Here is a 56,056-nt window from a genome sequence, read left to right as displayed (position 1 = left end):
CGCCATCCACTTCGCAGCCGCGGGCGCCGGCACGCTCGGTGGTGGTGGCGTCAGGACTGGGCGGCACATCCGCCGCTTTGCGTTCCGCGGCGATCAGCTGCGCGGTGCGGACGGCCGTGCCGGAAGGGGCATCCACCTTGTCCGGGTGATGGAGTTCGATGATTTCCACGGACTCGAAGTATTTGGACGCCTTCGCGGCGAACGCAGAGGCCAGGACGGAGCCCAGGGCAAAATTCGGTGCGATGAGGACGCCCGTCTCCGGGTGCTCCGCCAGCAGCGATTCCAGCCCGGACAGGCGCGCTGCGTTCCAGCCGGTGGTGCCCACTACGGCGTGGATGCCATGCTCGACGGCGAAGCGGACGTTCGCTTCGGTGCTTTCGGGAACCGTCAGGTCCACCAGGTATCGGGCACCCGATCCGGTCAGCTGCTCCAGCGAATCACCCCGCCCCAGGGCTGCGACGAGCTTCATGTCGGGCGCGGCATCGATGGCCTTGACGGCCTCGGCGCCCATGCGTCCATTGGCGCCCAGGACGGCCACCAGCTTGGGTGCGGAGTGTTGTTCGGTCATGCCGTTAAGCCTACCGGCGGGACGGTCGCGGGCAGGAACCGTGGGCTGTGCGTTACCTCGCAGGCGACATTCGGCGCGTGCCGCGAAGAATCAGCCGCCTGCGCCGACCCATTCCACTGTGCCGTCCGAAAAGAACTGTTCCTTCCAGATGGGCACTTGTTCCTTGACGCGGTCCACCAGTTCGGAGCAGACGGCGAACGCCTGCCCGCGGTGCGCCGCAGACACCGCGCACACCAGTGCCGGGTCTCCGATCTCCAGCATCCCGATCCGGTGCGCTGCCCAGATCCGCACAGGCTGGCCGGCCCCGGCACCGTTTGCGGCGTCCTGCTCGGCAACCAGGCGCGCGACGACGTCGGCCATCACCTGATGCGCCGTGGGATGCGCACTGTAGCTGAGGCGCTCGACTGCCTTGCCGCCGTCGTGGTTGCGCACCACCCCGCTGAAGCTGACTACCGCTCCCGCGGTGTCGCTCTCCACAGCGGCGATCGCCTGGTCCACGGAAATCGGTTCTGCGCTCAGGACTGCCCTGACAACCTCGAATGCTTCAGTGCCCATGTCCGCCTTCCAGCTGGTCGCACAGATGGCCGATCAAAGGGTCCAGGACGCTGAGCCCGTCCATGACACCCTTGGGCGAGCCGGGCAGGTTCACAATGAAGGTGTGCCCATGGGCGCCGGCGTAACCCCGGCTCAGGGCAGCCAGCGGGGTCTTGGCAGCCCCGGCATGGCGGATTGCTTCCATGATCCCGGGGATTTCCCGGTCCAGCAGCGGCAGCGTGACGTCGGGCGTGCGGTCATCCGGGCTGAGGCCGGTTCCCCCGCTGGTGATCACGACGGCGGGATGCTGGGTGAGGAGGGCGCGGATGGCGGCACCGACCGGCTCGCCGTCCGGGACCACCATGGCCGGAAACACCTCGAAGCCGTGCTCAGTGAGCCAGTCGGTGATGACCGGGCCGGTTTCATCGTCGTAGATGCCGGCGGCGGCGCGGGTGGAGGCGATCACGACGCCGGCCTTCCGCCCCTGCACGTCCCCGTGCACGTGCGGCTCAGCCGCGTTGAAAAGTGAGGTCACAGTGCCCAGTCTCCGCTCTTGCCGCCGCTCTTGGCCAGCACCTTGATGTCCGTGAGGACGGCATGCTTGTCCACGGCCTTGATCATGTCGTAAACGCTGAGCGCCGCCACGGAAGCCGCGGTCAGGGCCTCCATTTCCACCCCGGTGACGCCCCGGGTCTTGACGGTGGAGCTGATGGTGACGGCGGCCGGACCCAGCTCAAAGTCCACTGTGACCTTGGACAGCGGCAAAGGATGGCAGAGGGGGATCAAATCCGGCGTCCGTTTGGCGGCCATGATCCCGGCCACACGGGCAACGGCCAGCGCGTCGCCCTTGGGGAGTCCGCCGGTGCCCAGGAGCTGCATGACCTCGGTGGTGGTTTGGACGGTGGCCGTCGCGGTGGCCTCCCGGGTGGTCTCGGCCTTGGCGGAGACATCCACCATCTGGGCACTGCCGTCCTGGCGCAGGTGCGTCAGCGCAGGGGTATGTTCTGCATTCACAGCATCCATACTTCCACCTCATCGCCGGCCGCGAGCTCCGTTACGCCCGCAGGGACATGGACCAGGACGTTGGAGCCGGCGAGTGCGTGCATCAGGTGCGAGCCCTCGCCCCCTTCAAGCTGCACGGTCCCGCCGGGCCGCAGGGTTCCGCGGCGGACCTGGTGCTTGTCCGCGGGGGACGTGAGGGGCCCGGCCAGGCGGGCGCGCAGCGGCAGCCGGGACGCGGGAGCCCCCAACAGCGCCGAGAGTGCCGGGCGGAGGAACATTTCGAAGGACACCAGGCAGCTGACCGGGTTGCCGGGAAACCCAAGGAAAGGGACGCCGTCGAACGTTCCCACTCCCTGGGGACCGCCCGGCTGCATGGCCACATGCAGGAATTCAACGGGCTGGTCCGCCATGGCCTGCCGCACCACTTCATAGGCGCCCTTGCTGACCCCGCCCGTCGTAAGGATCAGGTCGGCGCCCTGGCCTTGCGTCCGCAGGAGCGCCCGCAGGTCTTCCGGGCTGTCGGTGGAAATGCCCGCACGGCGGACATTGAGCCCGGCCTGCTTCATGGCCGCTTCCAAAAGGGTTCCGTTGGAGTCGTAGATCTTCCCTGGCGGGAGCGGGGAGCCGGGTTCCACCACTTCGTCCCCCGTGGTGACCAGCAGGACGGTCACTGCCTTGTACACCCGCACCTCCGGGATGCCCAGGGCGGCGAGCAGGCCCAGCTGGGCCGGACCAAGGCAGGTGCCTGCAACCAGGGCGTGCTCCCCTGCCTCGATGTCGCTGCCGGCGGAACGCACGAAGGTGCCAGCGGCGGCGGGCGGCAGTTTCACCGTGCCTGCGTTGCCAGGGTCCAGGAAGCGGTCCGGTACGGCCCGTTCGACGGGCACGACGGCGTCGGCCCCCGCCGGGATCATGGCACCGGTCATGATGGGCGCGGCCGTCCCCGGCTCAAGCGGCTGCGGGCTGGACCCGGCTGGAACCGGGGGCATGATGCGCAGCCCGGCACCGCCGTCGGGAATGTCTCCTGAACGTACCGCGTACCCGTCCATTTGGGAGTTGGCGAACGGAGGAAGGCTGATGGGCGCGGCGACGTCGCCAGCCAGGCCCCGGCCCAGTGCCTGGGTCAGCGGCAGGCTTTCGGTGCGGTCCGCCGAACGCAACGGGCGGAGAAGCTGTGCGACGGCCGCGGCATGGTCTGCGACAGACCGCGCACGTGCAGCACTGCTGTGGGGGTGGCTGGTCATGAATACGCCTTTGGTCGCGGCCGTCAGGATTTCACGTCAACTCTAACCGTGTGGAATCCCGTGGCCCCGTCAGGTGCGGGGGGCCGTGACGTTTCGTCCTGGGGCCGGCCGTCCAGGCCCGTGGCGCGGACCTGTACCTCGTACTGGCCCGGGGTGAGGTCAACCGCCAGCTTCCACTGGTACCAGGTGTCCACCGAGATGCCGGAAGCGAGCTCCGCCTCCTTCCAGGGTCCCCTGTTGATCCGCAGCTCAACAGCCCTGATGCCGGTGTGCTGGGCCCAGGCGACACCTGCGAACACCACGCTTCCCGGGTTGGCGGGACGCCCGCTGCGGGGAACGTCGATGCGGGATGAGATCTTGATGGGGCCGCGCTCGGACCACCCGCGCGGAGTCCAGTACCCGGCGTCGTCCGCGAACCGGGTGACTTTGAGTTCTGTCAGCCATTTGGTGGCAGAGACGTAGCCGTAAAGTCCGGGCACAACCAGCCGGACCGGGAAACCGTGCTCAAGCGGCAGGGGTTCACCATTCATGGCGACGGCGAGCAGGGCATCCCGGTTGTCGGTGAGGACTTCCAGGGGCGTCCCGGCGGTCCAGCCGTCGGTGCTGCGGGAGAGGACCATGTCCGCGCCCGGCTGCGGAACGGCCTGGGCGAGGAGGTCGCGGACCGGCCACCCGAGCCAGCGGGCGTTGCCGATCAGGTCCCCGCCAACGCCGTTGGAAACGCAGGCGATGGTGATGTGGCGTTCCGTCAGGGGTTTCGCCAGCAGGTCGGAGAAGGAAAGCTGGACTTCCCGGGCCACCATCCCTGTGACTTTGAGGACCCAGGTGTCCGGGTTCACCGCCGGAACGGAGAGTGCCGTGTCGATCCTGTAAAAGTCGCGGTTTGGCGTGACGAGCGGGGTTACGCCTGCCACGCCTGACTCGGCACCGGCCGGGATGGACGGCGCCGGTGATGCCGGTACCGGGAGGCCGATGCGCGCCCTGGCTTCGCTGACGGCAGCAGCGGCGCCGCGCCAGATTCCTGCCACCACGCCGCCTGCAGCGGAAGCCGCTGCGGTAATGGCAAAGGCCTGGAGGAAGGTCCGGCGGGAACCCGCGGCCGCGACGCTTTCCCCGTCCTCTGCGTCTTCCCACCCGTGCAGCCTGCCCACCAGGAACCGCAGGAGTACGACTGCGACCACCGCAGCCACGAGCGGGCAGATCAGGGCCGGCAGGGTCATTTGGGAACGCGTCAGGACCGCGGCCGCGCCCGCCAGGCCGAAGATGGCCACCACCGAGGAACCGGCGAACCGTCTTCGGAACTCAAGGACTCCGGCAAGTGCGGCCAGTGCGGCGATGACCAACGCCATGCCCGCCAGGAGGGCTGCCTTGTCTGCCGTCCCGAAGAGCGAGACCGCCCAGTCTTTAACGCCCGGCGGGACTGCATCGATGACGGCCCCGCCAACAGCGGTCAGGGGTGAAAGGGACGGGCTGGCGAACCCGGCCACCAGCTCTCCCGCTGCGACGCCCCCGCCGGCTGCGACTATCCCGGCGGCGGCGGCCCAACCGCCCACGCCGCGCCGGACTGCCTGTTGCCGAACGGGACTGTCCGCCCGCTCCCCAAGCCGTGCGCCGTCGTCGTCCGACCCCTGCTTTTGCCGGGAAATGTTCACACCTTCAGCATAGGTTCGCCGGCGGTCCCCCGGGGCGAATCGGGGCCCTTGGCCGGGACTCGGCCGGATCTGCGGAAGTCACGGCTGTGATGGGCGGCTCAACGTGGCGTAGCCTGAATTTATGAGTGTCCAGCTAGGCATGCCCCAGCCGCGGGAGGAAGCAGCATCGGCGCTGCCCGCCGTTCCCGCGCGCCGGCCTGCGGATGCGCCTGCTGGACTGGTGGACCGCTATGGACGCCGCGCCACGGACATGCGGTTATCCCTGACCGATAAGTGCAACCTCCGCTGCACGTACTGCATGCCAGCTGAAGGCCTGGAATGGCTGGCAAAGCAGGCGGTGATGTCGGCGGCGGAAATCGTCCGGATAGTGCGCGTCGGCGTGGACCAGCTGGGTGTCCGCGAACTGCGGCTGACGGGTGGAGAGCCGCTGGTCAGGCATGACCTGGTGGAGATCATCGCTGCCCTGCGGGCCAACCACCCGGACCTCCCGATTTCCATGACTACCAACGCTGTTGGGCTGGCGAAGAAGGCGGCGGCGCTCAAGGACGCCGGCCTGACGCGCATCAACGTCTCCCTGGATTCGCTGCATGAGGAAACGTTCACCAAGCTGACCCGCCGACCTTTCCTGGACCAGGTCCTGGCCGGCGTTGACGCCGCCTGGGCTGCGGGCCTTGGCCCGGTCAAATTGAACGCCGTTCTGATGAGGGGCATCAATGATGCCGAGTCGCCGCAGCTGCTGGCCTGGGCCCTGGAGCGAGGGTACGAACTGCGGTTCATCGAGCAGATGCCGCTTGACGCCGACCACGGCTGGACGCGCCGCAACATGATCACCGCGGCTGAAATCCGCGGATTGCTGTCCCGCGACTTCGTCCTTAGCCCCGATCCCCGCGAACGTGACGGTGCCCCGGCGGAACGTTTTGAGGTACGACGGCGGGCGGAAGGTTCGCTGGACGCCGACGGACCGGTTTTGGGAACAGTGGGCATCATTGCCTCCGTGACTGAGCCGTTCTGCTCCGACTGCCGGCGCACCAGGATCACCGCCGAGGGCAAGATCATGAGCTGCCTGTTCTCGCGGGAGGAGTTCGATTTGCTGGGCCTGCTTCGCTCCGGTGCCAGCGATGACGAGCTGGCCCAGCGGTGGCAGGACGCCATGTGGATCAAACCTAAAGCCCACGGCATGGACCATGTGGGCCTGGACGCTCCGGACTTCGTCCAGCCGGACCGCAGCATGAGTGCCATCGGGGGCTGACGGAGATGTTGGTACGTTACTTTGCTGCCGCACGCGCTGCCGCAGGCTTTGAGGACGAGAAGTTCGACCTGCCTGCCGGAGCCACAGTGGCTGACCTGCTGGCAGCCGTAGCCGCGGTGGAACGGCCCGAGCCCCCCGCCGGGACCCCGCCACTCCCCCGGCTCCTCTCCCGCAGCAGCTTCCTGCTCAATGAGGTGGCCGTGCGGGACCAGGCGACGGTGCTGGGTCCCGACGACGTGGTGGACGTACTGCCGCCGTTCGCGGGGGGCTAGCCAGCACAGGGCAGCCGGAGCCATGTGGGTTTTGACTGTCCGGGTTCTGCGGCCGGGCTCGATTGTCAGACCCTGGTTGGATGATGTGGGTATGGGAATCAGCGGTGGTTTGGGGGCGGTGCTGGAGGGCGTTCGTGCCTCTCTCGCTGCCCTTGATGCGCTGGTTCTTGAGGACCGGAACCTCGAACATCCTGCGCTGACTGCTTCGGCTGGAGATATTGACGTGCTGCAGCGCCGGTATGAGCTGTGCCTTGAGCGGTTGGAGGTTGTTGCCCGGTTGGAGGCACAGCTTGCGGCAGTGAAGGCGCGGGACGTGGCGGAGTGCCTGGGGTTGCAGCAGGCCATGACTCCGCCGGATGCCTGCCTGCAGGACCGCACCTACGCGGAGATGTCCGTCGTGGAGGAGATCGCCGGCGTCCTGACCATCAGCTCCGCCGCCGCGGGCGCGTTGGTGGACCAGTCACGGCGGGTCTGTTCCCTGCCACCGGTGCTCGAGGCGCTGTCCACCGGTGCCGTGTCCTGGCAGCACGCCCGCATCATTGCCGACGAAACCGAAGAACTCACCCCCGAAGGCGCGCTGGAGTTGGTGGCGCATTTCTACCCCGACGCGCCCAACCCCGCACGCGGCGCAGCCCCCGGTGAGCTTGTCCCGTCCCGGTTCCGGGCGAAAGTCCGTAGTTGGCGGGAACGCCACCACCCCGACTCCATCGGGAAACGCCACGCCAAAGGTCAGGCGGACCGGCGGATGGAATACAGCCCCGACCGGGACGGTATGGCCTGGCTCTCGCTCTACCTCCCCGGGGACACCGCGTGCGCCATCTGGAACCGCACCACCGCCACAGCCCGCGGCCTCCAAGGACCCGACGAAACCCGCACCCTCAGCCAACTCCGCCCCGACATCGCCGCCTCACTGCTCCTCGGTGCCGGAAACCCTGCCGAACCCAGCAAGATACCCGCCCCGCGTGCGGATGTCCTGGTCACGGTTCCGGTGTTCTCCCTCCTCGCCCTTACCGACGAACCCGCAGAACTGGACGGGTTCGGCCCGATCCCGGAGTCGATGGCGCGGAAACTGGTGGCTGACGGGGCTGACTCGTTCTTCCGGGTCCTGGTCGACCCCCGCGACGGGGCACCACTGGAAATCGGACGCACCCGCTACCGGCTCACGGAGGCCATCAAACGCTGGATCAGGTTGCGCGACGGCAAATGCACGTTCCCCGGCTGCACCAACCGCACCCCCGACAACGAAATCGACCATGGCACAGCTTGGGAACACGGTGGAAGCACCGGGATCAGCAATCTCGGACAACTTTGCCCGAAACATCACCACCTGAAGCACGCCCGGGCATGGGTACCTGATGCCGCAACCCAACATGAGCCACCCGGTTGGACCTCACCCAGCGGCCGCCACTACAAACCCGAACACCCAGACCGAGAACCAACGCACTGGCCACCGGGAATTTTGCCGTGGAGTAATTTCACCGCTGCGCTGGAAACCGCACCGCACACGGCAGCCCCGCCCACTGCCACAGCTGAATCAGATGCAACCAGGCCGCTGGAGGATTTGCCTAACAAGGAAGTGCTTGCCGAGGTCCCAGCGTGGCCGGAGCTGGAAATGGAGGAACCCGACGGGGACAACCTGCTGGATCCGGACGACCTCTGCGCTACCGATGCCCTCTGGGACGACTTCTACGCGAAACCCTTTATGTTGCCGCCAGACCCACAAACAGACTGGGAGCTACTGCTCTCGCTGACGTGACAGTGGAGACACCTCGCTGCCTTCTTAACGCTGTCCTGTAGCCACTACCGCGATCAATTGCTGTCACGCCCGTTGAAATACCGAGCGCATGAACGGCCGGTAGGGCGAAGCCTTGCCGTCGATCCCAGCCTCGGGTGAGTCGCCGCCGTCGTGCGTGTCGGGGGACCGGAGGTCGGTGACATGGGTCAGGACATCGTCTTCCACCCAGATTGAATGGCGCGTCCAGCCGCCGTCGCCGGGGCGTTCAATGCGCAGGACGCCGTCGTGCCAGGTGCAGCGCGCGGCTGTACCCGGGCCGCCACCAGGGCTGTCCACGTAGTACCAAAGCACATCCGGATGGACGGGGTCGAGGGTGAAGATGCCGTGCCCTTCGAAGTGGCCCCCGTCCGGCTCAACGTGCCGGTAGCTCTGTACCGTCCCAAGGCCACCGGCCACCCGGGTATACGAAACTTCAGCTTCCACGTCGCTGGCGGGCCCCCAAGGCCCCGCAGCCACGCGGGTGCTTCCCCGCCAATGGCCAAGGAGGGCTGACAGGGCAGGATGCACCTGCACCTGCGCCGGCTGGTTCGCTGTCACGCCGCCCCTCCCAAGAATCGCTGCTACCTCAGGATGGACTCTTGGCGGCCGCCGCGCCAGCGTCTTACAGCCCGAACGTCTCCGACTCTTCAAAAGGGCCCACTACTGTGATGGTCCGCGGTGCGGCAGCGAGTTCTGCGGCCAGTTCCTGCACCTGCTCTGCCGTGACGGCTTTGATCAGGCGAAGGGTTTCGTCGATGTCCTGGTATTCGCCGGAGACCAGCTCGGCCCGGCCCAGCCGGGACATGCGGGAGCCGGTGTCCTCCAGCGCCAGGACGATTCCGCCGCCCAGCTGGCCCACTGCCTTGCGGAGTTCATCGTCCGAAATGCCGTGCTCGGCGAGCTTGTCCAACTCCACGCCCAGCAGGTCCACCACCTGGCGTACCTTGGATGGCGTGCAGCCGGCGTACATGCCGAAGTAGCCGGCGTCGGCGTATGACGAAGCGAAGGAGTAGGTGGAGTACACCAAGCCCCGCTTCTCGCGGACTTCCTGGAACAGCCGGGAGGACATGCCTCCGCCCAGGACTGCGTTCAGGACGCTCATGACGTAGCGGCGTTCGTCGGTGGCGACGATCGTGGGGCATCCCATGATGATGTTCGCCTGCTCCACGGCTCGCTTGACCACGTGCAGGCCGGCGGTGCCGGTGATCAGGGCCCGCTCCGTTGACCGCCGCTGCACGGGGGCCGCGTCGGGCTCCAGCGACCACCCCGAGGACTCAAGGGCCTCCACCACGAGTCCGCAGACGACGTCGTGGTCGAGGCCGCCCGCGGCGGTGATGACGAGTTCCTGCGGCTTGTAGTACCTGCGGTAGTGCTCCCAGACGGAGTCGCGGGCAACGGCCTTGATGGCCGTGGGTGTACCGCCGATGGGGCGGCCGAGAGGATGGCTGCCCAGGACCGCGGCGACAAAGTGTTCGTGGGCAACGTCGGTGGGGTCATCGCTGTCCATCGCGATTTCCTCGAGGATGACGTCCCGTTCCTGCTCCATCTCATCGGGGTCCAGCACAGCACCGGTGATCATGTCCGCAATCACGTCAATTGCCATGGGAAGGTCCGAATCGAGGACCCGGGCAAAGTAGCAGGTGCTTTCCTTGGCTGTTGCCGCGTTCGACTCGCCGCCCACCTCGTCGAACGCCGAAGCAATCTCCAAGGCAGTACGGCGCTTGGTGCCCTTGAACAGCAGGTGCTCCAGGAAGTGGGTGGACCCGTGCTGGCCGGGCGCCTCGTCCCGGGAACCCACGCCAACCCAAAACCCGATGGTGGCGGACCGCTGCCCCGGCATCGCTTCCGTCAGTACCCGCACTCCCCCCGGCAGCACGGAACGCCGGACCTCGGACCCGCCGTCGGAGCCGTGGACCAGGGTGTCGCCGGCGTGGTTCTGCTCAAGCGGCAGGGGTACAACAGTCATTGATGCCTTTCAGGACGGGCAGCCGGATCTGGCTGCCATCGTAACAGCGGCGGGACCGGTGGATCATCCACCGGTCCCGCCGATTCATGCTGATGCCCGGAAGCCCGGACTGTTAGACGTCAGCGCCTTCAGCGGGCTCCGTGGCGTGGACGCGCTCGGAGTCGGCCGGAGCCTCTTCCTCGGCAACCACCGGGGCGAGCGAGAGCTTTCCGCGGTCATCGATCTTGGTGATTTCCACCTGGATCTTCTGTCCGACGGAGACCACGTCCTCCACGTTGTCCACGCGCTTGCCGTTGGCCAGCTTGCGGAGCTCGGAGATGTGCAGGAGGCCGTCCTTGCCCGGGGTCAGCGACACGAAAGCACCGAAGGTGGTGGTCTTGACGACCGTACCCAGGTAACGCTCGCCGATTTCCGGGACCTGCGGGTTCGCGATGGCGTTGATGGCGGAGCGTGCTGCGTCGGCAGACGGGCCGTTGGTGGCGCCAATGTAGACCGTGCCGTCGTCCTCGATGGAGATGTCGGCGCCGGTGTCTTCCTGGATCTGGTTGATCATCTTGCCCTTGGGGCCGATGACCTCGCCGATCTTGTCCACGGGGATCTTCACGGCGATGACGCGCGGAGCGAACTCGGAGAGCTCGTCCGGGGTGTCGATGGCCGAGTTGATGACCTCGAGGATGTGCAGGCGTGCTTCGCGGGCCTGCTTCAGGGCCGCCGCCAGAACGGATGCGGGGATGCCGTCGAGCTTGGTGTCCAGCTGGATGGCCGTGACGAACTCGGAGGTACCGGCAACCTTGAAGTCCATGTCACCGAAGGCGTCTTCGGCGCCGAGGATGTCGGTCAGGGCTGCGTAGCGGGTCTGGCCGTCAACCTGGTCGGAGACCAGGCCCATGGCGATGCCGGCGACGGCGGCCTTCAGGGGCACACCGGCGTTCAGCAGGGACAGGGTGGAGGCGCAGACGGAACCCATCGACGTCGAACCGTTGGATCCGAGGGCCTCGGACACCTGGCGGATGGCGTACGGGAACTCTTCGCGGGACGGCAGGACGGGCACGAGTGCGCGCTCTGCCAGGGCGCCGTGGCCGATTTCGCGGCGCTTGGGCGAGCCCACGCGGCCGGTTTCGCCGGTGGAGTACGGCGGGAAGTTGTAGTTGTGCATGTAGCGCTTGCGCGTGACCGGAGACAGCGAGTCGATCTGCTGTTCCATCTTCAGCATGTTCAGCGTGGTGACACCCATGATCTGGGTCTCGCCGCGTTCGAAGATGGCCGAGCCGTGGACGCGGGGCAGGACCTCAACCTCGGCGGTGAGCTGGCGGATGTCGGTCAGGCCACGGCCGTCGATGCGGATCTGGTCCTTGAGGATGCGCTGGCGCACAACGTGCTTGGTGACCGAGCGGAAGGCTGCGGACAGTTCCTTCTCGCGGCCTTCGAACTGGCCGGCCAGGTTGGCCAGGACCTCGTCCTTGAGAGCGTCGGAAGCGTTGTCGCGCTCCTGCTTGTCGGCGATCTGGAAGACAGCGGCGAGCTTGTCGGCTGCAGCGGACTCGACGGCGGCGTAAACGTCGTCCTCGTAGTCCAGGAAGACCGGGAACTCGACCGTGGGCTTGGCAGCGCGGGCGGCGAGGTCGGCCTGGGCGTCGCACAGTGCCTTGATGAACGGCTTGGCAGCCTCAAGGCCCTCGGCCACAACCTCTTCGGTGGGAGCGGTTGCGCCCTGTTCCTTGATCAGGTTCCAGGAGTTGTCCGTGGCTTCGGCCTCAACCATCATGATGGCGACGTCGTCACCGGCAACGCGGCCGGCGACAACCATGTTGAAGACCGAGTTCTCCAGCTGGGAGTGCTTGGGGAACGCGACCCACTGGGAACCGTTCTCGTCGTTTACCAGGGCAACGCGGACGCCGCCGATGGGGCCGGAGAACGGCAGGCCGGACAGCTGGGTGGACATCGAGGAGGCGTTGATGGCCACAACGTCGTAGAGCTCGTCCGGGTTGATGGCCAGGACGGTCACCACGATCTGGACCTCGTTGCGCAGGCCCTTGATGAAGGCGGGGCGCAGCGGGCGGTCCATCAGGCGGCAGGCCAGGATGGCTTCGGTGGACGGGCGGCCTTCGCGGCGGAAGAACGAACCCGGGATGCGGCCGGCAGCGTACATGCGCTCTTCGACGTCGACGGTCAGCGGGAAGAAGTCGAAGCCTTCACGCGGGTGCTTGCCGGCGGTGGTGGCGGACAGCAGCGCGGTGTCATCGTCGATGTACACCATGGCTGCGCCGGCTGCCTGCTTGGCAAGGCGGCCGGTTTCGAAGCGGATTACGCGCTTGCCGAAACGGCCATTGTCTATGACTGCTTCCGAGAACTGGATTTCGGGACCCTCCAAGAGAGTCACCTCCGTTTCTTTCTTACGGAAGTCCAGCCGCATCAACCCAGCCAGCATCTGTCTACTGGCCCTGCACCCGGTCATCGATCGAGACCCACGGGCCGCCGGCTTCAGTCAACGAAGCCGTTCCCGGAGATCACTACCGAGGACCGCGAATGCGTGATGCGGTTGATCCTCCTGTTTAGTTTTTCATTTGAAGAAGGCGGCCCGTTCCGCGTGGAAAGGGCCGCCCCAAAGCCAGACTAGCGGCGCAGGCCGAGGCGCTCGATGAGCGAACGGTAGCGGGCGATGTCAGTCTTCTTGAGGTAGCTCAGCATACGCTTGCGACGACCAACCATGGCCAGCAGACCGCGCTGGGTGTGGTAGTCGTGCTTGTGCTCCTTCATGTGCTCAGTCAGATCCTTGATCCGCTGGGTCAGGACGGCAACCTGGACCTCCGGTGAACCGGTGTCGCCTTCGGCGGTTGCGTATTCCTTGATGATGGACTGCTTTACAGCGGCGTCAAGTGCCACAATTACTCCTTGGGAATGTGCCGTGAGGGCCCAGGTCAGTAACTCACTGCCGGGTCTGCCGCGTCCGTCCCGCTCCGATCATCGAAGGTGGGCGCCTGCAACAGGAACCAGCCGCCACGGACTGCAGCCGGATCCGTCGTCCAGTTTACCGGCCCGGGCCTAACCTTGTCGAAACACGGGCGGCAGGAACCCTGAGGGGTCAGCCCTGCAGCCGGTCCCGGATGGCCGCCATGCCCTGCAGCACTTCGGCGAAGCTGGTGCTCAGCGGTGACAATCCGACGCGGATGCCGTGCGGCGAGCGGAAATCCGGAATGACGTCCCCGTCCCAGAGCGCTTCCACGGTGGCCTTGGTGAAGTCCGGGTGGTCCACCGTGATGTGGCCGCCCCGTTCCCCCGGCTCCCGTGGCGAGGCCAGTTCCGCGCCCAACGGCGCCAGCCAGGCATCGAAGAGCTCCACGGCGAAGGCCGTCAATGCCACGGACTTTTCCCGAATGGCGCCCATCGATGCTTCCTCAATGAGGTCCAGTGTGCCCTGCATGGCGATCATTCCGAAGATGGCGGGGGTGCCGCTGAGGAAACCGCGGATGCCCGCAGCCGGTTCATAGCCTGCAGCCATTTCGAAGGCGTCCTTCCGGCCCATCCAGCCCCAGATGGGCTGGTTCAGGGACGGGAGGTGCCGGGCATTGACATAGGCGAAGGCCGGCGACCCGGGACCTCCGTTGAGGTACTTGTAGCTGCACCCGGCAGCGAAGTCCACGTCCGCGCCGTCCAGGTCGATCTCCACCGACCCCGCGGAATGGCAAAGGTCCCACACCACCAGGGCGCCGGCGTCGTGCACTGCCGCGGTGATTCCGGGCAGGTCGGCAAGGTGCCCTGAGCGGTAGGCGATCTGGCTGAGGAGGACGACGGCGGTGCGGGGCCCGGTAACCTGCCTCACCTGGTCAAGGGTCACCCCGGCGGCGGGGTCCGGCTCGATCCAGCGGAGGGTCAGGCCTTCCTCAAGCGCGATGCCTTCCACAAGGTAGCGGTCCGTGGGGAAGTTCTCGGTGTCGAGCACGAGTTCGTTGCGGTCCGGGTCCTGCACTGCCGCAAGTGCTGCCCTGATCAGCTTGTACAGCACCACGGTGGTGGAGTCCGCGATGATGGTCTGTCCCGGTGCCGCGCCCAGGACGGCACGGCCCATCTGGTCACCGATGGCCTGCGGCATGGCGAGCCATTTCTCGTCCCAGCCGCGGATGAGGCGTCCACCCCACTCGTCACGGACGAAGGCAGCGACGTCGTCGGCGGTCCGCTTCAACGGCCTGCCCAGCGAGTTGCCGTCAAGGTAGGACAGCGGCGTGTCGGTGCCGACGAAGTGATCCCGGAAGTGGGCCAGGGGATCGTTCCGGTCCAGCTCAGCGGCACGCTGCCTGAGCTCCTCCGAGGACACACCGGTGGGGTTTTCCTGATGGATGCTCATTGTCCGATCTCCGTCCTGACAGCGAATAGTTCCGGGAAGAACGTCAGTTCAAGGGCCTTCTGCAGGAAGGTCACACCGCTGGACCCGCCCGTGCCCGTCTTCATGCCGATGGTCCGCTGCACCGTGCGCAGGTGCCGGAACCGCCACAGCTGGAAGTTGTCCTCCAGGTCAACCAGTTCCTCGCAGGCCTCGTACGCCGCCCAGTTGTCCCCCGCATTCTCGTAGATGTGCTTGAAGAGTGGCACCAGTTCCGGAGCGAACTCGTGGGCGCGGGTCACGTCGCGGTCAAGGACTGAGACGGGGACATTGAAGCCCTGCCGGGAGAGGTAAGCCAGGAACTCGTCATAGATGCTGGGGGCGGCAAGCAGTTCCTCCAGCATGGCGTGGGCCTGGGGATCGGACTCGAAGACCGGGAGCATCTTCCGGTTCTTGTTCCCCAGGACGAATTCCACCGCCCGGTACTGGGCGGACTGGAACCCTGAGGAGTTGCCCAGGAAGCCTCGGAACTGCGAATACTCCGTGGGCGTCAGGGTGGCCAGGACGGACCACTGCTCGGTGAGGGTCTTCTGGATGTGCTTGACCCGGGCGATGCCCTTGAGCGCCGAGCCGAGGTCGTCTTCGCGAAGCCACACGGCGGCGCTGCGCAGTTCATGCAGGACCAGCTTCAGCCACAGCTCCGTGGTCTGGTGCTGGATGATGAACAGCAGTTCGTCATGATGTTCGGGCTGGCTGACCGGCTGTTGCGCGCTGAGCAGCGTGGGAAGCTGCAGGTAGGAGGCATAGCTCATCCGCGAGCTGAAGTCGCGGACTATCCCCTTGTCCAGCTTGCGGGTGTTCTTCTCGACGGACACGTCCAGCCTTTCGTTGTTGTCAGCCGGGTGAAGGCTGCAGTCAGCGGCCAGCCAGGAGCTGATGCGCCTGGTCGACATCCAGCCGCATTTGTTCCACGAGGGCCTCAGGGCCACGGTAAGCCACCATGCCCCGGAGCCGCTGCACGAATTCCACGATGACTGTCTGGCCGTAGAGATCGAAGTCCTCCACGGCTTCCTTTGGCCTGTCGATCACGTGCGCTTCGACTTGGCGGCTGACGCCGTCGAACGTGGGGTTGGAGCCTACGGAAATGGCGGCCGGCCAACGCTTGCCGGCCTGGTCCACCAGCCAGCCGGCGTAGATGCCGTCGGCCGGGACCAGGCCCGTGGCGTCCGGGGAAAGGTTTGCCGTGGGGAATCCCAGCGCCCTGCCGCGGGCGGCGCCGTGCACCACTTCGCCGCGCATGCGGTGGGGGCGGCCCAGGACGGAGGCGGCTGTGGCGACGTCGCCTTCCTGCAGGGCCTCGCGCACCCAGGTGGAAGAACAGCGGCGGTCCGTGCCGCCGTCGTCATGCAGGGGGTAGCCCTCGGACCCGAACTCGCTGATGACCTGGACGTCGAAACCGAACTTTTCGCCCAGCGCCTTCATGGTCTCCAGGTCGCCGGAGTTGCCCCGTCCAAAGCGGGCGTCGTGGCCGATGACCACGTGGCTGGCATGCAGGCAGTGCACCAGGTACTGCTCCACGAATTCCTCGGCCGTGAGGCTGGCAAGATCCAGGGAGTATTTGACTACCAGGATGGCATCCAGGCCAAGCTCCCCCAGCGCCTCCAGCTTGTCATCCAGGCCCATGATCAGCTCCGGGGCCGATTCGGGCCGGTGGATGACTGCCGGGTGGGGGTCGAAAGTGATGGCCACGGCCTTCGCCTGTGCGAGGCGGGCCGAACGGATCAGTTGGGACAGCACCTGCTGGTGGCCGCGGTGAACGCCGTCGAAGTTGCCGAAAGTGACAACAGATGGGCCGAAGTCCGCCGGGACATCGGACGGATCGTTCCAGATGTAAACCATCACCCTCGCCTTAAGCTGCCTGAAAGCATCGACGTTCCGTCAACCATGCCGGCCGCGGAACTCTTCAAGGTTACCCGGATTCAGGGCGCAGCTTTTGCGCCTACTCCGCGGCGTTGCCCGGGGCCGCCGCCACCTTGGACGGACGCCGCCGGTACAGCCACACCAGGCCCAGGACGGGCAGCAGCAGGGGGATGAAACCGTAGCCGCGGCCAAAGAGGGACCATACGGTCTCGTGCGGGAACTGGACGGAGTCAAGGATGCTGAGTGTTCCCACCACCAGCACACCCACCAGTTCCACCAGCACTGCCGCCACGGAAACTTTGAACCAGGTGGTTCCCGCCTTCGCCAGCGAAATCGTCGCCACGATATACACCACGGCGGCGAAGGCGGAGAGCAGGTACGCCAGCGGGGCCTCGGAGAACTTGGTGAGGATCTGGTAGCCGGCGCGGGCGGTAGCCGAAATGGCGAAAACGCCGTACACCGCGATCAGCAGGCGGCCGGGCCCGGTGTTGCGGGTGTTGCGGACAGGGGTCTTGCCGGTGGCCGCCTGGGCCTGCTGGTTCTTCATTCTTGCTGCTTCTTCCACTTCAGTACCAGATCTGGTTCATTCGGGCAGCCATGACCAGCGCCGTGACGCCGACGGCGGCCAGGACAAAGTTGCTCCACCGGGTTCGTTCCAGGATGGACCAGTAGATTGCTGCCGGTGGCAGCAGCATGGCCGTGGCCATGTAGCCCCAGAACTCCCAGGCTTCCCCGGCGATGTGTTCGCCGGCGATGACCCGCACGATCGAACCCACCAGGTAGACCACCAGGGCTGCTTCCACGGCCACCACGGACAGGAGGGTGACGTCGTTCGGCGCCTTCTTGAGGATTCCGGCGCCCAGGCACAGCAGGGTGGACACGAGGCCGACGACGAGGATGATCCAAAAGTATCCGTCCATGCTCAGGCCTCCGCTGTAGCGGTTGCCGCAGTCCCGCTGCCGTTTCCGGTGCCGGTGCCGGGGGCAAAGACAAGCACAGGTTTGGCGTAGCTGCCTGCGTCCGCGAGGAGGGCCACCAGGGAACCATCAGGGGCGAAGGCAGCCGCCGGGTGCTCGGCTGTGGCGGCCTCGGGGGTGCCGGCTGCCGCGCCGGCTGCGATCCGCCGGCCGAAGGAAATCTCTGCGGTCTCCGCCGCGGTCAGTTCACGGTTGGGCATCAGGGCCCGGGCTGCCTGGGACATCTCCAGGACGGTGAGCTCATCGGCGAGCTGTTCGAGGGTCCGCGCCTGGTCCAGCGTGTAGGGCCCCACCTGGGTCCGCCGGAGGGCGGTGAGGTGGCCTCCGACGCCCAGGGCGGTGCCGAGGTCCCGGGCCAGTGCCCGGATGTACGTGCCGGAAGAGCACTCAACGGTCACGTCCAGGTCCAGGACACCGGCGTCGCCGTCCCGCCGGATCGAATGCACCTCAAACCGGTGGATGGTGACCGGCCGCGCGGCGAGCTTGACGTCCTCGCCGGAACGCACCCGTGCGTAGGCGCGTTCGCCGTTGACCTTGATGGCGCTGACGCTGCTGGGCACCTGCTGGATGTCGCCCGTGAGCGCTGCAACGGCGTCGTGGATTTGTTCGTCGGCGACGCCGGCGGCGCTGGTGGTGGCAGTGACCTCGCCCTCCGCATCATCCGTGACGGTCGACTGGCCAAGCCGGATGGTGGCGGTGTAGGTCTTGGATGTGCCCACGATGTAGGTCAGCAGGCGGGTGGCTTTGTTGATGCCCAGCACCAGCACGCCCGTGGCCATGGGATCCAGGGTTCCTGCGTGCCCCACTTTCCGGGTCCCTGCGAGGCGCCGCATCCGGCCAACCACATCGTGGCTGGTCCATCCCTGCGGCTTGTCCACTATCACCAGTCCAGAAAGCACGCCTCCCAGTATATCGGCGCAGGTTGGGGCGCCCGTGCAGGCGTACAGCGGCAGGCGTGGGGCCCAGCGGCGAGGGGCGTACGACGGCGGCGGGCAGCCGTCCCTTTCCCTCACCGGCCGTCGTGGGGCGGAAGCCGCGGCGGCTAGGATGGCTGGCATGCCTGAGCTTGCCGCCCATGTCCGCGACGTCCCCGTCAACCAGATCCGGGAGATTACCGAGGCAGCATGGCGCACGCCGGGCGCCGTGGTACTCAGCATCGGGGAACCGGGGTTCGCGCTTCCCCGGCATGTCCTGGACGCGGGTATTGCCTGCCTTGACCGGGACGAGACAAACTACACGCCCAATGCCGGCATCCCTGCTCTTCGCGAGGCGTTCGCCGCCAGGTTCCGGGAAGAACAGGGCGTAGACGTCGGCGCTGAGCGCGTGTACGTGGTGTCGGGGGCGCAGCAGGGACTGCACTTCGCCATGAGCCTGCTGCTCTCCCCCGGCGACGAAATCCTGATTCCCAACCCGGGCTACCCCACGTTCGCCATGACCAGCCGGCTGCTGAACGCCGTTCCCGTGGGCTATCCCCTGCACCCGGAGCATGGTTTCCAGCCCCGGGTGGCCGACGTGGAAGCCCTCATCACCAGCCGCACCCGGGTGCTGGTGCTCAACTCTCCCTCCAATCCGCTGGGCGCCGTGCTCGACGCGGAACTTGTCCGTGAGCTGGTGGAACTGGCCCGCCGCCACGATATCTGGGTCATTTCAGACGAGTGCTACGAGGCGTTCACCTACGATGTGCCGCACGTCAGCCCGGCCCGATTCGATGGCAGCACGCCCAGCGATGCCCGCGTCTTCACCTCGCTGACGCTGTCGAAGACCTACGGCCTGACGGGCCTGCGGATCGGCGCGCTGATTTGTCCGCCGGGGCTCGAACAGAAGATGGACAACGTCATGGAATCGATCGTGTCCTGCGTGGCATCGGCACCGCAATACGCAGCGCTTGCAGCGCTCACGGGCCCGCAGGACTATGTCCGGCACGCACACCAGCACTACCGCGAGAACCGGGACGCGGCGTCGGCGGTCCTGGCGGCGAAGGGAATCCGCTACCTGCCGGCACAGGGCGCGTTCTACCTCTGGGCGGATATGTCCCACGTGACCGGTGGCGATGTGCGGTCCTGGGTACGGCGTTTCCTTGCGGATTCGGGCGTGGCGCTGGCTCCCGGTACGGCGTTCGGCTCCATTGGCGAGGGCTGGGTCCGGATTGCACTGTGCGGCCGGAAGCAGGATTTGCTGGAAGGGTTGTCGCGGCTTCCTGCAGCATCCTGGCCCCGGGACGCTCCAACAGAGAGTCCCCGCTAGCCTCGGGCGCCGGCCAACGCTTTGTCGAGCCAGGAACGCAGCACCTCTGCCGGGGCGGCGCCGGCCTGCCGGGCGGCAACCTTCCCGTCCACGATCACCATCAACGTGGGAATGGCCTGCACGTCGAACCGCCGGGACAGGTTGGGCGACTTGTCCACGTCCACCTTGACCAGCTTGATTTTCCCGGGCCGTTCCCGGGCCAGCTTGTCCAGGACCGGGCTGACCATGCGGCAGGGTCCGCACCATGCAGCCCAGAAATCGACCAGAACCGGAACTGGCGACTGCTCGGCCACGGCCGCGAAGTCGGTGTCGCCTGCGGAAACGATCCATGGCAGGTCCGTCTTGCAGTTGCCGCAGCGCGGGTGGCCGGCGGCCTGGGCCGGCACCCTGTTGGTCTTCCCGCAGGCGGGGCAGGCCACAAGCGTTGGTTCCATGGCTAGTATTCCTTCCTGGCGTCAAAGGCGCGCCATGTTTGGAAGGGAACATCCGATGTAGGGATGTCACCCCTGGTGACCGGCATGAGTTCCGGCGCGCCCCCGCTGAAGTAGTCGTAGAAGAGGGCGTCGTCAAAGCCGGCGGCCGCGGCGCCGTGGCGGTCGGCCGCGAAGTAGACGTGGCCGATCCGGGCCCAGAGGGCCGACGCCAGGCACATCGGGCACGGCTCGCAGCTCGCGTAGAGGATGGAGCCAGTGAGGTCGAAGTCCGCGGTTGCAGCAGCAGCCGCCCGGATGGCCACCACCTCTGCGTGGGCAGTGGGATCGTTGTCCCGGGTGACCCTGTTGACGCCGGCATGGACGCGCCCGTCCCGCGTCACCACCACCGCCCCGAACGGGCCACCGCCCTGGCCGACGTTTTGGGTGGCCAGGTCCACTGCGTGCGCAAGGTATTTGGCCAGGTCAGGGTGGAAATCCTGGCCGGGGTTTCGCCCCTGGCCGAGGTTCCGGGAGGGGCTGCCGCCATGGTCCGCAGAGGTCATAGCACGATCCTAGCCACCGGCGCCCCGTTGGGGGATGGAAAGGGGGACAACGAGGGGGCATTCCACCTGCCCCTACCGGCCGGTAGGGGCCTACGCTTGCGCCCGGGGGACACATTCAGCCTCTGCGGAGGCTTCCATACCAAGCCCGCAAGGGCCTCGCACCCCGGAGTACCCAATGAAGAAAAGACTCGCACTCTTAGCTTGTATCGCCGCCTCGGCCGCTGCCATAGCGTCCGCAGGCCCCGCCGCCGCCTCCGCCGGCGCACCGAATTATCAGGTTCTTGCAGACGGGCTCGTCTCCCCACTGCACGTCTCGGCAGGAACCGGAAAATCAGTCCTGGTTTCCCAGGACTTCGTCGGGAAGCTGACCCGCATCAACCGTGACGGCTCCACGGCCGACCTGGACACGCACACGGCCAAAGGCTGGGAGGTGGCGGGTTCCGATACCCGGGGCAGCACCACGTATTACCTTGAGAGCGTGGGCGCAGGCCAGGGCGACCCGGCAGCACTGCACGGCTACCTCAAGTCCATCGACTCAAAGGGCCATGTGGAGACCATCGCAAACATTGCCGCCTACGAGCGGCGCCACAACCCGGACGGTGACCAGCGTTACGGATTCGGCGACGACGTCAGCGCCCAGTGCCTCGCCAACTGGCCCAAGTTCCCGCCTCCCGCGTACAAGGGCATGGTTGATTCGCATCCCTACGCGCTGGCAGTCCGCGATGACACAGCTTATGTTGCAGATGCGGGCATGAACGCCGTCCTCAAGGTCAACCTGAAGAACGGCGACATAGACACCGTTGCCGTCCTCCCCCCGAGGCCGGCCGTCATTCCGGCGGGTTTGAAAATCCCGGTAGACATGCAGGGGAACACCATGACGGTTCCGGACTGCGTGGTGGGGCATAAGTACGCGTTTGAACCCGTGCCCACGGACATCGGGATCGGTCCCGACGGCATGCTCTACGTGACGTCGCTGCCAGGCGGCCCTGAAGGACCCGAACTGGGTGCGCGGGGAGCCGTCTTCAAGGTCAACCCGTGGAACGGTGACACCGACGTCTGGGCAGACCACATCCTCAGCCCCACCGGCCTGGCTGTGGCGGGCAACGGAGACGTGTATGTTGCCTCCCTCTTTGGCGGGCAGATCCTGAAAGTCACCTGCGAAGGTGACCGCTCGAAGTTCCTGGCCGTTAACCTGCCGGCCGACGTCGACATCAAGGGAGACAACCTCTACGCCACGATCGACGCCTTGGGCGACCCGTCCCAGCCACCTGCCGGCAAGGTCATCAAGGTGGACCTCAAGTAGCACCGGACATGCGGCCGGACGTCATGGCACGCACAGGTTAAAAGCACCAGGGGCCCGGAATTACTTCCGGGCCCCTCGTGTGGGGTGCTACTTGTTGCTGTCCTCGTCGAGATCCTCATCGTCGGCGAGGTCCTGGTCCTCTTCGTCGAAGTCGTCCTCGTCGATGTCCACGTCGGCGGATGCATCAGACTTGTAGGGATCGGCGTCGCCCGCGTGCTTGGCTTTGGCAGCCAGTGCGGCCACCTCGGCGTCGCGCTTCTTGGCCTCGCGGAGCAGCTCTTCGAGGTTTGACGCGACCACCGGAATCTGGTCAGCCACAAACTCAAGGGTGGGGGTCAGGCGCACGGTGATGTTGCGTCCAACCTCCTGCCGAAGCACACCCTTGGCCTTCTCAAGCCCCTTGGCAGCATCAGCCTGGACAGCCTGGTCGCCAAGGACGGTGTAGTAAACAGTGGCATGCTGAAGATCATTGGTCACGCGGGCATCAGTGACAGTAATGCCCTCCACCCGCGGATCCTTGATCCTCCGGCCCAGGGCCTCAGCAACAACAACCTTAATCCGCTGCGCCAACTTGGCAGCGCGTGCCGGATCAGCCATGAACAACTCCTATAAGAAGAAAAAATTAGGGACGTACGACGGCGGCACAGAGGCTGCATCGAACGTTTCAGTTATGTGCCACGCACCTAAGGCGAGTCTACGACGGGACTACCGTCGGGATTTTCCGGCGGCCTGGGAGTGGCATCGGGCCTGCCGAAGCTGGGTGGCCGACGTCGTCAGACGTAGGCCACCCAGCGAAGGGGCGGGGCCGCCGGAAAATCCCGACGGCCCCGCACCGGTAAGGCTGAGACAGCTTAGACGCGCGGCTTCTCGCGCATCTCGAAGGTCTCGATGATGTCACCTTCGATGATGTCGTTGTACGACCCAAGACCGATACCACATTCGAAGTCCGTGCGGACCTCGGTGGCGTCGTCCTTGAAGCGCTTGAGCGACTCGACCGTGAGGTTGTCACCGATGATCTTGCCGTCGCGGCTGACGCGTGCCTTGGCGTTGCGTCGGATGATGCCCGAGCGGACGATGGAGCCGGCGATGTTTCCGAACTTGGAGGAGCGGAAGACTTCGCGGACCTCGGCGGTGCCGAGCTGGACTTCTTCGTATTCCGGCTTGAGCATGCCCTTGAGCGCCATCTCGATGTCATCGATTGCCGCGTAGATGACGGAGTAGAAGCGCATGTCGACGCCTTCGCGGTCTGCCAGTTCGGCAACCCGCTCGGCGGGCTTGACGTTGAAGCCGATGATGACGGCGGAGTCGACCGTTGCCAGGTTGACGTCGTTCTGGGTGATGGCACCCACACCGCGGTGGATGACGCGCAGCTGCACGCCTTCGCCGACGTCGATCTTGAGCAGGGCGTCCTCGAGGGCTTCCACGGCACCGGACACGTCACCCTTGAGGATGAGGTTGAGGGTGTCGATCTTGCCTTCGGCGACGGCCTGGTCGAAGTCCTCCAGGCTGATGCGCTTGCGGCGCTTGGCCAGGGCGGCGTTGCGGTCGGCGGCTTCGCGCTTCTCGGCGATCTGGCGGGCGGTGCGCTCGTCAGCAGTCACGAAGAAGGTGTCACCGGCGCGCGGGACGTTGGACAGACCCAGCACCTGGACGGGGCGGGACGGGCCTGCCTCGGTCAGGGCGCTGCCGTCGTCGTCGAACATCGCACGGACGCGGCCGTGGGCCGTGCCTGCCACGATGGTGTCGCCGACACGCAGGGTGCCGGACTGTACCAGGACGGTGGCAACCGCACCGCGGCCCTTGTCAAGGTTCGCTTCGATGGCGATGCCGCGGGCGTCCTTGTTCGGGTTGGCGCGCATGTCCAGGGCGGCGTCTGCGGTGAGCAGGACGGCCTCGAGCAGCTCGTCGATGTGCAGGTTCTGGCGGGCAGAGACCTCCACGAACATGGTGTCGCCACCGTATTCCTCGGGAACCAGGCCGTACTCGGTCAGCTGGCCACGGACCTTGTCCGGGTTGGCGCCTTCCTTGTCGATCTTGTTCACGGCCACGACGATCGGCACGTTGGCCGCCTGGGCGTGGTTGAGGGCTTCAACGGTCTGGGGCATTACGCCGTCATCCGCTGCGACCACCAGGATGGCGATGTCGGTGACCTTCGCACCGCGGGCACGCATGGCGGTGAACGCCTCGTGGCCCGGGGTGTCGATGAAGGTGATCTTCCGGTCTTCGCCTTCGTGGGTGTGCGTGACCTGGTAGGCACCGATGTGCTGGGTGATGCCGCCGTGCTCGCCCGCCATGACGTCGGACTTGCGGATGGCATCGAGCAGCCGGGTCTTACCGTGGTCGACGTGGCCCATGACGGTGACTACTGGAGGACGTGCCTCGAGTTCCTCGTCGCCTTCGGCTTCGAGTTCGGCGTCAAAGTCGATGTCGAAGCTGGACAGGAGCTCGCGCTCCTCGTCCTCCGGGGAGACGACCTGGAGCTTGTAGCCCAGTTCCTCACCGAGCAGGGCGAAGGTGTCTTCATCCAGCGACTGGGTGGCGGTTGCCATTTCACCGAGGTGGAACAGCACGGTCACCAGTGCGGCGGGGTTTGCCTCGATCTTGTCGGCGAAGTCCGTGATGGACGAGCCCCGGCGAAGCCGGATAACGGTGTTGCCGTCGCCGCGGGGTACGCTCACGCCACCCAGCGACGGGGCACTCATCTGCTCAAGTTCCTGGCGCTTTGCGCGCTTGGACTTGCGCTGCTTGCCACGGCCTGCGCCGCCCTTGCCGAAGGCACCCTGGGTGCCGCCACGGCCGCGTCCGCCCTTGCCGAAGCCACCGCCGGCCGGAGCACCGCCGCCGCCACCGGGACCGCCGGTGCCGGGAGCACCACCGGGACGTCCGGGACCGCGGCCGCCACCGGGACGGCCTGCACCTGCGGGTGCGGGACGCTCGGTGCGGTTTGGCATCATGCCGGGAGTGGGACGGGGACCACCGGGACGCGGGGCGCCGGGACGGGGTCCACCTGCACCGGCTGCGGGACGGGGTCCACCCGCACCGGCCGCGGGACGCGGACCACCGGGGCGGGGTCCGCCTGCACCGGCCGCGGGACGCGGACCACCGGGACGGTCGCCGTCAGTGCGGCTGCCGCCCGGGCGGGGCATGCCCTGTGACGTGGCGAACGGGTTGTTGCCGGGACGGGGAGCGCGTTCACCGTCTCCGCCGCGGCCGCGGGGCATGCCCTGCGAGGTGGCGAAGGGGTTGTTGCCGGGACGCGGACCGCCTGGACGGGGACCGGAGGCACCGGGCGTTGACCCACCGGGACGTGCCGACGGCGCCGGGGTCTCGGCCTTGGGAGCCGGACGTGCACCGGGCTTGGCGCCGGTGGACGGAGCTGCAGGCGCGGACGCAGCGGGTGCTGCAGGCGCGGAGGCAGCGGGCGCAGCCGGGGCTGCCGCCTGTGCGGGGGCAGCGGGCGCAGCCGGAGCCGGTGCCTGCGCCTTGGCGGCCGGAGCCTTGGGCGCAGCGGGGCCGGGAGCCGGAGCTGAAGGACGTGATTCCGCTGCGGGAGCGGGTGCCTTGGGCGCGGCGGCGGGCGCTGCGGACGGTGCAGCCGACTTGGCGGCAGCGTCGGGGAAGGCGTTGCGCAGTTTCCGCACAACGGGGGCCTCAATGGTTGAAGAGGCGGAGCGAACGAATTCGCCCAGTTCCTGCAGTTTTGTCACTGCATCTTTGGAAGTTATACCGAGCTCTTTGGCGAGCTCATGTACGCGGACCTTGGCCACATTTCTCCTGTCTCGGTCCGCACCGAGCCAGGCACGAACCGTCTACTTCTTACTGCGGACCCCAGCCGCTGTTGATGCGAAGGGGCCCATTGCAGAGCGCAACAAAGTTGTCATCGTTACGCACTCATCGCTGGGAACTCATCGGGTTTCCATCAGATTTCTGACCCGCTTTCAGGTTGGACGGTTGGTGTTGCAGCCACCGGGGCGGCGTCAACTTTCGGGCCCGACGTGATCCGGTGTTCAACGGCTGCGGTCCCGGTTGCGCCGTGAAGGGCACGTCCGAATGCTCGCCGCTTGATCGCCAGAGCCAGGCACGATTCGCTGGGATGCAGCCATGCACCCCGGCCAGCCATCCGGTGTCGTTCATCCACCAGGACAGCGGTTGACCCGCTGCCTTCGGCGACGAGCCGGAGCAACTGTGACCGCGGGCCCTTCTTCCGGCATCCGATGCAGGTACGTTCGGGCTGATTCTCTGTGGAAAGCATTTCTGCCACGGTCATCGTCCTGACGTTCTTTCTGCTGGCCGCGGGTTTTACCGTCTCCGCAGTCACGGAAACGAGCACGCCCAAGGCACACGGCTACCGGCCGTTAGGCGCGGTCTTATCTATTCTAGCCCCTTTGGGCCGTTCTGCCCGAAACCGGGCGGCTGCCGCGTCGCAGCAGCCGCCCTTGTCCGGGACGCTATTTGTCGCGGGCAGCAGCGGCGTCGGAGACGATGTCGATGCGCCATCCGGTCAGCTTTGCCGCGAGGCGGGCATTCTGGCCTTCCTTGCCGATGGCCAGGGACAGTTGGTAGTCGGGAACCACAACCCGGGCCGAACGCGTGGCTTCGTCGGTGATGGTGACCGAATTCACGCGCGACGGCGACAGGGCGCTGGCTATGAACGTCGCCGGGTTCTCACTGAAGTCGACGATGTCGATCTTTTCGTCGTTCAACTCGTTCATCACAGCGCGCACCCGGGAGCCCATTTCGCCGATGCAGGCACCCTTGGCGTTGATGCCCGGAGTGTTCGCTTTTACGGCGATCTTGGTGCGGTGCCCGGCCTCACGGGCAAGGGCGACGATCTCCACTGAGTGGTCGGCGATTTCGGGGACTTCGAGTTCGAAGAGCTTCCGGACCAGGCCAGGGTGCGACCGGGACAGCGTCACGGAGGGACCCTTGGTACCGCGGTGCACGTCGATGACCAGGGCGCGCAGGCGGTTGCCGTGGATGTACTTTTCCCCGGGAACCTGCTCGGGCGGCGGCAGCAGGGCCTCGATGGAGCCGAGGTTGACCTGGATCATGTGCGGGTTGTTGCCCTGCTGGATGGTGCCGGAGACCAGTTCACCTTCGCGGCCCTTGAATTCGCCCAGGACATTGTCGTCCTCCACGTCCCGCAGGCGCTGCAGAATGATTTGGCGGGCCGTGCTGGCCGCGATCCGCCCGAACCCCTCCGGGGTGTGCTCGAATTCACCGATGGGGGCGCCGTCGTCGTCCAACTCCACTGCCCAGATGGTGACGTGCCCGCTCTTGCGGTCCAGCTCGGCCCGCGCTTTCTCGAAAGCTCCCGGCGACTTGTGGTACGCCACCAGGAGCGCCTGCTCAATGGTGGGGATCAGGAGGTCCAGCGGAATTTCACGCTCACGCTCCAAAAGTCTCAGTGCGCTCATGTCAATATCCATCAGGCCTCCTCAGAAGGTCCATTGTGTTCAGGTTCCAGACCGTCCTCCGGGAGGTGGCTGAATTCGATCTCGACTTTTCCGTTGCGGATCCTGTCGAAAGGAAGCTTTACGGGTTCACCCTGGCGGGGCTTCATGCCCTTCTTGACGGCGACCTCGGGGACCAGGGTCACTCCGCCGTCGTCAACCGACTGGATCCGACCGGTGATGTTTTCACCCTGGACAACGTTCACCTTTGCCATCCGCCCCCGGGCCCTGTGCCAGTGGCGGGGTTCGGTCAGCGGACGCCCCACGCCGGGCGATGACACTTCGAGGTCGTACGGACGGGTGTCAGCCTGGGGGTCGCTGTCGAGAACGTCGGAAAGCTCCTTCGAGATGTCCGCGATCACGTCCAGGCTCACGCCGCCGGTCTCCTCCTGGGGCAGGTCCACCACAACGTGGACCACCCGGTGGGAGCCGGCAATGTTGATGGCAACATCCTCAAGGTACAGGCGGTTGGCCTGGACAACGGGTTCCAGGAGGGCCCGGAGGCGGGCGGCCTCGGGGTTATGGGCCGACGCGGACCCGCTTCCCGCACCGGTGTGGTCTGGTGAAGCCTTAGCTTCTGCATTGCTCACGATGCCGGCCGCCTCCCTATAGATGATGTGGTGTTTACTAGCGTAGCTATTTTACCGGCCCGGCGGGGCACCCGGGTTCCCTTGCAACGTGACACCATGGTCTGTTGTGAAAGACCCCCGCCAGGACCGCCACCCGCGCGCGCGCCCGTTCCGATACGCTGTCTTGGCCCTTGCTGCCCTGGTGGTCCTGAGCCTTGGTTTCGCCCTGATTCCCGCGGAAAAGCCCGCGCCGGCAGAGCCGCCGTTCTCCGAGCGGGCCAGGGCCGCGGCCCTGGCTGAGGCACTGGCCCTGCGGGCAGCCGGAATGCAGTTGGCGTCCACCGGCGCGGCGGACCCGGCCGTCCTGGACCCGGTTGTGACCTTGCTGACCATCCAGGCCAGGGCCCTGCTGTCCCCTGCCGCCGGGTCAGCGCCTGCCACTGCCCTGGCGTGGGCATCGCCGTCGTCCACGGCCCGGCCCATAAGCGCTGCCGGGTTCGTGCAGGCCATGGCCGGCAGTGGGACCGCCCGCGTCAGGGATGCTGAAACGGCCGACGGCGGCATGGCGCGCCTTCTCGCGGGAACAGGCACCGCCCAACTCCTCGCGGCCGGACGCCTCGCCACCGCCCTCGGGGTTCCTGCGCCGCAGCCGGCCGCCAATTCGGAGATGACTTCCGCCGGACCGGCAACAACCATCCCCTGTCCGGCACCGTCCGGGCAGGCTGCGGGGCCCGCCACCGCCCCCGTAGGCAGCGGAGCGGGCTTGGCCGCAGATACGCGCCACGCCCTGGCGTCCGCGGTCAGCGCTGAGCAGCAGGCGGTCTACGGCTACCAGGCAGCGCTCCCCCGGCTCGCTCCCGCCCAGGCCGGCCCGGCGTCGGAATTCCTGGCCCGGCACAAGGAACTGTCCGCTGCGGCGGAGGAACGGCTCCGCCTCGCTTGCGGTACGTCAGTGCCACAGCAACCGGGGTATGTCCTGGATCAGGGGTTCCTGGCCGCCCCGGCGATGAACCTTGGCCGGCTGGAAGCGGCGACCGCCACCTCCTACGGCGATCTGGTGGCGGTAAGCCAGGGCCAGGACCGGGCGTGGGCGGTCTCTGCGCTCCGGGCTGCCGCGGACCGCGCAGTCCGCTGGGGTGCGGACCCGGGGCCGGTTCCGGGCCTTGCCCTGGACGTGAGCCAACTGCCTGCCCTTCCCGGGGACGCGGGAAGTCCCGGCGGTCCTGGTCAAGCCCCTACCACTGGTCCTGCCCCTTCCACTGGCGCTGGGCTTCCTGCCGGGAGTGGCCAGACGCCGCCGCCCACGGCATCCTGAGCCCCTCCGAACGCCGGGCAGCGCCCCCGCTGACTGGGCCCGCGCATGCAAAGGTGCATGCAAAGAAGGGCCTGCAGAGGGTGGCACCGGGCCGGCAGGGGTGGTTTGCTGAAGGGATGAACGCGGATGAACCGGGTGACGCCCCGAAGACCACTTCTGCCGGGCCCGGGCTGAACGGCCACCTTGAGACGGAACCGCACGGAAATGACATTGCGCACCGGTTGAATTGGTTGCGTGCAGGCGTCCTTGGCGCCAACGACGGGATCGTCTCGGTCGCCGCCATCGTGGTGGGCGTCGCCGGCGCCACCGCCGAGGTGGGTCCCATCCTCACGGCCGGCGTAGCGGGTGTGGTAGGCGGGGCGGTGTCCATGGCCCTGGGCGAATACGTCTCGGTCAGCAGCCAAAGTGACAGCCAACGGGCCCTGATCGACAAGGAACGCCGCGAACTGGCCGAAGAACCGGAAGCCGAACTGGCCGAGCTGACGGCCATCTACCAGGCCAAGGGCCTCACTCCAGAAACGGCTGCCAGGGTCGCCCGCGAACTGACCGCCCATGACGTCCTGGCCGCACACCTGTCCGCCGAACTCAACATCGATGAGGAGGACATCGTCAGCCCCTGGCACGCGGCTTTCGCTTCGGCCATCGCCTTCACCATCGGTGCCATCCTGCCGATGCTGGCCATCCTGCTTCCCCCGCCCGCGATCCGTGTCCCCCTGACCTTCGTTTCCGTCCTGGTGGCGTTGGCGCTCACGGGCGCCCTGGGAGCATGGATCGGCGGCGGCTCAAGAATGCGGGCGGCTGTGCGGGTGGTGATCGGCGGGGCCCTGGCGCTGGCCGCGACGTTCGTGATCGGCAACCTGCTCGGTGCCTCCGGCGTTGTCTGACCCTGCCGGGCCGGCACGTGCCACGCAATCAGTGCCCATTCCGCCGGCCCTTACGGCACGCTACACGCGCAGCACGGCGGGACGGGCCTGGCTGGACGGCCTCCCGTTCCTGCTGGCTGACCGCCTGGAAGAGTGGCGGCTAACGGTCGACCTGATACCGGGCTGCCTCCCTTGGAGTGGCCACGGCGGCCTCGTCGTGCCGGTGCGGCAGGGAGACGGCTCCCCCGCGGCCCTCAAAATCGCATTCCCCCACCATGAAGCACGGGCGGAGCAGCACGCGCTGGCGCTCTGGGGCGGCCATGGCGCTGTTGGGCTGCTGGCGTCGGACGAAGCATCGTGCGCGCTGCTCCTGGAACGGCTCGACGGGGACTGGTCGCTGCTGGACGTGCCGATGGATGACGCGGTCCGGGTGTGGGGCGGACTGGTACGACAACTGGGGCTGGCGCCGGACAGCCGTCCCGAATGGCAGGAGTTTGGCCACATAGCCGGCCGCGCCGAGCAATGGAGCGACGACCTGCCGGCGGACTGGGAGCACCTGGGCCGCCCGTTTCCCCGCTGGCTGCTCGAGGCCGCCCTTGAGGTGTGCCAGACGCGCGGCGCGGTGGGACGGCGCTCGGCACGCGATCTGCTGGTGCACACAGACCTGCATTACCTGAACATCCTGGCACGCCCTGGAACGGCGTCTGCCGGCGGAGCAGCCAAGCCTGCCGGATACGCCGCCATCGATCCCCAACCCTTGATCGGAGAGCCGGAGTTCGCCGTAGCCCCGCTGCTCTGGAACCGCCTGGCAGACCTGCCGGCCGTGGCTGCCGGTTCTGCCCTGCTCGAACGGTGCCACGACTTCAGTACCGCGGCCGGACTTGACCCTGAGGTGGCCAGGCAGTGGGGCGTCGCCAGGGAAGTGGAAAACGCCCTGGCGCACGCCGCGCAGGGCCACCCGGGCGACCTGGCACGGTCACTGTGGGTTGCCAGCACCCTTGCCGGCAGAACACTGGACGGGCTGCCGGATCCCCATTCATTGCCCGGGCCAGGACAGGGCGGCTAACGCCGGCGGCAGGCGGCCGTGGGAAGTATCAGGAGCCCCGCACAGCGGCCAGGGCCGACCGGACAGCCTCCACGGCCGTGGCCACGTCCTCCCCTTCGGTATGCCAATTTGCTCACCGAAGCCCGCAGGACGTCCCGGTCGTGCCACCGTGAGCCGGGCATCCACACCTTCCCTTCCCCGATGATGCGGGCCGTAACTGCCCGGGGCGGTGCGTGCTGCCAGGACCGGTTTCCGGCATGGCTTAGGAAAAGTTTTCCTGCCAGACGTCGTAGCCGAGTTTGACGATCAGGGCCGCCACCACCACCAGGAAGACTATCCGGACGAATTTGCTGCCCTGCTTCACCGCAGTGCGGGCGCCGAGGTATCCACCGGCCATGTTGGCTCCGCCGAGCAGCAGGCCGATGCCCCAGAGGATGGACCCGTGCGGCAGGAAGAACAGCAGTGCGCCCGCATTGGTGGCCATGTTCACGATCTTCGCCTTGGCGCTTGCTTCCAGGAAGGCGTACCCCATGGCGGACACCAGCGCGATGACCAGGAAGGACCCTGTTCCCGGGCCGATGAGGCCGTCATAGAAACCGATCACCGCACCAATGAGGCAGGCCACGACGTAGTGCCTGTGCCCTTCATGGCGCAGTGCCGTCAGCTCCCCGACGCTGGGCCTCAGCGCCGTGAAGAGCGCGACGGCGACCAGCGCCACCACGATGATGGGTTTGAAGACCCCAGCCGGCAGGGTGGCGGCCAGGCTGGCGCCGCCGAAACTGCCAGCCAGTGCAATCAATGCCATGGGAACGGCCGTGCGCAGGTCCGGCCCGACGCGCCGGTAGTAGGTGGCAGCGCTGGTGGAGGTCCCGAAAATGGAGCCCATCTTGTTGGTGGCCAACGCCTGGACGGGCGCGATCCCGGGAACCAGGAGCAAGGCGGGAAGCTGGATGAGGCCTCCGCCGCCCACCACCGCATCAACCCAGCCGGCTGCGAATCCAGCCACCACGATCATGATGACGGTGGTGAGCTGGATTGACTCCAAGCCGGAGATCACTGGTTGCGGACGGCGTTGACCACGTAGTCGACGGCTTTGTCCACGGCAACGTTCTCGGCTTCACCGCTGCGGCGGTCCTTGATCTCCACCACGCCGTCCGCCAGGCCCCGGCCGACGGCCAGGACGGTGGGGACACCCAACAGTTCGGCATCACCGAACTTCACGCCGGGAGAGACCTTGGGCCGGTCGTCGTAGATGACGGAGAGGCCGGCATCCTCGAGTTCTGCCGAGAGCTTTCCGGCTGCCTGGAAAATTTCATCCCCGCGGCCAACGGCCACCACGTGGACATCGGCGGGGGCCACGCTGCGCGGCCAGACCAGGCCCCGGTCATCGTGGTTGGCCTCGGCCAGCGCCGCTACGGCACGGGTGACTCCGACGCCGTAGGAACCCATGGTGACCACCACCTGCTTGCCGTTTTGGTCCAGCACCTTGAGGTCCAGCGCTTCGGCGTACTTCCGGCCCAGCTGGAAGATGTGGCCCATCTCGATTCCGCGGGCGGTCTCCAGCGGCCCGGAGCCGTCCGGCGACGGATCTCCGGCACGGACTTCGGTGCATTCGATGACACCGTCCCAGCCGAAGTCGCGGCCAGCGACCAGGCCGAACACGTGCTTGCCGGCCTCGTTGGCGCCGGTGATCCACGCCGTTCCCCGGACAACGCGCGGGTCCACCAGGTAGAGCAGCTTGGTCGCGCTCCCGGCGCCAAGCAGTGGTTCGTCAAGGGACAGCCCGGGCCCCAGGTAGCCCTTGACGATCAGGGGCTGCTTCTTGAGGTCTTCCTCGCCCGCCTGTTCAAGTCCGATCTCGCCGGCGACCGGCAGGAAGGAACCGATGTTCGCTTCGACGCGCTTGAGGTCCACGCCGCGGTCTCCGGGAACGCCGATGACCACAAGTTGGCGCTCACCGGTGGGCAGCGTCACGGCGAGGACCACGTTCTTGAGCGTGTCCGCCGCAGTCCAGGCGCCGCCGTCGGCCTCTGCCCGCGGGGCAATCTGGTTCGCGGCGGCCACCAGGGTCTCAATGGTGGGAGTGTTGGGGGTGTCCAGGACTTCAGCAGCCGGAGCGTTGCTGAAGTCGATCTCGTCCGGCACCACAGTGGTGACGGCCTCCACGTTGGCTGCATAGCCGCCGGCGGAGCGCACAAAAGTGTCCTCGCCGATCTCGGTGGGGAACAGGAATTCCTCGCTCTTGGACCCGCCCATGGCACCGGCCGTGGCTGCGACCGGCACAATTTCGAGCCCGAGGCGTTCGAAGATCTTCAGGTAGGCGGCCCGGTGGGCAGCGTAGCTGGCGTCCAGGCCGGCGTCGTCCACGTCGAAGGAGTAGGAATCCTTCATGATGAACTCGCGTCCGCGGAGGAGGCCTGCGCGGGGACGGGCTTCGTCGCGGTACTTGTTCTGGATCTGGTACAGGCTCAACGGCAGGTCTTTGTACGAGGAGTACAGGTCCTTGACCAGGAGCGTGAACATTTCCTCATGGGTGGGGGCGAGCAGGTAGTCGGCACCCTTGCGGTCCTGGAGCCGGAACAGGCCTTCACCGTATTCGGTCCAGCGGTTGGTGGCTTCGTACGGCTCCCGGGGCAGCAGTGCCGGGAAGTGGACCTCCTGGGCGCCGATGGCGGCCATTTCCTCACGGATGATTTCCTCGACCTTGCGCAGGACGCTCAGCCCGAGCGGCAGCCAGGTGTAGATTCCGGGGGCCGCCCGGCGGATGTAGCCGGCACGGACCAGGAGTTTGTGGCTGGCAACCTCGGCATCGACGGGGTCTTCGCGCAGCGTGCGCAGGAAAAGCTGGGACAGTCGTTGGACCACGGGTGATATCCGTTTCTGGGGAAGTGCTGGGTCAGCAGGGCCGGAATTCGTCTGGTACTAATCTACCGGCACAGCACCTGCCGCATTGACTGCCCGGCGGCCATTGGCGAGGAGTACTGGCAGGCCCGGGACACAGTAGAGCCACGCCCGGGAATACAAAGCCCCTGGCCCCCCAATAGGGCTGGTCATCGCATCCGGGCGTGGCTCAACGCCGTTATCGCCTGAGTACTGGTGAGACCGCCCACCCCACTTCCAGCGCAGCTAGATCGAACTTATGTGATCGTGCACACGTTTGACAAGGGTTTTTGTGTCGGGAATCTGTTGACCCGCCAAGGCCAGCGGCCCTACCTTGTAATTCATCAGGTGATGAATTAGCTGGACATCCGGTCCGGCCGCACACCTGGGGCAGCACCGGAGGCAGCCATGTCGCATTCCGCAGCATCCTTGACCATGACCCGGAGCGGTGGCGATGCGGCCATTGCGGCCGCCGCCCTCACCGTAAAGCTCGGGCGGCAGCCCGTCCTCCATGCGCTGGACTTCACGCTCCCCCCGGGGCGGATCACGGGGCTCCTGGGGCCATCGGGAAGCGGGAAGACCACACTGATGCGGGCCATCGTGGGAGCGCAGCGCATCTCCGCCGGGACCCTCACCGTCCTGGGGCTTCCCGCCGGAACGCCTTCCCTGCGGCGGAAGGTGGGTTACGTCACCCAGTCCCCCAGTGTCTACCCGGACCTCACCGTGGAAGCGAACGTGCGCTATTTCGGGGCGATGCACCGCAAAGGCAAGGCCGACGTGGCCGAGGCCATTGCGGCCGTCGGCCTTGGACCGCTGGGCCGCCGCAAGGCCGCCGATCTGTCCGGCGGCCAGCTCAACCGGGTTTCCCTGGCCTGCGCACTGGTGGCCCACCCCCGGCTGCTGGTGCTCGACGAGCCCACCGTTGGCCTGGATCCCGTCCTGCGCGCCGACCTCTGGGACCGGTTCCGGGCCATGGCGGAAGCCGGAACGACGCTCCTCGTTTCCAGCCACGTCATGGAGGAGGCGAGCCGCTGCGAAACGCTGCTGCTGCTGCGCGAAGGCCGGCTCCTGTCGCAGCTCACCCCCGCCGAACTCAGCCAACGCGGGCACAGCAGCAACCTGGAGCAGGCTTTCCTGGCCATCATCAGGGAACAGGAAGCATACGACGGCGTGAGCCCGCCGGCGCAGGCATCCACCCGGAGCCGGGATACCGGCGTGACCAAGCAGCACGGGAGCGTGCGGTGATGGACGTCCGGATGATGCTCGCCACGGCGCGCCGGGTGCTCAGCCAGCTGCGCCACGACCACCGCAGCATCGCCATGATCCTGGTGGTTCCTGCGCTGCTGCTGACGGCCGTGTACTTCCTCTACGAAAACGAGACGCTGCCGCCCGGCATGCCACGCACGTTCGACAGGGTGGGCCTCATGATGCTGGCCATCTTTCCTTTCGTGGTGATGTTCCTGGTCACTTCCATCACGATGCTGAGGGAGCGGACCTCCGGAACGCTGGAGCGGCTGCTCACCACGCCCGTACATAAGGCGGACCTGCTGTTCGGGTACGGCATAGCCTTTTCGCTGATGGCTGCGCTGCAGTCGCTGGTGGCCACGGCGATGGCTTACTGGGTCTTCGGCCTGGACATCGCGGGAGCACCTGGCTACGTGGTGCTGATAGCCGTGATCAACGCCGTCCTAGGTGTCGCGCTGGGGCTGTTCTGTTCGGCCTTCGCCAGGACAGAGTTCCAGGCCGTGCAGTTCATGCCGGTAGTGGTGGTGCCGCAGATCCTGCTCTGCGGCCTCTTCGTGGCGCGCGACCGGATGAACGACGTTCTGGAAGCCATATCGAACGTCCTCCCCCTGACCTTTTCGGTCGATGCCCTCCAGGAGATCGCTGCCCATGCGGAGGCGACCGAACGGCTGTGGCAGGACGCGGGCATCATGGCCGCCATCTCGCTGGGTGTACTGATCCTGGCCGCACTCACCCTGCGGCGGCGGACCGCGTGAAGGCGCAGGACCCGGCCGGCGGCCCGCCCCGCCCGGGAACCTCCACGCCCCGCCGGGGACGCCGGGGCGGCACGACGGGGTCCCGTGAGGACATCCTCGAGGCCGCCCGGATGCTCTTCGCCGAGCATGGCTTTGAGGGCACCAGCCTGCGCCAGGTCGCACGGGCGGCAGGAGTGGATCCCGGGATGATCCACCACTTCTTCACCGGCAAGGACGAACTCTTTGCCCTCAGCGTGGAATTGCCCGCCGACCCGGAGCAGGTCCTGGCCGGCGTCGCAGACACAGACCCCGCCACGCGTGCGGAACTGATCGTCCGCACGGTGCTCCGGCTGTGGGAGAGTCCCGCCCAGGCGGGCCTGCTGGCCTTCCTCCGCGGCACGATCGGGTCCAAAGCCAAAACCGCACTCCTGCGCGAGATGGTGGCGCGGAGGGTCATCAGCAGGATCATGGCTTCCGTTCCCGGGACGCCGGAAGAGGTGGCGCTGCGCGGAAGCCTCGTGGCAACCCAGGTGGTGGGCCTGATGATGGTCCGCTACGTGGTCCGGCTGGAGCCGCTCGCGTCCGCGGCTCCGGAGGACGTGGTGCGGCTCACAGCACCGAATGTGCAGCGGTACCTCACCGGGCCCCTGGGCCAGGAGCCTATTTGATCAATGCCGCGGCTTCGTCCATCAGTGCCCCCGCCCGCCGCACGGCGTCGGCCTCGCTTTCGCCGCCCATGGCGACTGCTGTCATCAGCACGCCATGATGGACAGCCTGGGCCTTGATCGTGGATTGTGTCTTGCCGTCGGATGACTTGGTGTCCGTCCGGTAGGCAACCGTGTCCGGAACGCTGCCGGCGCCTTCAACGGGCTTCAGCGTGACCGTGTAGTCGACGCCGGAGACGGTCATGGCCATGGTGGCGCATGTGTTCAACTGGTGTGTCTGGCCAACGATTCTGGCCAACTTTGATTCATCGAGGCCGGCGGCCAGCGTCATCATCGACATGGAACCGGTCGCGTTGTCGATGCTCTGCCCTGCCGCCAGGGGAACACCGTCAAACGCTGCCATGTTTCCGGAGTCCGCCATGGCCTGGCACTCCGCCGGGGAGACGTACATGGATCCGATCGCCGCTTTGGCCAGCTCCAGTGAACGCGAGAGTTCGGCGCTTCCCAGCACTGAGAGCCTCCGGTCCGCCGAGTCCCTCAACTGGCCCACGATGGCAGCCAGTTCGTCACCCGTGTAGGCCTTGGCCGTTGGTGTGGGCGTTGCCGTGGGGGGCGGGAAAGCCGTGGTCCGGGAGGGCGTCGGCGCTGCCGTGGAGGAGTCTGCTGCCTGCGGCGCTGCCGATCCCCCGCAGCCGGATACCGCCAAGGCTACGAGGGCAGAAGCCCCGAAAGTTCCCAGCACGGACTTCTTCATTTTCCCCCAATTTTCAGTTCGCCGCCGGCAGCCGCCGGTTAGAAAAGCACGGTGGCGAACGTCCCCACCTGGCGGAAGCCGACACGTTCGTAAGTGGCCCTTGCCCTGGTGTTGAAGCCGTTGACATAGAGGCTGGTCACCGGGGCAATCTGCTGGGCTTTCTCGACCACTGCCGACATGTAGCCCGCGCTCAGGCCCTGGCCGCGGAAGGCAGGGTTCATCCATACGCCCTGGACCTGGGTGACGTCATCGGTAACGGCCCCCAGTTCGGCCTTGAAAACCACCTCGCCGGCGTCGTTGAGGTGGACCAGGGAATGCCCCTGCCTGATGAGGCCCTCAACCCGCCTGCTGTAGAACTCCCGGCCGCCAAGGTAGGGCGAGTACCCCACCTCTTCCTCGAACATGGCGGCGCAGGCGGGAAGGATGCGGTCAAAGTCCGCGAGGTTCCCGGGCCCCAGGCCGGGATGGGCCTGAACCCGGGGCGGTCCCTCGATGACCATCAGCGGCTGGTCCGCCCTGACCTCGTGGGCATGGTGCCCCAGCTCCGTGAGTTCTGCATTGAGGGCCAGCACCGCCTCCGCGGGACCGAACGCAGACGCATACCTGCGCCCGGAGCTGTTTGCGGCCTCGGCCACCAAGGGTGCGAGTGCGGGGTCGAGCTGGACCGGAACCAGGTTGGCCCCGGCCCAGCACGCGCCCGTCAGGATGCCGTCCTCGAAGATGCCGATGATGCCGGCGCCACCGCTGGTGGGCGCCGCCGTACCGGTGGCGCGCAGGTGCGCGAGGATGAAGACGTTAGCCACCGGATCCTGGCGTGCCAGCAATGTCAGCGCGGCAGTGTCCGGGCCGTCGAGCGTCCGGACGGAGAGCCCGGCAGGGTCAGCAGCGTCCTTACGAGACGCTAACCACGGGGCTACCCTTGACAGCATCTTCGCCATCGGCCTCCCCCATCTCTTCCGCGATACGCATAGCCTCTTCGATCAGTGTCTCAACAATTGCGCTTTCGGGGACAGTCTTGATGACTTCGCCCTTCACAAAGATCTGGCCTTTGCCGTTTCCGGAGGCAACCCCGAGGTCGGCTTCGCGGGCCTCTCCCGGACCGTTCACCACGCAGCCCATGACTGCCACGCGCAGCGGGATCTCCATACCTTCCAGGCCGGCGGTGACCTGCTCCGCGAGGGTGTACACGTCCACCTGGGCACGGCCGCAGGACGGGCAGGAGACGATTTCAAGCTTGCGTGGGCGCAGGTTCAGGGACTGGAGGATTTGGTTCCCCACCTTGATCTCCTCCACCGGCGGTGCGGAAAGTGACACGCGGATGGTGTCCCCGATGCCGCGCGAGAGGAGGGCGCCGAACGCGGTGGCTGACTTAATAGTTCCCTGGAACGCGGGGCCGGCTTCGGTAACGCCCAGGTGGAGCGGCCAGTCGCCCTTTTCCGCGAGCATTTCGTAGGCGGCCACCATGATCACGGGATCGTTGTGCTTCACCGAGATCTTGAAGTCGTGGAAGCCGTGCTCCTCGAAGAGCGAGGCTTCCCAGACGGCTGATTCCACCAGGGCCTCGGGGGTGGCCTTGCCGTATTTTTTGAGGATGCCGGGTTCCAGGGAACCGGCGTTCACGCCGATGCGGATGGAGGTTCCGTGGTCCTTGGCGGCCGCGGCGATCTCCTTGACCTGGTCGTCGAACTTCCGGATGTTTCCAGGGTTCACGCGCACAGCAGCGCAACCGGCCTCGATGGCTGCGAAGACGTACTTGGGCTGGAAGTGGATATCCGCGATGACCGGGATCTGGGATTTCCGGGCGATGATGGGCAGCGCCTCCGCGTCGTCAGCCGACGGGCAGGCCACGCGAACGATGTCGCAGCCGGATGCCGTCAGTTCAGCAATTTGCTGGAGGGTGGCGTTGATGTCCGTGGTGGGCGTGGTGGTCATGGACTGCACGCTGATGGGGTAGTCGGATCCTACGCCTACCGAGCCCACTTTGATCTGGCGCGTCTTGCGGCGCGGAGCAAGGACGGGCGGCGGTGCTGACGGCATTCCCAGGCTGACCGAGGTCACGTGGACTCCTTGAGTTGAAAGGGTAAAAGGCGGCTAGGCGGCGATCCCGGCCAGCATGCCGGTGACGGGAGACCATTCGGTGATGCGGGTTCCGGCAATGACTCCGGCCGCGGCGAAGGGATCCTGCTTGAGGATCGAGTTGAGGGCGGATTCGTCGGCTGCCTTGAAGATCAGCAGGGCGCCGGCGCCGTCACCGTAAGGGCCGCTGGCCACGATGACCCCGTCCTGCGCGAGTCCTCCGGTCCATTCCCGGTGCGCGGGCCGGGCCTCGTTACGGGTTTCGGTGGAGCTGGCGGCATAAACGTACTCAACGGCAAAAACTGTCATACCGCTACCCTATCGCCATGCCCGGCCAGGTACCGTACCCATCCTTTCAACGCGGTGGGCAATCCCGGGTGGGAACGACCCTTTAAGCGGGGAAGGCCGGCACTGCGGTAAGAGCGCGCCGGGGCGATGACGTCAGTCCAGGAAGAGGACTTTGACGGCGGCAGCGGTTCCGGCGGCCCAGAGCATTGAAGTGAGCGTGCCGATGATGAAGCGCTCAGCAGCCACGGGGGTTTCCTTGAGCTCGGCAAACCTGCCGAGCCCCTTGATGGCCACAATGTAGGCGATGGCGACGGGCTGCCCGGTAATGATGGCAAGGCAGACACCCAGCCGTTCCAGTACGCCAATAATGGCGCCTCCCCGCAGGATCCGCTGGGTAGTGGGCGCCGGTCCCGTGGCTGGCACGTCCGACGCCGGCGGCCCGGGAGGGGCGGTCAGTTCATGGTCCACAGTCTGGCGGGCTGCGCCGGCGGCAGCTTGGGGCGTCTGGTCCACGGTGACATCCGCCGACGGATCCTGCTCCGCCCTCCGGGCGTCTTCCAGCGCTTTGGCAGCGTCCGCCTTGTCGTCGATGGTCCGGGCAAGCCTAAACACGAGGGCGGTAACGGGCCAGCCGGCGAAACCGGCGGTCACCAGGGCCACTGCCACCCATACTGCGGTCACGCGTCTCCTTCGTTCCGATAGTCCGGCTCCTGCAGGGAGCGGACCTGGCCGGCAGCCCTGGCATCGCCGGGGGCCTGGTCGTCTGCGGCGGCTGCAGTATCCCGCCGCCGGGGATCGTCCGCGGCGCCCCCAAGCTGCGAGTCGGCAAGTCCAAGAAGCATGGCGGCAGCGGGCCTGGCTGCCCATTCTTCCTGCCATCCGGACCGAAGCACGGTACGGCTCACCGACTGTTCCGAGATTCCAAGTTCACGTGCCACCTGCTTCTGGCTTCCATGCCGCCCAGGCCCCCGGCCACCCGGGTCCAGGCGGCGCAGGGCATCCGCCACACGCCACTGGGCCTCGGTGCGGTCCTGGACAATCCGGCCCAACAGCCGGAGCACCGCCTCCGCATTGGCACACGCCTGGACCCCCTCACCGGCAGGGTCTCCGCCGCCTGCCACTGCCATGATGCCGGGCACCACCGACACTGGGACCTGGGCTCCTGCCGCCTTGGCCAGCTCAACCGCCTTCCGCGCGGCAACAAAAGCCGTTCCGGTCCCTTCCCGCGGGCTTGCTCCGGGAGGCACTGAGACCGTCCCGACTCCGATCCCCACGTACCAGCGCCCACTGCGAAGCGCATGGAGGGCTATCTCCACCACGGTTGACGGGTCCCGGACTATGCCCTGGACTTCATCCCCCACGGAACGTTCGAAGACCGGGTGCCCGGCAGACGGAGGATCCAGCCGCGCCAGCTCACCGAGGAAGGAGGGGACCAAGTCAGGGCCCCCGGTGCTTCCCCGCTGGTCAATGGTGAGGACGAACATGCATCAACCATAGATGGCTGATACTTCGAAATCAATCAGATATGGCTGATATCGGGATATCTACCGAAGTTGGCTTTTCGACCTGCAGCCACCAGGGCTACGTCAGAAGATATTGACCGGTTTGACGATGTCCGCGTAGATCAGGAGCGCGCTCATGCCCATGAGCAGGGCTGCAACAACATAGGTGACGGGAAGCATCTTGGCGATGTCGAAAGCTCCCGGGTCCGGCCGTCCGCGCAGCTTTGCCACCCAACGCCGGACGCCCTCGTACAGGGCACCGGCAACGTGGCCCCCGTCAAGCGGGAGCAGCGGGATCAGGTTGAATACGGCAAGCGCGAAGTTCAGGCCGGCCAGCAGGCCTACGAGCGTTGCCACCCGCGACTGCAGGGGCACGGCCTCCATTGCCGCCACTTCGCCGGCAACCCGGCCGACGCCCACTACGCTGATGGGTCCATTGGGATCCCGCGGCTCCTCGCTGAACGCAGCCTTGGCCACCCCCACCACGCGGGCGGGCAGGTTGAAGACAACGCCTGCCACCTGGCGGATGTTCTCCCCCGCCATGGGCAGGACGGACGACGCCGGCTGCGGCATAAGAGCGGTCTGGGCACCGATGCCGAGGAAGCCCACGTCCTGGTACTGGAGCTTGCCGGCCGCGTCAGTGGCCTGCCGCCCGTCAGGTCCCATCACGGGCCGGGCGGACAGGACGGGAGTAACCGTGGTGGACACCGGGTTGCCGTCCCGCTGGACGGTGATGGCCACTTCCTTGCCCGCCGAAGCCCGGATCCACTCAGTCAACTGATCCCAGCTGGTGACAGTTTTGCCGTCGAAGGAGGTGATGGTGTCGCTGGGCTTCAGCCCGGCCGCCGCCGCCGGAGTCAACTGGCAATCAGGAGAGTTGGGGTCAACGGTTTGCCCCGCGGCAACCTGGCATTTGGAGACGTCGGAAATGGTGGTGGTGGCTGTGGGAACACCAAAGCCCATCAGCAGCACCGCGATGAACAGCAGCCCGAGGATCATGTTCATGGCCGGGCCGCCCAGCATCACAACAATTTTCTTCCAAACGGGCAGGCGGTAAAAGAGCCGGTTGCCGTCGCCGGGCCCTACTTCCTCATGGGCCATGGAGCGGGCCTCGGTGGCCAGCGTCTGGAACATGCCGGTGCTCGAGGGCCGGACCGTGCCGTCCTCCTTGTTGGGCGGGTACATCCCGATCATGGAAACGTAGCCGCCCAGTGGCACGGCCTTCACTCCGTACTCGGTTTCGCCCTTACGTCGGGACCACAGCGTAGGGCCGAAGCCGATCATGTACTTGGTAACGCGGACTTTGAAGAGCTTGGCAGGGACCAGGTGCCCCACCTCGTGGAGCGCAATGGACACGGCAATGCCAAGCGCCACGAAGACGACGCCGAGGATAAAAAGTAGGACAGGGGTCATGGAGGTGCTGCTGCTTCCTAGAGACTGCTGACTGCTAAACGTTCGTGGGCCCGGGCGCGTGCCCAGCTCTCAGCATCCAGCACCGATTCCACCGTCAGCCCGGAGGAACCTGAGTGTTCGCTGAGCACACTGTCCACCGTATCCACGATGTCCGTGAAGCGGATGCGGCCGGCGTGGAACGCCAGGACAGCTTCCTCGTTGGCCGCATTGAAGACAGCCGGGAAGGTGCTTCCCCGCCCGGCAGCGTCCTTTGCCAGGCCGACGGCCGGGAAAGCTTTCGTGTCCAGCGGTTCGAAGGTCCAGGCGGCCGCCTGCGTCCAGTCGCACGGGCTTGCGGCTTTGGGCACGCGGGCAGGCCAGCCGAGGCCCAGGGCGATGGGCAGCCGCATGTCCGGCGGGGACGCCTGCGCGATGGTGGAGCCGTCGACGAACTGGACCATCGAATGCACGATGGACTGCGGATGCACCACGACGTCGATCCGGTCCAGGGGGATGTCGAACAGCAGGTGGGCCTCGATGACTTCCAGGCCCTTGTTTACCAGCGTGGCCGAGTTGGTGGTGACCATCACGCCCATGTCCCACGTGGGGTGGGCCAGGGCTTCCCGGGGCGTGACACCGTGCAGTTCATCCCTGGTCCTCCCCCGGAAGGGACCGCCCGAAGCGGTGAGGATGAGCTTGTCCACCTCGGCGGCCGTACCGGAACGGAGGCACTGTGCGATAGCGGAGTGCTCCGAGTCCACCGGCACAATCTGGCCTTCCCTGGCAGCAGCCTTCACCAGGCTGCCGCCCACGATCAGGGACTCCTTGTTGGCCAGCGCCAGCGTGGCACCGGATTTGAGGGCCGCGAGCGTGGGGGCCAGGCCGATCGAGCCCGTGATGCCGTTGAGCACCACGTCCGCGTCAATCGCGGCGACGCGGGCAGAGGCGTCCGGTCCTGCCATGATTTCCGGGCGGTAGCCGGGGCGGCCCGCTGCGGCAGCTGCGTCGTCGATCAACACCGCCAGCCGGCCGGGGTCGCCCGCGGCGATCCCCACGGCTGCGGCACGGGTGTGGACAGCCTGCCGGGCCAGGAGTTCGAGGTTGCCGCCGCCGGCGCTCAGTGCCACCACCTCGAACAGGTGCGGGGCGCCGTCGACGACGTCAATCGCCTGGGTGCCGATGGAACCGGTGGATCCGAGGATGACGATTCTGCGTGGCTGCATTGGTTAAGTATCCCGCACCCTTCAGGGCCGCCGTGCCCGCGGCGGGCTGCGGCCGTCGTCGCGCTTACCGGGCCCTGACCTGCTGTTGGACCCTTGACCGGCGTGTGGCCGGGCGTAACGTGGAACGCGTGGACTGGCTCACGTGGTTCGATGCGCCGGAGTACCAATTCGCCCGGCAGGTGCTGCAGCGGGGCGTGGCGGCACTGTATTTTGTCGCGTTCCTGTCCACGCTGAACCAGTTTCCCGCCCTGCTTGGCGAGCATGGCCTGCTCCCCGTGCCGGAATTCCTTGGTGCGTTCACCCGCTGGCGCCGGCCCACGCTGTTCCGCTGGCGGTATTCGGATGGCCTGCTGCGTGCAGTCTGCGCGTTTGGCCTGATGGTATCGGCGCTGCTCGTGGCCGGTGTTCCCCAGCTGGGTCCACCCTGGGTGCCGCTGATCGCGTTCCTGGCCTTGTGGCTGCTGTACATGTCCATCGTGAACGTGGGCCAGACCTTCTACGGGTTCGGCTGGGAAATGCTGCTCCTGGAGGCGGGCTTCACCGTGGGCTTCCTGGGCTCCAACCAGACGGAGCCGCCCCGGACCGTCCTGGTCCTGATCGTGTGGCTGGTGTTTCGGCTGGAATTCGGCGCGGGAATGATCAAGATCCGCGGCGGCAGGGAATGGCGCGACCTGACTGCCTTGTACTACCATCACGAAACCCAGCCCATGCCCGGGCCGCTGAGCCGGCAGGCACACCTCCTGCCCAAGCCGCTGCACCGGATTGAGGTGGTGGGAAACCACATTGCCCAGCTGGTGGTGCCGTTCCTGCTGTTTGCTCCGCAGCCCGTGGCTGGTGCCGCGGCCGGAATCGTGGTGGTCACCCAGCTGTGGCTCGTGGCCAGCGGCAACTTCGCCTGGCTGAACTGGATGGCGATCGTGCTGGCGTTCGCGGCGGTCAGCGACCCCGTGGCGCACGCCGTGATCCCCGCAATCCCGGCGGACTGGAATGGCGCCGCGGGCACCCGGCCGGAAACCCCGCTGTGGTGGCTGGCCGTGACCCTGGCGGCGTCGATCCTGCTGCTAGTGCTGAGCTACTGGCCGCTGCGGAACCTCTTCTCCCGCCGGCAGCTGATGAACGCCAGCTTCAACCGGTGGCAGCTGGTCAACGCCTACGGCGCGTTCGGTACGGTGACCAGGCAGCGCATCGAGATCGTGGTGGAGGGCACGCTGGACGAGGACCCCGATGACAGTTCGGACTGGCGCGAGTACGGCTTCAAGGGCAAGCCGGGGGACGTGCGCCGGATTCCGCGGCAGTGGGCCCCGTACCATCTGCGGCTGGACTGGCTGATGTGGTTCCTGCCGCTGCGGACCGTGCACGAGGAATGGTTCTACGCCTTCCTGGGCAAGCTGCTGGCAGCCGACCGGCAGATGCTGCGGCTGCTGCGGAAGGACCCGTTCGACGGCGCCGCGCCACGCTGGGTGCGCGTGCGTAGCTTCCACTACCGCTTCACCAGCCGCAAGGAGTTCCGGGAAACAGGGAACCGCTGGGTGCGGACGCTGCTGTATGAGCCGATCCCGGCCACGTCCCTCCGGCGGCCGGAGGGACGGCAACGGTAGTTATGCCTCCACGGCGGCGCGCCGGACGATCTCCTGGGCGTGCTTGAGGATGGGGCCGTCGATCATTCTGCCCTGGTACTTGAAGACCCCGGAGCCCGCCGACGCGGCAGCGTCCAGCAGGGCGGTGGCTGCGGCCACTTCCTCTTCGCTGGGGGCATAGGCCTGGCGTACCACCCCGGCCTGGCTGGGGTGGATGCAGGCCTTGGAGCTGAAGCCTGTGGCCACGGCGTCGGCCGCTTCAGCAGCCAGCCCGTCGAGGTCCGGGATGTTGGTGTACACGGCGTCCACTGCTTCCTTGCCGTGCGCCCGCGCTGCCAGGAGCACCGCTGACCGCGCGTGCAGCGCTACTGCCCGGTAGCCGCCGTCGTCCTTCCGGCTGGAGGTCCCGCCCAGCGATGCCAGCAGGTCCTCAGCCCCCCACATCAGGCCCACGACGTTCGGTGCGGCGGCGATGGCCGGGGCGTTCAGGACGCCGAGGGCGGTTTCGCACAAGGCAATCACCTGGTAGCCCTCCAGTGCCTTGAGTTGTTCGGCGCTTTCCGCCTTGGCGAGCATCACGGTGCGGTAGGGGGTGTGGGACAGGCAGTGCAGGTCCTTTTCGAATTCCTCGGTGCCTGCCGGGTTGACCCTGACAATGGTGCAGCTGGGTTCGAGCTCCGGTTCCACACCGGTGGTCCCCAGCTGGGCCAGGATGGCGCCGCGGGCGCGCTGTTTGTCCGCGGGCGCCACCGCATCCTCGAGGTCCAGGATGACGGCGTCCGCCCGGGCAGCGGCTTTCTGGTAGCGCTCCGGCCGGTCGGCGGGGCAGAAAAGCAGGGCAGGGCCCATCACAAAAGTCATACTGGCATTGTCTCCTGTCCGGCGCCCTGCCCCTTCACATGCGCCTCGCGGGTCCACATCAGGCAGCTGCGGGTGGCACGGGCCACTACCGTCCCGTCCTGGTTGCGTCCGGTGTGCGTCATGGTCACGATGCCCTGTCCGGGGCGTGAGGCGGACAGCCGCTTGCCGGTGATCACGGTCTGCGTGTAGAGCGTGTCCCCGTGGTAGAGCGGATGCGGGAAGGAGACATCCGTCAGGCCCAGCTGGGCAATGATGGTCCCCTGGGTCAGCTGGGTGACGGACTGGCCCACCATGGTGGCAAGGGTGAACATGGAGTTCATCAGCCGCTGGCCGAAGGGCTGGCCCGCGCTCCATGCCGCGTCCAGGTGCAGCGCCTGGGTGTTCATGGTGAGCGTGGAAAACAGCACGTTGTCCGTTTCGGTCACTGTACGGCCCGGGCGGTGGGCGTACACCACCCCTTCCTCCAACTCATCGAAGTAGAGTCCGCGCTGCTCGATGACCGGCATGCCGCCGTCGTCATCTCCCGTGCCTGCGCCGGCGCCTTGGGAATCCGTGCCCGTCATACCGTCAGTTCCTGGTCTTCCTCGAAAAGCTCGGCGCCGGTGGCGGCCACCACGTCCTCGACGGAGACGTTGGGGGCCAGTTCGCGCAGGACCAGCCTGGACGGGCCCCCGTCCTTAACGACGTCGATCACGGCGAGGTCCGTGATGATCCGGTCCACGCAGCCTTTGCCTGTCAGCGGAAGCGAGCACTGCTGGACGATCTTGGGGTTGCCGTTGCGGTCGACGTGCTCCATCATCACGATCACCCGCTTGGCTCCGAACACCAAATCCATGGCACCGCCCATGCCCTTGACCATCTTTCCCGGGACCATCCAGTTGGCCAGGTCTCCGTTTGCGGCCACTTCCATGGCCCCCAGGACGGCGACATCCACGTGGCCGCCGCGGATCATGCCGAAGGAGGTCGCCGAGTCGAAGAACGCCGCACCCCTGTTGACGGTCACGGTTTCCTTGCCGGCGTTGATGAGGTCCGGGTCCAGGGCATCTTCTGCCGGGTACGGCCCGACGCCGAGGATTCCATTCTCGGAATGCAGCACCACTTCCACCCCGTCCGGGATGTAGTTGGGAATCAGGGTGGGCATGCCGATTCCCAGGTTCACGTACTGGCCGTTGTGGAGCTCCCTTGCCACCCGGGCCGCCAGTTCGTTGCGGGTCCAGCCTTTCGTTTCGGCTGCGGACGTGGAGTCACCCGTTCCGGCGTGCTGCTGGAAGCCTGCCCGGCGGTATTCCGGGCGGACGGCTTCCGGGCGGGGAGCTTCGGGGCTGTTGGGGTCCATGGTCATGCTCCTGCCTGGTTAAGTGCGACCGTCCGCTTCTCGATCCGCTTCTCGCCGTTCTGCGCCAGCACCACGCGCTGGACGAAGATTCCCGGGGTATGGATATGCTCCGCGTCCAGTTCGCCCGGCTCCACCAGTTCCTCCACCTCGGCGATGGTGATCCTGCCCGCCATGGCGCACAAGGGATTGAAGTTCATGGCCGTGGCGTGGAAGACCAGGTTGCCGTGCCGGTCGCCCTTCCAGGCGTGCACCAGCCCGAAGTCCGGGGTAAGGGACTCTTCCAGGACGTAGTCCACTCCGCCGAACGGGCGCACTTCCTTGGGTGCCGAGGCAACCGCGATGCCACCGTTGGCGTCGTACTTCTGCGGCAGGCCGCCGTCGGACACCTGCGTGCCCACCCCGGCCTTGGTGTAGAACGCGGGGATGCCGGCGCCCCCGGCCCGCAGCTTCTCGGCCAGTGTGCCCTGCGGGGTGAGCACCACCTCGAGTTCACCGGCGAGGTACTGGCGTGCGAACTCCTTGTTTTCGCCGACGTAGGAGCTGATGGTCCGCCGGATGCGTCCGTCGCGAAGCAGGATGCCGAGTCCCCAGTCGTCCACGCCGCAGTTGTTGCTGACCGTTTCCAGGTTCGTGGTGCCCGCCCGGTGGAGGGCGTCGATCAGGGCCACGGGGATGCCGCAGAGGCCAAATCCGCCCACGGCCAGTGAAGCGCCATCGGGAATGTCGGCCACGGCTTCGTCAGCGCTGGCAACAACCTTGTCAATCATCATTGATCCTTTCAGGCCGGCTACGGTCCTGCGGCAGGCGCAGGACTACAATCCCAGTTCGCGGGCGATCAGCATCAGCTGGACCTCCGTGGTGCCCTCCCCCACTTCAAGGATCTTGGAGTCGCGGTAGTGGCGTGCCACGGTGAACTCGTTGATGAAGCCATAGCCGCCGAATACCTGGGTGGCATCCCGCGCGTTGTCCATGGCCGCCTCGCCTGCGACCATCTTAGCGATGGCCGCCTGGGTCTTGAACGGCTTCCCGGCGAGCATCCGGGCGGCCGCGTCGTAGTAGGCCAGCCGAGCCGTGTGGGCCCTCGCTTCCATGCGCGCGATCTTGAAGGACACGGCCTGGTACTTGCCGATTTCGTGGCCGAACGCCTTGCGTTCCTGGGCGTATTTGACGGACAGGTCCACGCAGCCCTGGGCCGCGCCGGTGGCCAGGGCCGCAATGGCAATCCTGCCCTCGTCCAGGATCGACAGGAAGTTGGCATACCCGCGCCCCTCCGCGCCCAGCAGGTTTTCCTCCGGAACCCGGACGTCCTTCAGTGTCAGGGGGTGGGTGTCGGAGGCGTTCCAGCCCACCTTGTTGTAGGGCTTTTCCGCCTTGAAGCCGGGGGTATCGGTGGGCACCAGGATGGTGGAGATGTCCTTTTTGATGGTGCCGTCCGGGCGTTCCCGCTGCCCGGTGACGGCTGTGACGGTGACCAGGCGGGTGATGTCGGTGCCGGAGTTGGTGATGAATTCCTTGTTGCCGTTGATGACCCAGTTGCCGTCCTCGCGCCTGGCGTGGGTCTTGGTGCCGCCTGCGTCGGAGCCGGCCTCGGGTTCGGTGAGTCCGAAGCCCGCGAGCGCCTGGCCGGACGCCAGCATGGGCAGCCACTCCTGCTTTTGGGCGTCCGTACCGAACCGGTACACGGGCATGGCTCCCAGGGAGACCCCGGCTTCCAGCGTGATGGCAACGGACTGGTCCACCCGGCCAAGCTGCTCAAGGGCGAGCGCCAGGGCGAAGTAGTCCCCGCCCATGCCGCCGTATTCCTCCGGGAACGGCAGTCCGAACAGCCCCATTTCGGCCATCTGCTTCACCACTTCGTAGGGGAAGCTGTGCTCTTCGTCGTGCTTGGCGGACACCGGGGCCACCACGTTGTCGGCGAAGTCGCGGACGGTGTCGCTGAGGTCCTGGTATTCCTCGGTGAGTTCAAAACCGGTCATGGTCAGGCTCCTTCGCCTTGGCCTGCAGCGGTGTCTGCAGCTGTGTCTGGGTTGGTATCTGTGGAAGTGGCTTCCGCAGGGGGTTGGGGGTGGATGGTGGCCAGCACCTGGTCGGCCTTCACCAGGTCGCCGGTGCGGGCGGTGAGGTGGACTGTTCCGGCCAGCGGGGCCACCAAGTGGTGTTCCATCTTCATGGCCTCCACGGACAGCAGGACCTCCCCTGCCTGCACCGTGTCGCCGTCGCTGACCGGAACGGCCACCACGGTTCCGGGCATTGGCGAGCGCACTTGGGGATCGGCAGCACCTTCCTGCCGCTGGACTGCCGCCAGCACCCGTTCCAGCCGTGCCTCCCGCGTCAGGACTTCCAGGTGGCAGGACCAGCCATCGTTGCCGAAGAAGAGCTGGAGCGGTGGTCCGGGGCTGGCCGCCGCCCGGTACTCCCACGTCGCGTCGTCAAGGGTGAGAACGGCACCCCGACCATCCGCGGACACGTGCAGTGAGGCCGTCTGCTGCGCTCCGCCGTTGACTGCGACCACAGCCGCGTTTCCACCATTGGGACTGGGGGTGACGGCCACCGTTGCCACGCCGCCGTCGGGCGTTCCAAGGCTGACCTTGCGCGGCGCCGGCGCTCCCAGGCGCCAGCCGCTGCGCTCCTGCCATGGGCCACCCACCGGAGCGGGGTTGTCCTGCGGCTCCAGGGAGAAGGCGTAGAGAGCAGCCGCCACCAGTTCGGGATCGCCGGCGTGCCGGAAGTCCAGGGCCGGCAGCTTCCGTTCGATCAGGCCCGTGTCCAGATGTCCGGCGCGGACGTCAGGGTCGTTGAGCAGGAGACGGAGGTACTCCACGTTGGTGTCGATGCCCAGGGCCGTGTAGCCGGACAAGGCCCCATCCAGGGCGTTCAGCGCGGCCGTGCGGTCTTCACCCCAGGCGATCACCTTGGAAATCATGGGGTCGTAGTTCGCGGAAAGTTCCAGGCCTTCCACCAGGGAGGAATCCACCCTGACCCGGGCGTCCGTGCCTGCGGGCTGCTCATCCAGCCTGAGCACCGTCCCGGTGGACGGCAGGAAGTTCTTTTCCGGCACCTCTGCGTAAACCCTCGCCTCCACAGCGTGGCCGGAAAGTCCGACGTCGGGCTGCCGGAGCGTCAGTTCCGCACCGGCGGCAATCCGCACCTGCCATTCCACCAGGTCGACCCCGGTGACCATTTCGGTGACGGGGTGCTCCACCTGCAGGCGGGTGTTCATCTCCATGAAGAAGAACTCGTCGGGCGCGTCGTCGGAGACCAGGAACTCCACGGTTCCGGCACCCGTGTAGTTCACGCTGCGGGCGGCGTTGCAGGCGGCTTCGCCGATCCGTGCACGGACGTCAGCCCCGTGGGGCAAGCCCTCCAGCAGGGGCGAGGGGGCTTCCTCGATGACTTTCTGGTGCCGGCGCTGCAGGGAGCACTCACGCTCCCCCAGGTGGATGACGTTGCCGTGGCTGTCCGCCAGCACCTGCACCTCGATGTGCCGCGGGGTGGTCACCAGGCGTTCGAGGAACAGGGTGTCGTCGCCGAACGCGGCGGCGGCCACGCGGCGTGCCGTGGCCAGCGCCGCAGCGAGGTCCGCCTGCTTTTCCACGACGTGCATTCCTTTGCCGCCGCCACCGGCCGAGGGCTTGATGAGGAGCGGAAAGCCGACGGCGGCGGCCGCCTCGGCGAGTTCGGTGTCCGTCATGCCGGGCTTGGCGATGCCGGGGACCACGGGCACGCCGTACCCCGCCACGTGGTTCTTGGCCCGGATCTTGTCGCCCATGACATTCAGTGCTTCAACGCCCGGACCGATGAACGTGATACCGGACTTCTCCAGGGCCCGCGCGAAGTCCGCGTTCTCGCTCAGGAAGCCGTAACCGGGGTGGACTGCGTCGGCGCCGGACTGCCGGCAGGCGTCGAGGATGGCGTCAATGCTCAGGTAGCTGTCCGCCGCAGCGGCCGGCCCAATGCGGACGGCCGTGTCAGCTTCCCGCACGTGGCGCGCGCCGGCGTCGGCATCGCTGTACACGGCGACCGACCGGATTCCCAGCTGCCGCAGTGTCCGGATAACGCGGGAGGCGATTTCGCCGCGGTTGGCCACAAGGACGGTGTTGAACGGGGGCCGGGCACCTGCGGGGTTGGCGGCGGCACGGGTGGCGGTGTTGGTCTGCATGGTCATTGCTGGCTCACATCCGGAAGAGGCCGAAGGAGGTCTCCGGCAAGGGGGTGCGGGAAACGACGTCGAGCGCCAGGCCAAGGACGGTGCGGGTATCGGCGGGGTCGATGACGGCGTCATCCCACAGCCGGGCGGTGGAGTAGTAGGGGCTGCCCTGGTCCTCGTACTGCCGGCGGATGGGCGCTTTGAAGGCTTCCTCATCCTCGGTCGGCCAGTCCTCCCCCGCCGCTTCGAACTGGTCCCTCTTCACGGTGGCCAGCACGCTGGCAGCCTGGTTGCCGCCCATCACCGAGATCCGGGCTGCGGGCCACATCCACAGGAAGCGTGGCGAGTACGCGCGGCCGCACATGGAATAGTTGCCCGCGCCGAAGGAGCCGCCGATGACCACGGTCAGTTTGGGGACGCGCGCGGTGGCGACGGCGGTGACCATCTTGGCGCCGTTCTTGGCGATGCCGCCCTGTTCGGCGTCCTTGCCCACCATGAAGCCGGAGATGTTCTGCAGGAACAGCAGCGGGATGCCGCGCTGGTCGCAGAGTTCGATGAAGTGGGCGCCCTTGAGCGATGACTCGCTGAACAGCACGCCGTTGTTGGCCACGATCCCCACGGGGTGTCCGCAGATCCGGGCGAATCCCGTGACCAGGGTGGTGCCGTACTCCCTTTTGAACTCGTGGAACCTGCTCCCGTCCACGAGCCGGGCGATCACCTCGTGGACGTCGTAGGGGGCATTGACGTCCGTGGGAACGGCGCCGTAAAGCCCTTCCGGGTCCACAGCAGGTTCGACGGCGGCTTCCACCTGCCAGGCGGGGGCTGCGGGGGGCGGCAGCGTGGCTACGATGTCCCGGATGATCTGCAGGGCGTGTTCGTCGTTTTCGGCCAGGTGGTCAGTTACCCCTGACACCCGGGAGTGCACGTCGCCGCCGCCGAGTTCCTCGGCGGTGACGATTTCGCCGATGGCGGCCTTCACCAGCGGCGGACCGCCCAGGAAGATGGTGCCTTGGTTCCGGACGATGACGGTTTCGTCGCTCATGGCGGGGACGTAGGCGCCTCCGGCGGTGCAGGATCCCATGACGGCGGCAATCTGCGGAATCTTGGCTGCCGACAGGCGCGCCTGGTTGTAGAAGATCCTGCCGAAGTGGTCCCTGTCCGGAAACACCTCGTCCTGCTTGGGCAGGAATGCCCCGCCCGAATCCACCAGGTAAACGCACGGCAGCCGGTTCTCCAGGGCGATCTCCTGGGCGCGGAGGTGCTTCTTAACCGTCATGGGGTAGTAGGTGCCACCCTTGACGGTGGCGTCGTTGGAGATGACCAGGACCTGCCGCCCGTGCACCAGGCCGATGCCGGCGATGACTCCGGCGCCCGGGGCCTCGTCGTCGTACATGCCGTTTGCAGCGAGCGGGGCAATCTCCAGGAACGGGCTGCCGTCATCGAGCAACTGGTCGATCCGGTCCCGCGGCAGCAGCTTGCCGCGGGCCACATGGCGGTCCCGCGACTTTTGCGGGCCACCCAGCGCGGCATCTGAAAGGCGCTTCCGCAGGTCCCCGGCGAGCGCCAGCTGCGCTTCCCGGTTGGCGCGGAACGACCCGCTGGCTGGGTCAAGCCGGGTGGCCAGGGTCTCCATCGACGATCCATCCTTGTGTCTCCGGGCCAGCTCCGCGCCAACTCGGTTAGTGACTAATAACTGAAATTCAGGTTAGTCTCGATTAACTGTGATGTCCAACACATCACCGCGTTGCTAGAATCTGCGTCGGTCCTAGGAGGAAAAGTGCCCAGCACGGGAACCCAACCCAGCGATGCAATGCAACCAGCCACCACGCCGCAGCCGGCTCCCACCACCCAACGCGGAAAGGCCAAGGAGTACCGCAGGCAGGCGCTGCTGTCTGCCGCGGCGTCGCTGTTCGCGCTCAACGGCTTCAACCGGGTATCCCTCGAGGACCTGGGCGCTGCGGCAGGTGTCAGCGGCCCCGCCGTCTACCGCCACTTTCCCGGCAAGCAGGCAGTACTCGCCGACCTGCTGGTCACCGTGAGCCAGGAACTGCTGGAGGGCGGACGCCAGGTGGTGGCAGGATCGGCCGATCCGCTGGCCGCACTCAAGCAGCTGGTGGAGTTCCAGGTGGATTTTGCGCTCGGCAAGCCGGACGTGATCCGGGTGCAGGACCGGGACCTGAGCAACCTGTCGGAGCAGGACCAGTCCGCGGTGCGCACCCTCCAGCGCAGCTACGTGGAGGTGTGGGTGGACGTCCTGGCAAAGGTCCACCCCGGGACCGACACCAGCGAACTCCGGATGCGCGCCCACGCCACGTTTGGCCTCATCAATTCCACGCCGCATTCGGTCCGCAGCCATGGCAGGCGGATGGCGCCCGGCGTCGCCCGCCCCCTGCTGGAGCGGATGGCACTCGCCGCCCTGATGGTGGACGGCCCGCCCACCGGCTGGACATAAAGCACCGGAAATTACCGGGCCCGGGAAGGTACCGCGCCTAGACCATGCTGAGCACCATGCCCGGCTCGGCCAGGATGGCTCCGACGTCCGCCAGGAAACGGGAGCCCTGTTCGCCGTCCACCAGCCGGTGGTCGAAGGACAGGCTCAGGGTGAGCACCTTGCGGAGCGCCACCTCACCCCGGTACTCCCAAGGCATGGTCCGCACCGCACCGAGGCCAAGGATGGCCGCCTCTCCCGGGTTCAGGATGGGAGTACCCGCGTCAATGCCAAACACGCCGATGTTGGTGATGGAGATCGTGCCGCCGGATAGGTCCCCGGGCGCCGTCTTGCCTGCCCGCGCAGTTTCGGCGAGCGCCGTCAGCGCCTGGGCGAGCTGCGGCAGAGGCAACGCGTCCGCATCCTTGATGTTGGGAACCGTGAGCCCCCGGGGCGTGGCGGCAGCGATGCCGAGGTTCACGTAATTGAACGTGACAATTTCCTGGCGCTCTTCGTCCCAATGCGAATTCAGCGACGGGTTCCGGCGCAGGGCAATAAGGACGGCTTTGGCGGCAAGCGTCAACGGGGTGAGCTTGATGCCGGCAAAGGCCTTGCTGTCCTTCAGCTTGGCCAGCAGCTCCAGGCTGGGAGTGACATCCACGGTAAGGAATTCCGTCGCATGGGGCGCGGTGAAAGCGCTCTGCACCATGGCCGCCGCAGTGTATTTGCGGACGCCTTTGATCGGGATGCGCGTCTCCCGCTCCCCCGGATGCGTCCCGCCGGAGAAAGCCACAGGCTCCGGCGCGGGCGCGGCAGTCTCTTCCCCGTGCCCCGCGTACTCCTGGACGTCTTCCCGCGTGATCAGCCCGCCCGGACCGGTGCCGGAAACCCGGGCAAGGTCCACTCCCAGGTCCCTGGCCAGCTTCCGGACAGGAGGCGTGGACCGGGGGCGTTCGGCGCCCCTGGTTTCGACAGGCTTGGTTTCGACAGGCTTGGTTTCGACAGGCTTGGTTTCGACGGGCTCAACAACTGGGCGCCTGGTGTCGACAGGCTTGGTATCGACGGGCTCAACCACCGGCGCAAAGTTGCGCGGGCGCCGGGTGGGCCGTCCGGATCCCTCGACGACGGCGCCGTAACCCACCAGGTTCGGTTCCCGTTTGGGCGTTTCCACCACCGCCTCCCCCGGTCCCGCAGACAAGGCGCCGGACGGGGGTGAAGGCGACCCGCCGTCGTCGTCCGCTACTTCGAAGGAGACGATCGGCTTGCCCACCTCCACCACGGAACCGGGCTGCTCGTGAAGCTCCTTGATGACCCCGGCGAAAGGTGACGGGAGCTCCACCACGGCCTTGGCGGTTTCCACCTCGGCAATGACCTGGTTCAGGCTGACGGTATCGCCAACGTCCACTTTCCAGCTGAGGATTTCGGACTCCGTGAGTCCCTCCCCCAGGTCAGGGAGCCGGAATTCCTTAATCATGGTGGCGCTCATCCTTCCAGGCCGCTCAGGGAATTGGGGCGGCCAAGGGCCCGGTCCACGCCGTCCAGGATCCGGTCCAGGCCCGGCAGGTGGTGCATTTCCAGCTTGGAGTATGGGTAGGGGATGTCGAACCCCGTCACCCGGACCGGGGCCGCCTCGAGGTGGTAGAAGCACCGTTCCGTGATGCTGGCCGCCACCTCCGCGCCGAGCCCGCCGGACTGCGCCGCCTC

General features: G+C 66.9%; 55 protein-coding genes (2 of these 55 running past the window's edge). 13 read left to right on the top strand and 42 right to left on the bottom strand.

All coding sequences use genetic code 11. The features are described 5' to 3' along the window. The 6 genes from dapB to AB0313_RS11565 all read right to left on the bottom strand — a co-directional run. A protein-coding gene (gene dapB / locus AB0313_RS11590; RefSeq protein WP_366305625.1) for a 4-hydroxy-tetrahydrodipicolinate reductase crosses the window boundary here: on the bottom strand, positions 1-568 show its 5' portion. It extends 203 nt beyond the left edge of the window; only the first 568 of its 771 coding nucleotides appear in the window; the start codon lies at positions 566-568; its stop codon lies beyond the left edge, outside the window. A 90-nt stretch (positions 569-658) separates the two neighbouring features. Beyond that, positions 659-1,123, bottom strand: a complete 465-nt coding sequence (locus AB0313_RS11585; protein WP_366305623.1) for a molybdenum cofactor biosynthesis protein MoaE — start codon at positions 1,121-1,123, stop codon at positions 659-661. Further along, entirely contained in the window at positions 1,113-1,637 is a 525-nt protein-coding gene (locus AB0313_RS11580; protein ID WP_141940774.1) for a MogA/MoaB family molybdenum cofactor biosynthesis protein, read from the bottom strand. Before AB0313_RS11580 ends, AB0313_RS11585 begins: the two co-directional genes overlap by 11 nt. Then, entirely contained in the window at positions 1,634-2,125 is a 492-nt protein-coding gene (gene moaC / locus AB0313_RS11575; protein WP_141940773.1) for a cyclic pyranopterin monophosphate synthase MoaC, read from the bottom strand. Before moaC ends, AB0313_RS11580 begins: the two co-directional genes overlap by 4 nt. After that, positions 2,113-3,348: a gephyrin-like molybdotransferase Glp gene (gene glp / locus AB0313_RS11570; protein ID WP_366305621.1), complete on the bottom strand. Its 1,236-nt coding sequence runs from the start codon at positions 3,346-3,348 to the stop codon at positions 2,113-2,115. The genes moaC and glp overlap by 13 nt, the downstream gene beginning before the upstream one ends. A gap of 23 nt (positions 3,349-3,371) precedes the next feature. Further along, positions 3,372-4,901 (bottom strand): molybdopterin-dependent oxidoreductase, encoded by a 1,530-nt coding sequence (locus AB0313_RS11565; protein WP_366305693.1) that lies wholly within the window; start codon positions 4,899-4,901, stop codon positions 3,372-3,374. Positions 4,902-5,121: 220 nt separating this feature from the next. Between AB0313_RS11565 and moaA the strand changes: the two genes are divergently transcribed. The 3 genes from moaA (at position 5,122) to AB0313_RS11550 (ending at position 8,277) form a co-directional block, all read left to right on the top strand. Further along, positions 5,122-6,249, top strand: coding sequence for a GTP 3',8-cyclase MoaA (gene moaA, locus AB0313_RS11560; protein ID WP_366305619.1), 1,128 nt, complete (start codon positions 5,122-5,124; stop codon positions 6,247-6,249). A gap of 5 nt (positions 6,250-6,254) precedes the next feature. Then, positions 6,255-6,521, top strand: coding sequence for a MoaD/ThiS family protein (locus AB0313_RS11555; RefSeq protein ID WP_141940771.1), 267 nt, complete (start codon positions 6,255-6,257; stop codon positions 6,519-6,521). Positions 6,522-6,612: 91 nt separating this feature from the next. Beyond that, complete coding sequence (locus AB0313_RS11550) at positions 6,613-8,277, top strand: DUF222 domain-containing protein (protein ID WP_366305617.1); 1,665 nt, start codon at positions 6,613-6,615, stop codon at positions 8,275-8,277. A gap of 63 nt (positions 8,278-8,340) precedes the next feature. On the opposite strand, the gene AB0313_RS11545 is transcribed toward AB0313_RS11550, so the two are convergent. The 10 genes from AB0313_RS11545 to truB form a co-directional block, all read right to left on the bottom strand. After that, positions 8,341-8,853: a DUF1579 domain-containing protein gene (locus AB0313_RS11545; protein ID WP_366305615.1), complete on the bottom strand. Its 513-nt coding sequence runs from the start codon at positions 8,851-8,853 to the stop codon at positions 8,341-8,343. 64 nt (positions 8,854-8,917) lie between these two features. Further along, complete coding sequence (locus AB0313_RS11540) at positions 8,918-10,261, bottom strand: pitrilysin family protein (RefSeq protein WP_141940768.1); 1,344 nt, start codon at positions 10,259-10,261, stop codon at positions 8,918-8,920. A gap of 112 nt (positions 10,262-10,373) precedes the next feature. Then, entirely contained in the window at positions 10,374-12,632 is a 2,259-nt protein-coding gene (locus AB0313_RS11535; RefSeq protein WP_141946218.1) for a polyribonucleotide nucleotidyltransferase, read from the bottom strand. 242 nt (positions 12,633-12,874) lie between these two features. Beyond that, entirely contained in the window at positions 12,875-13,144 is a 270-nt protein-coding gene (rpsO, locus tag AB0313_RS11530) for a 30S ribosomal protein S15 (RefSeq protein WP_043452786.1), read from the bottom strand. A gap of 199 nt (positions 13,145-13,343) precedes the next feature. Beyond that, entirely contained in the window at positions 13,344-14,603 is a 1,260-nt protein-coding gene (gene kynU, locus AB0313_RS11525) for a kynureninase (protein WP_366305612.1), read from the bottom strand. After that, positions 14,600-15,454 carry a tryptophan 2,3-dioxygenase gene (gene kynA, locus AB0313_RS11520; protein ID WP_366305691.1) on the bottom strand — a complete coding sequence of 285 codons (855 nt, stop codon included), beginning with the start codon at positions 15,452-15,454 and terminating at the stop codon, positions 14,600-14,602. Before kynA ends, kynU begins: the two co-directional genes overlap by 4 nt. A 40-nt stretch (positions 15,455-15,494) precedes the next feature. Further along, positions 15,495-16,478 (bottom strand): bifunctional riboflavin kinase/FAD synthetase, encoded by a 984-nt coding sequence (locus AB0313_RS11515; RefSeq protein ID WP_307303605.1) that lies wholly within the window; start codon positions 16,476-16,478, stop codon positions 15,495-15,497. A 100-nt stretch (positions 16,479-16,578) separates the two neighbouring features. Next, a complete protein-coding gene (locus AB0313_RS11510; RefSeq protein ID WP_366305610.1) occupies positions 16,579-17,046 on the bottom strand; it encodes a hypothetical protein in 468 nt (155 codons plus the stop codon). Between the two features lie 19 nt (positions 17,047-17,065). Further along, positions 17,066-17,419 carry a hypothetical protein gene (locus AB0313_RS11505; protein WP_141940764.1) on the bottom strand — a complete coding sequence of 118 codons (354 nt, stop codon included), beginning with the start codon at positions 17,417-17,419 and terminating at the stop codon, positions 17,066-17,068. A 2-nt stretch (positions 17,420-17,421) separates the two neighbouring features. Continuing rightward, on the bottom strand, positions 17,422-18,375 hold the full coding sequence (truB, locus tag AB0313_RS11500) for a tRNA pseudouridine(55) synthase TruB (protein WP_366305608.1): 954 nt from the start codon (positions 18,373-18,375) through the stop codon (positions 17,422-17,424). Between the two features lie 157 nt (positions 18,376-18,532). Between truB and AB0313_RS11495 the strand changes: the two genes are divergently transcribed. Then, entirely contained in the window at positions 18,533-19,720 is a 1,188-nt protein-coding gene (locus AB0313_RS11495) for an aminotransferase class I/II-fold pyridoxal phosphate-dependent enzyme (protein ID WP_366305606.1), read from the top strand. On the opposite strand, the gene trxA is transcribed toward AB0313_RS11495, so the two are convergent. Both trxA and AB0313_RS11485 read right to left on the bottom strand, forming a co-directional pair. Further along, complete coding sequence (trxA, locus tag AB0313_RS11490; RefSeq protein WP_366305604.1) at positions 19,717-20,154, bottom strand: thioredoxin; 438 nt, start codon at positions 20,152-20,154, stop codon at positions 19,717-19,719. The genes AB0313_RS11495 and trxA overlap by 4 nt on opposite strands. A 2-nt stretch (positions 20,155-20,156) precedes the next feature. Continuing rightward, entirely contained in the window at positions 20,157-20,696 is a 540-nt protein-coding gene (locus tag AB0313_RS11485) for a nucleoside deaminase (RefSeq protein WP_307303596.1), read from the bottom strand. Between the two features lie 175 nt (positions 20,697-20,871). On the opposite strand from AB0313_RS11485, the gene AB0313_RS11480 reads away from it, so the two are divergent. After that, positions 20,872-21,999 carry a ScyD/ScyE family protein gene (locus AB0313_RS11480; protein ID WP_366305602.1) on the top strand — a complete coding sequence of 376 codons (1,128 nt, stop codon included), beginning with the start codon at positions 20,872-20,874 and terminating at the stop codon, positions 21,997-21,999. Between the two features lie 87 nt (positions 22,000-22,086). Here the strand turns inward: AB0313_RS11480 and rbfA are convergent, their stop codons facing one another. The 5 genes from rbfA to rimP form a co-directional block, all read right to left on the bottom strand. Then, positions 22,087-22,596 (bottom strand): 30S ribosome-binding factor RbfA, encoded by a 510-nt coding sequence (rbfA, locus tag AB0313_RS11475; protein ID WP_141940759.1) that lies wholly within the window; start codon positions 22,594-22,596, stop codon positions 22,087-22,089. 254 nt (positions 22,597-22,850) lie between these two features. Next, entirely contained in the window at positions 22,851-25,766 is a 2,916-nt protein-coding gene (infB, locus tag AB0313_RS11470; protein WP_307303592.1) for a translation initiation factor IF-2, read from the bottom strand. A 152-nt stretch (positions 25,767-25,918) separates the two neighbouring features. Further along, a complete protein-coding gene (locus AB0313_RS11465; protein ID WP_366305689.1) occupies positions 25,919-26,251 on the bottom strand; it encodes a YlxR family protein in 333 nt (110 codons plus the stop codon). A gap of 196 nt (positions 26,252-26,447) precedes the next feature. Beyond that, on the bottom strand, positions 26,448-27,428 hold the full coding sequence (gene nusA, locus AB0313_RS11460) for a transcription termination factor NusA (protein WP_141940756.1): 981 nt from the start codon (positions 27,426-27,428) through the stop codon (positions 26,448-26,450). Further along, entirely contained in the window at positions 27,428-28,042 is a 615-nt protein-coding gene (rimP, locus tag AB0313_RS11455) for a ribosome maturation factor RimP (protein WP_141940755.1), read from the bottom strand. The genes nusA and rimP overlap by 1 nt, the downstream gene beginning before the upstream one ends. Before the next feature lie 106 nt (positions 28,043-28,148). On the opposite strand from rimP, the gene AB0313_RS11450 reads away from it, so the two are divergent. From AB0313_RS11450 to AB0313_RS11440, 3 genes are all read left to right on the top strand, one after another. Then, entirely contained in the window at positions 28,149-29,336 is a 1,188-nt protein-coding gene (locus AB0313_RS11450) for a DUF4439 domain-containing protein (protein ID WP_366305599.1), read from the top strand. Between the two features lie 116 nt (positions 29,337-29,452). Further along, positions 29,453-30,220 (top strand): VIT family protein, encoded by a 768-nt coding sequence (locus AB0313_RS11445; RefSeq protein ID WP_366305597.1) that lies wholly within the window; start codon positions 29,453-29,455, stop codon positions 30,218-30,220. A 31-nt stretch (positions 30,221-30,251) separates the two neighbouring features. Then, positions 30,252-31,265 (top strand): aminoglycoside phosphotransferase family protein, encoded by a 1,014-nt coding sequence (locus AB0313_RS11440; protein WP_366305595.1) that lies wholly within the window; start codon positions 30,252-30,254, stop codon positions 31,263-31,265. Between the two features lie 241 nt (positions 31,266-31,506). On the opposite strand, the gene AB0313_RS11435 is transcribed toward AB0313_RS11440, so the two are convergent. Beyond that, a complete protein-coding gene (locus tag AB0313_RS11435) occupies positions 31,507-32,301 on the bottom strand; it encodes a TSUP family transporter (RefSeq protein WP_141940752.1) in 795 nt (264 codons plus the stop codon). Then, positions 32,298-34,109 carry a proline--tRNA ligase gene (locus AB0313_RS11430; protein WP_366305593.1) on the bottom strand — a complete coding sequence of 604 codons (1,812 nt, stop codon included), beginning with the start codon at positions 34,107-34,109 and terminating at the stop codon, positions 32,298-32,300. The genes AB0313_RS11435 and AB0313_RS11430 overlap by 4 nt, the downstream gene beginning before the upstream one ends. Before the next feature lie 423 nt (positions 34,110-34,532). On the opposite strand from AB0313_RS11430, the gene AB0313_RS11425 reads away from it, so the two are divergent. Genes AB0313_RS11425 through AB0313_RS11415 form a run of 3 tightly spaced genes read left to right on the top strand, consistent with a single transcriptional unit; the run spans position 34,533 to position 36,771 of the window. Beyond that, positions 34,533-35,369 carry an ABC transporter ATP-binding protein gene (locus AB0313_RS11425; RefSeq protein WP_366305591.1) on the top strand — a complete coding sequence of 279 codons (837 nt, stop codon included), beginning with the start codon at positions 34,533-34,535 and terminating at the stop codon, positions 35,367-35,369. An 11-nt stretch (positions 35,370-35,380) separates the two neighbouring features. Continuing rightward, positions 35,381-36,124: an ABC transporter permease gene (locus tag AB0313_RS11420; RefSeq protein ID WP_307303709.1), complete on the top strand. Its 744-nt coding sequence runs from the start codon at positions 35,381-35,383 to the stop codon at positions 36,122-36,124. Continuing rightward, positions 36,121-36,771, top strand: a complete 651-nt coding sequence (locus AB0313_RS11415; protein WP_366305589.1) for a TetR family transcriptional regulator — start codon at positions 36,121-36,123, stop codon at positions 36,769-36,771. Before AB0313_RS11420 ends, AB0313_RS11415 begins: the two co-directional genes overlap by 4 nt. Here AB0313_RS11415 and AB0313_RS11410 read toward each other — a convergent pair. From AB0313_RS11410 to dxr, 8 genes are all read right to left on the bottom strand, one after another. After that, positions 36,764-37,522, bottom strand: a complete 759-nt coding sequence (locus tag AB0313_RS11410) for a hypothetical protein (RefSeq protein ID WP_366305587.1) — start codon at positions 37,520-37,522, stop codon at positions 36,764-36,766. The two genes, AB0313_RS11415 and AB0313_RS11410, sit on opposite strands and share 8 nt — an antisense overlap. Before the next feature lie 38 nt (positions 37,523-37,560). Continuing rightward, positions 37,561-38,451 (bottom strand): GNAT family N-acetyltransferase, encoded by an 891-nt coding sequence (locus AB0313_RS11405; RefSeq protein ID WP_141946211.1) that lies wholly within the window; start codon positions 38,449-38,451, stop codon positions 37,561-37,563. Continuing rightward, positions 38,414-39,580, bottom strand: coding sequence for a flavodoxin-dependent (E)-4-hydroxy-3-methylbut-2-enyl-diphosphate synthase (gene ispG / locus AB0313_RS11400; protein WP_043452822.1), 1,167 nt, complete (start codon positions 39,578-39,580; stop codon positions 38,414-38,416). The genes AB0313_RS11405 and ispG overlap by 38 nt, the downstream gene beginning before the upstream one ends. 33 nt (positions 39,581-39,613) lie before the next feature. Next, entirely contained in the window at positions 39,614-39,907 is a 294-nt protein-coding gene (locus AB0313_RS11395) for a YciI family protein (protein WP_141940750.1), read from the bottom strand. A gap of 132 nt (positions 39,908-40,039) precedes the next feature. Further along, on the bottom strand, positions 40,040-40,567 hold the full coding sequence (locus AB0313_RS11390; RefSeq protein ID WP_141940749.1) for a hypothetical protein: 528 nt from the start codon (positions 40,565-40,567) through the stop codon (positions 40,040-40,042). After that, positions 40,564-41,370 (bottom strand): MarR family transcriptional regulator, encoded by an 807-nt coding sequence (locus AB0313_RS11385; RefSeq protein WP_366305584.1) that lies wholly within the window; start codon positions 41,368-41,370, stop codon positions 40,564-40,566. Before AB0313_RS11385 ends, AB0313_RS11390 begins: the two co-directional genes overlap by 4 nt. A 102-nt stretch (positions 41,371-41,472) precedes the next feature. Continuing rightward, on the bottom strand, positions 41,473-42,801 hold the full coding sequence (locus AB0313_RS11380; RefSeq protein ID WP_366305582.1) for a site-2 protease family protein: 1,329 nt from the start codon (positions 42,799-42,801) through the stop codon (positions 41,473-41,475). Positions 42,802-42,818: 17 nt separating this feature from the next. Further along, positions 42,819-44,003 carry a 1-deoxy-D-xylulose-5-phosphate reductoisomerase gene (gene dxr, locus AB0313_RS11375; RefSeq protein ID WP_366305580.1) on the bottom strand — a complete coding sequence of 395 codons (1,185 nt, stop codon included), beginning with the start codon at positions 44,001-44,003 and terminating at the stop codon, positions 42,819-42,821. Between the two features lie 128 nt (positions 44,004-44,131). Between dxr and AB0313_RS11370 the strand changes: the two genes are divergently transcribed. Further along, complete coding sequence (locus tag AB0313_RS11370) at positions 44,132-45,601, top strand: lipase maturation factor family protein (protein ID WP_366305687.1); 1,470 nt, start codon at positions 44,132-44,134, stop codon at positions 45,599-45,601. On the opposite strand, the gene AB0313_RS11365 is transcribed toward AB0313_RS11370, so the two are convergent. The 7 genes from AB0313_RS11365 to AB0313_RS11335 are packed head-to-tail and all read right to left on the bottom strand — an operon-like array spanning position 45,602 to position 53,557. Beyond that, complete coding sequence (locus AB0313_RS11365; RefSeq protein ID WP_307303557.1) at positions 45,602-46,441, bottom strand: CoA ester lyase; 840 nt, start codon at positions 46,439-46,441, stop codon at positions 45,602-45,604. It abuts the gene before it with no gap. Then, positions 46,438-46,947 carry a MaoC family dehydratase gene (locus AB0313_RS11360; RefSeq protein WP_141946209.1) on the bottom strand — a complete coding sequence of 170 codons (510 nt, stop codon included), beginning with the start codon at positions 46,945-46,947 and terminating at the stop codon, positions 46,438-46,440. Before AB0313_RS11360 ends, AB0313_RS11365 begins: the two co-directional genes overlap by 4 nt. 53 nt (positions 46,948-47,000) lie before the next feature. Continuing rightward, complete coding sequence (locus AB0313_RS11355; RefSeq protein WP_141940744.1) at positions 47,001-47,777, bottom strand: CoA transferase subunit B; 777 nt, start codon at positions 47,775-47,777, stop codon at positions 47,001-47,003. 2 nt (positions 47,778-47,779) lie between these two features. Next, on the bottom strand, positions 47,780-48,544 hold the full coding sequence (locus tag AB0313_RS11350) for a CoA transferase subunit A (RefSeq protein ID WP_366305685.1): 765 nt from the start codon (positions 48,542-48,544) through the stop codon (positions 47,780-47,782). 45 nt (positions 48,545-48,589) lie between these two features. Then, entirely contained in the window at positions 48,590-49,753 is a 1,164-nt protein-coding gene (locus AB0313_RS11345) for an acyl-CoA dehydrogenase family protein (protein ID WP_141940743.1), read from the bottom strand. A 2-nt stretch (positions 49,754-49,755) separates the two neighbouring features. Next, entirely contained in the window at positions 49,756-51,942 is a 2,187-nt protein-coding gene (locus tag AB0313_RS11340) for a biotin carboxylase N-terminal domain-containing protein (protein WP_366305578.1), read from the bottom strand. Between the two features lie 7 nt (positions 51,943-51,949). Beyond that, a complete protein-coding gene (locus AB0313_RS11335; RefSeq protein ID WP_366305576.1) occupies positions 51,950-53,557 on the bottom strand; it encodes a carboxyl transferase domain-containing protein in 1,608 nt (535 codons plus the stop codon). 177 nt (positions 53,558-53,734) lie between these two features. Here AB0313_RS11335 and AB0313_RS11330 point away from each other — a divergent pair, with 177 nt between their 5' ends. After that, complete coding sequence (locus AB0313_RS11330; RefSeq protein ID WP_141946205.1) at positions 53,735-54,376, top strand: TetR/AcrR family transcriptional regulator; 642 nt, start codon at positions 53,735-53,737, stop codon at positions 54,374-54,376. Between the two features lie 37 nt (positions 54,377-54,413). On the opposite strand, the gene AB0313_RS11325 is transcribed toward AB0313_RS11330, so the two are convergent. Continuing rightward, positions 54,414-55,826: a dihydrolipoamide acetyltransferase family protein gene (locus tag AB0313_RS11325; RefSeq protein ID WP_366305574.1), complete on the bottom strand. Its 1,413-nt coding sequence runs from the start codon at positions 55,824-55,826 to the stop codon at positions 54,414-54,416. Positions 55,827-55,834: 8 nt separating this feature from the next. Continuing rightward, positions 55,835-56,056: the end of an alpha-ketoacid dehydrogenase subunit beta gene (locus tag AB0313_RS11320; protein WP_141940739.1), read on the bottom strand. It continues 789 nt past the right edge of the window; only the last 222 of its 1,011 coding nucleotides appear in the window; its start codon lies beyond the right edge, outside the window; the stop codon is at positions 55,835-55,837.

The organism is Pseudarthrobacter sp. NPDC080039 (genome assembly GCF_040702335.1).
Lineage (GTDB): Bacteria > Actinomycetota > Actinomycetes > Actinomycetales > Micrococcaceae > Arthrobacter > Arthrobacter enclensis_A.
The sequence above is the reverse complement of the archived record's forward strand: the minus strand, read 5'-3'. Positions and strand labels throughout refer to the sequence as shown.

Coding starts and splice junctions, on each gene's coding strand:
- AB0313_RS11585 (WP_366305623.1), bottom strand. CDS start 1,123: ATGGGCACTGAAGCATTCGAGGTTGTCAGGGCAGTCCTGAGCGCAGAA.
- moaC (WP_141940773.1), bottom strand. CDS start 2,125: ATGGATGCTGTGAATGCAGAACATACCCCTGCGCTGACGCACCTGCGC.
- glp (WP_366305621.1), bottom strand. CDS start 3,348: ATGACCAGCCACCCCCACAGCAGTGCTGCACGTGCGCGGTCTGTCGCA.
- moaA (WP_366305619.1), top strand. CDS start 5,122: ATGAGTGTCCAGCTAGGCATGCCCCAGCCGCGGGAGGAAGCAGCATCG.
- AB0313_RS11555 (WP_141940771.1), top strand. CDS start 6,255: ATGTTGGTACGTTACTTTGCTGCCGCACGCGCTGCCGCAGGCTTTGAG.
- AB0313_RS11550 (WP_366305617.1), top strand. CDS start 6,613: ATGGGAATCAGCGGTGGTTTGGGGGCGGTGCTGGAGGGCGTTCGTGCC.
- AB0313_RS11540 (WP_141940768.1), bottom strand. CDS start 10,261: ATGACTGTTGTACCCCTGCCGCTTGAGCAGAACCACGCCGGCGACACC.
- kynU (WP_366305612.1), bottom strand. CDS start 14,603: ATGAGCATCCATCAGGAAAACCCCACCGGTGTGTCCTCGGAGGAGCTC.
- AB0313_RS11515 (WP_307303605.1), bottom strand. CDS start 16,478: ATGGTTTACATCTGGAACGATCCGTCCGATGTCCCGGCGGACTTCGGC.
- AB0313_RS11510 (WP_366305610.1), bottom strand. CDS start 17,046: ATGAAGAACCAGCAGGCCCAGGCGGCCACCGGCAAGACCCCTGTCCGC.
- AB0313_RS11505 (WP_141940764.1), bottom strand. CDS start 17,419: ATGGACGGATACTTTTGGATCATCCTCGTCGTCGGCCTCGTGTCCACC.
- AB0313_RS11495 (WP_366305606.1), top strand. CDS start 18,533: ATGCCTGAGCTTGCCGCCCATGTCCGCGACGTCCCCGTCAACCAGATC.
- trxA (WP_366305604.1), bottom strand. CDS start 20,154: ATGGAACCAACGCTTGTGGCCTGCCCCGCCTGCGGGAAGACCAACAGG.
- AB0313_RS11485 (WP_307303596.1), bottom strand. CDS start 20,696: ATGACCTCTGCGGACCATGGCGGCAGCCCCTCCCGGAACCTCGGCCAG.
- AB0313_RS11480 (WP_366305602.1), top strand. CDS start 20,872: ATGAAGAAAAGACTCGCACTCTTAGCTTGTATCGCCGCCTCGGCCGCT.
- rbfA (WP_141940759.1), bottom strand. CDS start 22,596: ATGGCTGATCCGGCACGCGCTGCCAAGTTGGCGCAGCGGATTAAGGTT.
- AB0313_RS11465 (WP_366305689.1), bottom strand. CDS start 26,251: ATGCTTTCCACAGAGAATCAGCCCGAACGTACCTGCATCGGATGCCGG.
- nusA (WP_141940756.1), bottom strand. CDS start 27,428: ATGGATATTGACATGAGCGCACTGAGACTTTTGGAGCGTGAGCGTGAA.
- AB0313_RS11445 (WP_366305597.1), top strand. CDS start 29,453: ATGAACGCGGATGAACCGGGTGACGCCCCGAAGACCACTTCTGCCGGG.
- AB0313_RS11425 (WP_366305591.1), top strand. CDS start 34,533: ATGTCGCATTCCGCAGCATCCTTGACCATGACCCGGAGCGGTGGCGAT.
- AB0313_RS11420 (WP_307303709.1), top strand. CDS start 35,381: ATGATGCTCGCCACGGCGCGCCGGGTGCTCAGCCAGCTGCGCCACGAC.
- AB0313_RS11410 (WP_366305587.1), bottom strand. CDS start 37,522: ATGAAGAAGTCCGTGCTGGGAACTTTCGGGGCTTCTGCCCTCGTAGCC.
- AB0313_RS11405 (WP_141946211.1), bottom strand. CDS start 38,451: ATGCTGTCAAGGGTAGCCCCGTGGTTAGCGTCTCGTAAGGACGCTGCT.
- AB0313_RS11395 (WP_141940750.1), bottom strand. CDS start 39,907: ATGACAGTTTTTGCCGTTGAGTACGTTTATGCCGCCAGCTCCACCGAA.
- AB0313_RS11385 (WP_366305584.1), bottom strand. CDS start 41,370: ATGTTCGTCCTCACCATTGACCAGCGGGGAAGCACCGGGGGCCCTGAC.
- AB0313_RS11380 (WP_366305582.1), bottom strand. CDS start 42,801: ATGACCCCTGTCCTACTTTTTATCCTCGGCGTCGTCTTCGTGGCGCTT.
- dxr (WP_366305580.1), bottom strand. CDS start 44,003: ATGCAGCCACGCAGAATCGTCATCCTCGGATCCACCGGTTCCATCGGC.
- AB0313_RS11365 (WP_307303557.1), bottom strand. CDS start 46,441: ATGACTTTTGTGATGGGCCCTGCCCTGCTTTTCTGCCCCGCCGACCGG.
- AB0313_RS11360 (WP_141946209.1), bottom strand. CDS start 46,947: ATGCCGGTCATCGAGCAGCGCGGACTCTACTTCGATGAGTTGGAGGAA.
- AB0313_RS11355 (WP_141940744.1), bottom strand. CDS start 47,777: ATGGACCCCAACAGCCCCGAAGCTCCCCGCCCGGAAGCCGTCCGCCCG.
- AB0313_RS11350 (WP_366305685.1), bottom strand. CDS start 48,544: ATGATTGACAAGGTTGTTGCCAGCGCTGACGAAGCCGTGGCCGACATT.
- AB0313_RS11345 (WP_141940743.1), bottom strand. CDS start 49,753: ATGACCGGTTTTGAACTCACCGAGGAATACCAGGACCTCAGCGACACC.
- AB0313_RS11340 (WP_366305578.1), bottom strand. CDS start 51,942: ATGACCATGCAGACCAACACCGCCACCCGTGCCGCCGCCAACCCCGCA.
- AB0313_RS11335 (WP_366305576.1), bottom strand. CDS start 53,557: ATGGAGACCCTGGCCACCCGGCTTGACCCAGCCAGCGGGTCGTTCCGC.
- AB0313_RS11330 (WP_141946205.1), top strand. CDS start 53,735: ATGCAACCAGCCACCACGCCGCAGCCGGCTCCCACCACCCAACGCGGA.
- AB0313_RS11325 (WP_366305574.1), bottom strand. CDS start 55,826: ATGATTAAGGAATTCCGGCTCCCTGACCTGGGGGAGGGACTCACGGAG.